A 57,671-nucleotide genomic window follows, 5' to 3' on the forward strand; every position below is an offset into this window, starting at 1 on the left:
AAATTTTACAACAAGTAAAATTTCACCGGCTTTGATTATTTTTGAATTAAAATAAGGACCTCTTCTGATAAAATAAAGTTACCACACCAAATCTCATCGGAAAGAAGGGTCCTTATGTTTAAAGATTATACCATGAATCAAATTATTTTGCCTTTAGATTTAGAAATGAAGTTACAAGAAAATGATATTGCCTTCCATGTCCATCATTTAGTAGAAAGTATCCCTCAAAAGGTATTCGATCCATTTCTTCGAAATGAAGGGTGTCCCGCCTACCATCCTCGCATGATGCTTAAGATTATCTTATGTGCCTATTCACAATCGGTCTTTTCAGGACGCAAAATTGAAGCACTCTTAAAAGACAGTATTCGTATGATGTGGCTAGCACAAGGATATGAACCAAGCTATCGAACCATTAACCGTTTCCGTGTTCAACCAGAAGTGAAAGAAGTGATTCGTGAATGTTTCGTCCAATTCCGTTGCCAATTAGTTGATGAAAAACTGATTGATCAAGAAGCGATATTTATTGATGGCACAAAGATTGAAGCGAATGCGAATAAATTCACGTTTGTATGGAAGAAATCTACCGAGAAGTATCATACGAGTTTAATTGAAAAATCAAATGAGCTATACACTGAGCTGCTTAAAAGTGAAATCATACCTGAAATTGAACGTGAAACCTCTGAACAATTGTCTGTGGAAGAACTCGCTCAATTGGTTCAAAAAGTAGACGATGTCGTAACCGAATATGATAAACAGATTGAAGCTACCTCGGACATTTCAGAACGAAAAGCGTTAAGAAGTGAGCGAAAACATCCAAAACAAGTCCGGAAAAAACTGATTGATTTTCTCTTGCGCAAACAGAAATACCAACGAGACTTAGAGACCTTTGGTACACGTAATAGCTATTCTAAAACAGATCCCGATGCGACGTTCATGCGAATGAAAGATGATTATATGAAGAACGGTCAATTGAAAGCTGGTTACAATGTACAAATCGCCACGGAAGGTCAGTACACGTTAGCGTATAGCTTATTTACAAACCCAACAGATACCCGTACCTTAATCCCATTTCTAGATAAGATTGAGCAGGATTATTTCGAGTTGCCAAAACACATCGTCGCAGATGCAGGGTATGGTAGTGAACAAAACTATAATGATATCCTCTCAAACAGAAATCGAGAGGCACTCATTACGTATAACTTGTATCTAAAGGAACAAAAGAAGAAATATAAACAAAACTTATTTAACCCCGATAACTGGGAGTATGAAGAAGAAACGGATACATATAAATGCCCTAATCAAAAACGTCTTGAATTTCAGCATTATTCTACTCGCCATGACCGTACAGGCTTTGAACGGAAGTTCAAAATCTATGAGTGCGAAGACTGTTTGGGGTGCCCTTTTCGTTCATCATGTACCAAAGCAAAAGAAGGTAATAATCGAAAACTGATGGTGAATGAAAAGTGGGAGCAGCAAAAAGAATATGTAAGGTCGAAGCTTTCAGAGGAGAAAACAGGAGCCATCTATCGAAAACGTAAAATCGATGTGGAGCCAGTTTTTGGATTCTTGAAGGCTAATTTGCGTTTTACTCGATTTTCCGTACGAGGAAAATCAAAGGTCGAAAATGAAATGGGCCTTGCATTATTGGCAGTGAATTTGAGAAAATTCATTGCCAACAACTAATCTGTAGAGGAATTTTAGCGCGAAAATTAAAAAAGGTGAATTTGAGCACCCTCAAATTCACCTTTTTTCTATTAGAGACTAGTTTTGTCCCAGCCTCTTTTAGGTTGTGACTTTATTCTTTTAGACGTAACTTAACGGCATCAAATTCTTCCTGAACCTCTTTAGACGGCGGGTTACCTACGAAGCTAAAGATGATGATGGCAACCGTAGCAAAGATGAATCCCGGAAGAAGTTCATAAATATCAAAGAGACCACCAGATAACTGCTTCCATACAATGACCGTTACAGCACCCGTAATCATACCTGCAAGGGCACCATTACGTGTCATTCGTTTCCAGAATAAGCTCAAGATTACGACCGGTCCAAAGGCAGCGCCGAATCCTGCCCATGCATAACTGACTAATTCCAGTACCTTACTATCACGGTCATATCCAAGGAAAATGGCAAGGATGGCGATGACCACTACAGAAATTCGACCAACCAACACTTCTTCTTTTTGGCTTGCTTCTTTTCTGAAAATGGCTTTATAGAAATCCTGTGCCAGGGCACTAGATGACACAAGCAGCTGGGAATCCACTGTACTCATGATGGCCGATAGAATGGCGGCAAGTAAGAAACCTGCAACCCAAGGGTTAAATAGTACTTGTGAAAACATAATGAACACCGTTTCAGAATTTTCCAACGGTGAATCCGCGAAATACGCAATACCTGAAAATCCGATAAAGATGGCTCCAAATAGGGATACAATCATCCATACCATACCGATCAAGCGTGCTTTAGGGATTTCTTTCGTTGATTTAATTCCCATAAAACGCACAATGATATGAGGCTGTCCGAAATACCCCAAGCCCCACGCAAGAAGGGATACAACCCCGACAAATGTGGCCCCTGTGTAAACATCCAGGTAGGATGGGTCAATGCTTGATACGGCATTTACCGTGGCACCCCAACCACCTAGTTCCGAAATGGCGACAATCGGAATGATGATTAAAGCCAGGAACATCAGAATTCCTTGAATGAAATCCGTCCAGCTTGCAGCAAGGAATCCACCAAAGAACGTATAAGAAAGGATAACTCCTGCACCAACCCATAAAGCTAAACGGTAATCCATATTGAAGGATTCTTCAAGCAGGATGGCACCGCCCACTAAGCTTGAAGATGTATAGAAGGTAAAGAAAATCAGGATGATGATAGCAGAGAACACCCGAAGAATTTTACTTGAATCGTGAAAACGATTTTCAAAGAAATCCGGCACTGTAATCGAATCATTTGCTACTTCGGTGTATACACGGAACGGCTTCGCAACAAATTGCCAATTCAAGTAAGCACCTACTGATAAACCGATGGCCAACCAGATTGAACCCATACCACTGGCATAAATGGCACCCGGTAAACCCAGCATCAACCAGCCACTCATGTCGGAAGATCCTGCACTCAGGGCAGCTACACCGGCAGTCAATCGCCTTCCTCCTAAAACATAGTCGGATAAATTGCTGGTTAACTTCGCTGCCATGTAACCAATGATACCCATTCCTACTAAATAAATAATAATCGACGTTAACGTTTCAATATTTATGTCCATAATCTACTCCTTTGTTTTTTCTGTAAAAAAAGTGATGATCGATAAAATAATCAATGTCGGCATTGGAATTAATAACCATAACCATGTTCCCATTGTTAATCCTTCACCCATATGCAAAATTCCCTCCTTCATATGCAATCATTTGTATTTTTTATACATTTTCTTTGTGATTGATATTTTTCCGGCGATGTAGACACAAGAATTATCATACCATAATGCAGATTTTTTTAAAGTGATTTGCTTCAAACAGAGATACACGAGTGAATAAATATACATTTATGTTCTATGTCACTGGTCCAATACCAACTATCCATCTATATTTATTTACAAAACATTATTTAAATTAATTTTAAAAAATCCATTTTTCACACCCCAATCAAAATAAGGTACCCAGCAGGTACGCTTTATTCATAGTTTTTTCATAATTAAATTTTCTGTCTCTGTTCATCGTGTCAAAAAAGATTTCCACTTCTTTGTCGATCACACCCATTTTTTCTGAAATCCCCTTTATTAACTGATGTCTCAACATGTCATCATGACCATTTGAAATAAATTCCTTTTTTGTTTCACCTGCAAGCCCTACCCAAAGAACCTTCTGGTGATTGATTTGAATTGTGTCCGGATATGTAAAGACTCGATCAATATATCCCTTCATGATTGCCGGTAAACCGTACCACCAAATCGGGAATACAAAGATCAGGGCGTCATATCGCTTCAATTTTTTCCTTTCTTTCTCCACAATATGGGAAGGCTTCCCTTTCATGATGTTATCCCACTCTTCTTCCCCATTTTCATCTAAGACTGGATTGAATTCCTCTCTATATAAATCTAAAATGGATGACTTATATTCTTTATCGTGAAGACCTTTCTGAATATGCTTTGTAATGGAAAATGTAAGGGAGTTCGTGCTTGGATGGGCAACAACCATAAGTACTTTCAAGAAAAACAACTCCTTAAATGGACTTTTGTTATCACTGTGTGACTCTTACGATTCGGGATACAGGAGTTTCATCAAGTCCTTCTCCTATACTTTGTCGATTTAGAATAGAAAAAATACAGGATTAGTAAAACCCGTTTTTTTCTACAAAAAAAAGAAGATGAATCGATTTGATCTCATCTTCCTATTTCCTTACAACATGATGATTAACAACTGGTTATGCTTCGCCTCTTTGTATCTTAATGGTCCGTTTCTTCTCTGTTTCAGATACAAACAGGGCACAGGCGGCATCCCCTGAGATATTGATGGATGTTCGAGCCATATCCAAGAGACGGTCAATTCCTAAAATCAGGCCGATTCCTTCGACTGGAAGATTGACACTGCTTAAAACCATGGCAAGAAGGATCAACCCTACCCCGGGTACCCCTGCCGTTCCTATACTTGCCAACACAGCGGTGAGGACAACGGTGATGAGTTGTTCCATGGATAAATCCACATTGTAAACCTGGGAGATGAACACAGTCGCCACACCTTGCATGATGGCCGTACCGTCCATGTTGATCGTAGCACCCAGGGGCTGAACGAAGGAGCTTACCGGTTTAGAAACACCCAGCCGCTCCTGGGCAACGTCCATTGAGATCGGAAGGGTCGCATTACTGCTTGAAGTACTGAATCCTACGCTCATTGCCGGGCTGAAATTCTTAAAGAACCATATTGGGTTCTTCTTTGCCAGTAAGAGAATCGTTCCACCGTACGTGATAATGGCATGAACAATTAAAGCGGCTAAAACGACTACAAAATATAGCCACATTGCTTTCAGGGCACTGGAGCCCTGACTGCCGATTGCGGAAGCGATCAATCCGAATGTTCCGTATGGAGCGAACTTCATCACAAGGGTGACAAGATACATCATCAGGTCGTTCCCTTGTTCGACAAGCTTTAATATCCCTTTTGTCTTTTCTCCCAATGCCGTCAATCCGAATCCGATGAAGATGGCAAACGCGATAATCTGCAGCATATTCCCTTCGGTCATGGCCGTAAGTGGATTTTTAGGGATGATATTCATCAGTGTTTCCCCTACAGGCGGAGCTTCTTCTGTTTTAAAGCCTTCTGATTGGGAGGTGTCGATGCCTTCCACCAATCCCGGATCGATGATGTATGCCAGGGTCAATCCAATCACAATGGCAATACAGGTTGTCAGTAAAAAGTATACGATCGTCTTCAATCCGATTCTCCCCAGTTTTTTCGGGTCACCTAAACCTGCCGACCCAAGAACGATGGAAAGAAACACAATCGGCACGACAAGCATACTGATCAGGTTGAGGAAAATCTTCCCCAGCGGTGTAAAGAGGTAAGGATCTAATATATCAAATAAATCTTTTGCAAAAATATTTAGAATCAAACCGACTACGGCCCCTAATATTAAGGCTGTAATAATCTTTGTTGTTAAATTAAATTTCATAGATGTACCTCCCTATAATTTTCCAAATAATATAAAGATATTACCCTTTTATCTTTTTTATAAAACCAAAATTTTTAGAACTTTCAGCTAGCGAATCCTCTCTTTCCTCATCCCCGACTGTTTTATTCGTTCATTTCTCTATTATACTGATTTTTATTAAATTTAAAGAAGATTAAGGGAGATTCACATCCATTTTACTATGTTTCAGGCAATGGATATCATAATTTCAGGCAGTTCAATGAATCCATCCTACTAAAAAAATACTGCCAAAAAATTCTTTTCACCTTTCAGGGATTAAAGTATACGTGATTGGGTAAATAGTAGTAACAGCATGAAAATAGAAAGGAACATACGATGATGAATAAAACAGTCTATTTTCTTTCAAGTAGTCAACAGCGCAGCTTGATAGCTGAAGGTTGGGCCGAGAAGCTCGATGTGTCGGATTGGTCTTTCAAAAGTGCCGGATGGGTTGCTGAAAGTCGTGCTGAATTCAGCGTTTTAGCAATGAAAGAATTATGTATCGATATTAGTTCATTTCCTCTTTCACGCATTGAGATGAAGGAACTGGGTGATGCCTCGGTTATCGTTGCGATTCAGGATACAGAATATGATGATAAGATCGAACTTCCATCAGAACTGGAAGAAAAGGTCATCTATTGGAATTTACCGAATCCGCGTAAGCGTTCTGCGACACTGATTGAAGAATGGGTACACTATCAGGAAATTTGTGATGAAATCGCCATGAAGGTGAAAGATTTAGAAAATATACTTCCACAATTACATTAAGAGGACTGATTACAAGCGAAATTCCAATGTAATCAGTCCCTTTTTTTTACGTAAAATACTCAAGCTTTGCTTTGGGAAAATGCTTTTCCATGTAAGCATACAGGTGATCTTTGATTTCCTGTTCTTCATCCTTCTGGTAAATATACTTTCCGATTCCGTATTTCCCCCATTTATAGCGCCGTTCTTCTTCGTTTAATTCAAGCTTCGTCATCGGATAGTTCTTCTCGATCACTCTTTTAGCCGGCTTCGTAAAACGATGCTGGATGAATTCAAAGGTCAAATCCTTTTTTGCTTCTTCCGGAAGATGGGCTTCCAAATGTTCGAACATTTGTTTATACCCTTCCTGCCAGCCTTCATGAATATAGATGGGTGCCACAATGAAGCCCAATGGATAGCCTGCCCTCGCCACCTTGCCGGCTGCCTCAAGCCTTTTATCCAAAGGAGAGGTGCCCGGTTCAAAATTCTTAATCACATAATCGGCATTGATACTAAAACGAAATCTCGTCTTCCCATTATGTTTGGCATCGAGTAGATGGTCAACGTGATGGAATTTGGTTACAAAACGCAGCTTTCCGTATTCCGATTCACCAAAATGTTCGATCGCCCGTTTCAATGTATGCGTAAGATGATCGACACCGACGATATCTGACGTACAAGCAGCCTCAAATCGCGTGAACTCAGGTGCCCTCTCCTCGATGTAACGATCTGCCGATTCGAATATTTCATCTACATTGACATACGTCCTGATATAGGGTTTACTCCCCATCGTGGTTTGAAGATAACAGTAATGACAATGGCCCATACAGCCTGTCGCAAAAGGAATGGCATATTCCGCAGACGGCTTCGAAGTATCAAACTTCAATGTTTTCCGGACTCCCACCACCAATGTTGATTTGGCGATCCGGTATTTTTGGAAATGATTATCCCCGGGCAGATTACGAACCTGGTTGTGGGATGTGGTATAGCGGATCTCCACATCCATTTTCTCGAACTTTTCCTTCAGTTCTTTCCCTAATGGATAGTCCAGAGCATTCGGTTCAAAATAGACCAATTGAGGTACGAACGGTTTCACCATATTTTATCCCTCCTATAGGTCTCCAAACGATTGTGTGTAAGCCTCTTCCGCTTCTGCTTCTGAAGAATAAACGGCCACTTCATGCGTTAAAGGATAATAAGTCTCATATAGAAATAATGCTAATTCGTTTGGGTTTTCCGGATCGTGCACAACGGCTGCTTCCTGTACATTGGCGACACTTTGAGTATGTGGATTCCGGTAAATCACATACACGATATCCCCTGCTTGGTACGGAGTATATTGATTGTTCAATTCCATTTTTCTCACCTTTTTCTACAAGTCATTATTATCATTTTCTGTTAATCGGGATAGAAATATGATGGTAAAACATGTTTAATGGTTTTTAAAGGTTAAAAAAAACTCCCCCTACTTAACTAACCGCAGGAGAAGCTTGTTCTACAGACCATAAAATTCAGTTGTATTTTTGAACAATTGTTTATATACAGCTGCTTCTGACATGCTTTTTAATTCGGCCACTTTTTCTATGGAGCGGTGCATCATGCCAGGGTGAGTCATTCTTTCTTGAAAGACACCTTCAAACCTCCAGGGACCGTCTGTTTCCACCATCAGCCCTTGGATCGGGTAGGCCCGGACCAGCTGCTGAATTTCCTTTTCATACAGGACATCCGGCGTAACAGAAACGAGGTAACCATTCCGGATTATCCTTTCAATCGTTCCGCTATCCCCCTTAAACCAATGAAAATGAGCTTTTGATATGGAATGCTTCTCCAATAAATCGCAGATGATGGGCGCGTGCTCATAAACCCCATGAAGGATGATGGGTTTATTCAGCCGATTCGATTCAATGATAAAACGTTCCAACAGCTCTATATAAGGAGTGAGGACCAGTGAGGGATCTTCTTTCATTTTGTAATAGGGTAACCCTACTTCTCCGATTGCCACCAGCTCTTGATGATGTCGCTGAATCCACACCAGAAGTTCCTGCACCTCCCTCTCTGAAGGAATCTCTTGTTCAGGATGAAAACCGGCAGCTGCCTTTACCCTTCCGTCCCTTTTCGCAAATGCTAGATTTTGCTTGGATGATTGGAGGTGAAAGGATACAGAAATGAGAGCATCTACTGAGTAGAGGTCGAGCTCCTTAAGGATTTTTTCACGTTCTTCCTTTTCATATAAGTCCAGGTGAATATGAGCATCGATGAGGGATGGTTTACACATATTGAGATAACTCCTCAAAAATATCCGTTTTCCATTTCAGGAACTCCTCCGTTAAGAGAATCTCTTTGTTGCGCGGACGTGGAAAAGGCACTTTGAATTCCTTTTGCACACGAGCCGGCCGGGTGGATAATACGATGATCCGGTCTGATAAGAAGAGGGCTTCGTCGATATTATGGGTGACAAATAGAACCGAGCTGAGATCCTCTTCCCAAATGGAAAGAAGCCACTTCTGCATGTCCAATCTTGTAAACTCGTCCAGGGCAGAAAAAGGTTCATCCAGGCATAAAAAAGATTGAGGGCTGACCAGGGCACGAATAAATGCGACACGCTGTTTCATCCCCCCGGAGAGATCATCAGGATAAGCGTGCTCATACCCCTTCAAACCTGCACGTTCAATCATACTCATCGCTCTTTCCTTATCCCTCTTTCCATGTAACTCTTGACCTAGCATCACATTCTCGATCACCGTCCTCCACGGAAGGAGGGACGGACTTTGAGGCATATAGCTGATGGAGCCTCTACGGCCATTTATCGACTGGCCATCGAGCTTTATATCTCCTGAATCGGGTGTGAATAATCCACCGATTACGTGAAATAACGTACTCTTTCCACTTCCGGAAGGACCAAGAATCGAAACAAACTCACCTTCTTCTACTTGAATGGAAAGATCATCGAGAATCAATTCCCCATCAAATGACTTGGACATATGTTGAATGGATAAGGTCGTCATGTTACTTTTCCTCCTTTCGATTCCACTTCACCATGATTTTTTCTAATAAAAGGATGAGCCCAAAGAACACCAGGCTTAGGAGCATGATCATGAAAATAGCGACAAAAACCCGGTCGGTCCTGAAAGAAGAAGAGGCGAGTGTCATATAGACCCCAATTCCTTTTTGGGCACCAAGCCATTCAGAGATGACCGCTCCCATGACACTATAGGTAGCTGAAATTTTCAGACCTGAGAAGATGGACGGGAGGGCATGTGGCCATTCCACTTTCCGGAAAATCTGGCCTTTTGTTGCACCAGACATTTTCATATAAAGGATATACTCTCCATTCGTCTGTCTGAATCCGTCTAATGCCGAAACGGCTACGGGAAAGAAGCATATCAGCGTAATGACGATGATTTTCGGTAAAAGTCCGAACCCAAACCAGATGACAAGCAGTGGAGCCAAGACGATAATCGGTATATTCTGGGACAGGATCATAAGCGGATAGATCGCTTCCCTTACCTTTGGCAGAAGATGCAGTCCAACCGCCGTGCCGATCCCGATGGAACAGCCAATCGCAAACCCAGCAATCGTCAGGAAAGTCGTCGATGCAAGGTGCCCCTTAAACAGGGACCAAGAGGCCACCCCTTCTGCCCATATATCTGAAGGTGAAGGCATCAGCCATGCAGGTACTTCGAATATTCTAATGGTGACTTCCCAAATGATGAATAAAAGGATGAGGACCAAGAAGGGTCTCCATCCTTTTGAAATCCATGTTCTCATCCTCTATACTTCTCCGTTAAGTCGTTCATTTCGATCCCATCAGGCTGATATAATACTTTGATTTGGGAAATGACGTTCTGGCTGCCCATTTCAATCATCCGCTCATTCATTTGTTCAATCACCTTGAATAAATCTGCCAGATTCCCCTCCATCGTCGTTTCTAATGGATGTACTTCATATCGAACTCCCGATTTTTCGATGATCGCGATTGCTTCATCAACATACGGAATCACATCTTCCCCGTTCTTTGTCTTCGGAATGATTTGGATACTTACGAGTGCGTTCCCCATTTTGTTCACCTCTTATTTTGGTAAAAATTCGTTTGTGAATGCTTTCTTGCTTTCTAGCTTCTTATCTAATAAATCATTATCATACATCCATGCTGCATAGTTCTCCCACACTTCCAACTTCTGTTCTCCCCATCTGTCGGCGTCATCTTTATATTTTGGTGCGAGCCATTCCTGACTTTTCATGACTAACTCTTCATCAAGATCGGGAGCTGCTCCTAATAGAATCTCACCAGCCTCTTTCGGGTTTTCGATGGCATATTCATATCCTTTGGATGTAGCCGCCAGGAAAGCTTTAACCGTTTCAGGATCAGAATCGATCATTTTTTCATTCGTTGTCAGGACCGGAGTATAATAATCCAGTTTTTCAGAATAATCCTTGACGTACATCATGTTCAATTCTTCACCGCGAAGCTCTGCCTCAATACCTGTCCAACCATAATAAATCCAGGCGAAATCCACATCACGTTTAACGGCAGTAAAGAAATCGGTGTCACCCATATTGATGAAATTCACTTTTTCCACATCTGCATTTTGTTGTTTCATGATGGAATCCATAACGGCTTTTTCAACAGGGGATCCCCAGCCGCCATAGTTTTTCCCTTCGAAATCCTTTGGTTTTGTAATACCCTTACTCTTTGGTGAAGCAAACCCGGAAGTATTATGCTGGATAACCGCAGCAATGGATACGATGGGCACATCCTGAACCCTCGCTTGGGTTACACTTTCCTGATACCCTACCCCGAATTCAGCTTTCCCTGATGCAACGAGCTGATCGGCTCCCGCCTCTCCGGGCAGGATGATGTCTACATCCAGTCCCTGATCTTTAAAGTAGCCTTTTTCTTTCGCCACATATAATCCGGTGTGATTGGTATTCGGTGTCCAGTCAAGTACAACCGATACCTTTTTAAGACCGTCCTCCTTCTTATCTGCTGTATCTCCTCCACCGCTGCAGGCAGTCAATAGAAGTACAGAACAAATGATGAGCATCCATTTTTTCATGGTGATTCCTCCTTAGATCTTTTGCGGTCGTAACGTTTTATTCCATTATTCTTCACTTTTGAAAGAGAATGAATGTACCCCACCGGCAAATCGAGTCGTTAGGCCCGGGACAAAACAAAAAAACGCCCCAAGCTAAAGCCCAGGACGCATCGTTAAACATGTTATGTATCGTTTAAGAGAATGTTTCCTACGCTGGTATCAGCCAGTTCAGGTTCAAAGGGTCAGTATCTACAGGATACAATCTCAACCGGCCATCCCGGTCCCCCTACACGTGGAATATGAAATTAAACGTTATCTTCTTCCCTACTTTGCCATAGAACTGATGGTTATTCAAGCATTTCCTTCTCATTTTGAAAGACTCGATCGAAATCAGCGGAATCGATCAGTTCATCAATGAAAGGCAAGCAGGCAGAGCCAACTTCTGAATCGCCATTTTGCAAGTGGTGAAACGCATATTGGAGAAGGAAGATCAAGACCATTGATGGCAGGAGCTGTTTTTCCTCTGATGACAATGGACCACTCCTTTCATACCCTCTCAGGAAACCATTGATACATCGGAAAGAATGTTCTCTATCTTCCTTGATCTTGTTTTTGAGCATTCCTGCGAGGAAGTATCCGATGTCTGCCACCCGGGGTGCGATCCGCATCCGTTCAAAATCAATGATGCCGACGACTTCCTCTTCTTTCATCATGATATTTCCTGCATTGCAGTCACTATGAACAAGTTGTTGGGGTAAGCACGTATAGATTGTCTCCCATCCCTCCACTCGATCGAGGACCCCCCTTCCCCACGTCCCCAACTGTGTGTGATCAAATTCTAGGACCCATTCTCTTATATGCCGTTCAATATCCCAGACGGCAATGTCGTTCTGACAGTGGTACTTGTCGAGGAGTTCGTGGAGGCTAGAAAGATAGGCTCCCGCATTAGTCAGGGAAGATAAAGAATATTCCTGTAACGGGAAGCCTTCTAACGCTTCATAGAGAGAATAGAGGTGCTCACCTTCTTGAACGAATGGTTGATTAGACCAGCTGCTCAACAGGGGTGATTCTACAAGAAGGCCATTTTCCAGTAAATAAGAGGTTACATAGAGCTCCTCCATCAGGTTACCGACCTTCGAATGCTCCCTTTTTTTCAAATAGAATGTCTGCCTGGAAGCCTCCACCATCGTCACATTGGGATGAAGATGGAGCGTATGGGTGAATGAAGGATCGACGTTCCAATTCCGTAATAGATCCCTAAGAGGTTCAATCATTTTTATTTCCTTTCAAAACGTAGTAATATACGGTTAGTATGACTGTGAAAGAATGTCTACATACCATAGGAAAAGAGGTTTCATCTATGCAAAGAATACAAATGGCAGAAGACTTATCATTCTCAAGGATCATTCATGGATTATGGAGACTTGCAGACTGGAAGCAGTCGAAGGAAGATACACTTTCCTTGATTCAGCACAATATTGAAAACGGAATCACCACCTTTGACCATGCCGATATTTATGGATCTTATACGTGCGAAACCTTATTCGGTGAAGCTCTCGCCCTCGAACCTTCACTGCGGGAAAAAATGGAGATTGTAACGAAATGCGGGATTGTCCTGCCTTCTGACAATCGCCCTGAGCATCAAACACACCATTACAACACGAGTAAAAAACATATCCTCGCTTCGGTTGAAAACTCTCTTCAACAATTAAAGACGGATTACATCGATCTATTATTGATTCACAGACCTGATCCCTTCATGAATGGTGAAGAAGTCGCTGAAGCCTTCACTCAATTAAAAGAAGAAGGAAAGGTCCGTCATTTTGGAGTGTCCAACTTTAAAGATCATCAGTGGAATATGCTTCAATCTTATTTACCATTTCCATTGATTACAAATCAAATTGAATTATCCGCTTACCATTTGGAAAACTTCGAAGACGGCACGTTAAACCTTTGTCAGGAAAAGCGCGTGGCACCGATGGCATGGTCACCGCTGGCAGGCGGGGCGATCTTCAGGGGAGAAGATGAGAAAGCGGTCCGTCTCCAACATACTTTGAAGAAAATCCAAGAGGAAACGGGAGCCAAGGGAATCGACCAGGTTCTGTATGCTTGGCTGCTTAACCATCCGGCAAATATCATGCCGATCGTCGGTTCAGGGAAGAAAGAACGAATCGGGCATGCGATTGATTCCCTTTCGATTTCATTGAACCACGATCAATGGTTCGAGATTCTGCAAACTTCCATGGGACATGATGTTCCATAAAATTGTACAACAAAAAAGACGATCCTTTTTCTAAAGGTCGTCTTTTTTAGTGAGCTATATCTCCACCAACATAATATTCAAGGTAGACATCCTGCAGTTCATTCATCGAAAGTTCATAGAGCTGCTTCCCGTAAGATTTATAAACGCCAATCCTCAATAACTGTTGGATATAGAAATCCTTCTTTAACTCGGGTGTTTTTTTCTGTTGAGATTTCGTTTCTTGGTGTAACATGTTCATCCCTCCAGTTGAGGATATACCCCAATTAGGGAGGACAATAAACATTCTATCACCATTCAACGCCAATCACCTTAAGAAAAACGCTTCATTTACGCCTTTCTGCCGTCAGGTTTCCCTCAAATTACCAATTGTTACGTACAGCAGTGATGATGCCCCTCCAGGACGCTTTCGCCTTCGATTTGGATGGTTGCGTGATGAATGTCGTATTCTTCTTCAAGAAATGCAGATAGTTGTAATAACATCGCATCTCGATTCACATCATCCCTAACGACTACATGACAGCTCATAGCAGTGAATTCCGAGGTGATGCACCACACATGAAGATCGTGGACCTCAATGACTCCCTGTATCTCCGACAGGCTCCTGCTTACTTTTTCCGTATCCACATTTTTAGGGGAGCCTTCCATCAAAATATGAATGGAATCCTTCGTCACCCTCCATCCTGAAATGACAATGAGGATGGCTACGATGACAGATGCGATTGGATCGGCCACATTCCAATTAAAGAAATAAATAAGGAGACCTGCTATGATGGCCCCCACTGAACCTAGCATATCACCCAGTACATGAAGGAAAGCACTTCGCACATTCAAGTTATGTTCCGTGTCCCCTCTCATGAGAATCCACGCAACGATCACGTTCACAACCAAGCCGATGACCGCAATGATCATCATGCTTGGTGAAACATTCGGTGTGTCAACGAAGCGGTGGTATGCCTCCCAGAAAATATAAAGGGAAACCAGGATCAAGGTGATACCATTCAGAAAAGCGGCTACAATTTCAAATCGCTTGTATCCATATGTCTTCCCTTTATCTGACGCCTTTTCCCCTATATAGAAAGCGGCAAGACTAAGCCCAAGAGCCGCTGCATCGCTGAGCATATGCCCTGCATCCGAAAGAAGGGCGAGGCTATTTGTCACGACTCCCCCGATCACTTCAACGATCATAAAGGTAAAAATGAATAGGAAACTGATTAATAATGCTTTTTTATTTTGAGTGTGGCCATGACTGTGATCGTGACCCATATGATATCCCTCACTTTCGATCTTTTATCCGCAGTAGTCTAAGACCATTCCATCCGGTGCAGATGGATGATGACCGCCATGCTTGTTTCCCTCACTTCATCGGCTACGGCTACAAGGGCTAAAGGAGTTTCCACCGTCCCAAATACCATGACGGTTTTCCCTTCACCATGGAGGCTATCGATTCCTGCTGGCACAAGGGTAAAATGGCTTGGGGATCCAGGGAAATGTCTTTTATCGCCGATGAGACCACTGATTCCTTTACCCGTATGAGATTGAAACTTAAACACTTCACTCATTTCTATAAACAAGGTTCAGTTCTTCCGCCTTTTTTATAAATGCGTGGCCAAGAGGGTGTGGGGAGTGAAATTCCAGGGCCGACATCATCTTCCACTTCTAGTCACGTTCCTCCACCTCCATTTGGTGAGTTACAGCGATTTCAATCAATTGTTTTACGTGATGATCATCCAAGGAATAATAAACAAGCTTGCCTTTTTTTTTGAATTTGGCTAACCCCTGCTTCTTCAATAAACGTAAATGGTGGGATGCGGTTGCAGTGGAAGAACCTACAATATTGGCCACATCACACACACATAGTTCGTCTTCCTTTGTAAGTGCATACGCAATTTTCATTCTCGTTTGATCGGAAAGTGCTTTAAAGATCTCTGCTACTTTAGACGTATTTTGTGTCAAGACGTCTGTTTTTAAGCGACTGACCTTTTCCCCTTCCACACATGCCACTTCACACACATCCGTTTCTTTCATCTAAGACACCTCTCCTACATTCAAATGCCCTTTTGAATATAGTATAGAAGAAAGCGTAAAAATATTCAAACATTCTTTTGAATGTTATTTTTTTGTATTTACCACTGGTGTTCGGGGTAAGAATGGAATGCTTGGATTTTCCCCATGGATAGACAAAAAAACCCCGGAATGATTTCCGGGGCTTACTGAAAAATAGTGATTAATTTTGTTGGAGTTTTTTACGTTCTCGCTTCATGAAGAAGTCCAGGGTTACCCAAAAAACAACGGATGTAACGGCGAAGATCGCAATTGCAAAGTAGATGTCTTCCGTTTTCCAGTCTAATCGTGGAATAAGCAGGCCAAGTACGCCTGATAATATATAGTAGCCCCCAATTAATTGCAGGTATAAACGCCCAGTCTGGGACTTGATATTTTCCAAATAACCTTTTCCTGCTTTGCCGAAGAAAATAGCTATTCCTCTTAAAATGACATAAACCGAAAAGGCAATGATAAGGGCTACAACAAACTCTTGATTAAACACGTCTGCCATAATCGTTCTCCTTTCCAACTATCGTACGATACAATCCAAATTAATTGTTTTATTCATTCTTTTTCTCTAAGATGAAATAATAGAACGTACAATTAAATCATTATATTTTAGGATAACTGAATGGTGGTCACATTGCAATTACAAAAGACATTCGTAAAGCGGTATAAATGTGTGATACGGTTAAAAGAACATACTCATCTAAAAAAGGATGTTAAGTAGAAAATCATTCAATTATGATGTGTATCGACTCTTTATATAGGAGGTGATTGAAGCGGAAGAAAGGAACTATATCCCTTTCTTTTTGTCTTCTCCCCATTGGACATTTTATTAAATTTATTCCTTGTTGCCCTGCTCATCGGGCTGACTGCCTTCTTCGTGGCTTCTGAATTTGCCATCGTCAAGGTGAGAAGTTCGAGAATCGATCAGTTGGTCTCTGAAGGGAACCAAACCGCCATGGCCGCGAAAAGGGTCATTTCCCACCTGGACGAATATCTGTCTGCCTGTCAGCTGGGAATTACCATCACCTCCCTTGGACTTGGGTGGTTAGGAGAACCAACCATTGAAACCCTGCTTCACCCGGTATTTGAAAAGTTTGATTTAAATCCGTCCATTGCAAGCATCATTTCATTCGCTTTGGCTTTTTCTGTCATTACCTTTTTGCATGTGGTTATCGGAGAATTGGCCCCGAAGACATTCGCCATTCAAAAAGCAGAAAGAATCACATTATTATTTGCCAAGCCGCTGATCTGGTTTTACAGGATTGCTTATCCATTTATTTGGACCTTGAACAGTTCGGCCCGCGTGTTTACAGGGATGTTCGGTTTAAAACCGGCTTCTGAGCATGAAATCGCCCATTCCGAGGAAGAGCTCAGAATCATCCTTTCCGACAGCTACAAAAGCGGTGAAATCAATTCATCCGAATTCAAGTATGTGAATAAGATATTTGAATTTGACGAGCGTATCGCGAAGGAGATCATGGTCCCACGGACAAACATCGTGACTCTATCCGCAGAATCGACCATTGACGAAGTATTATCTGTCATTAAAGAGGAACGGTATACGAGGTACCCTGTCGTGGACGGGGATAAAGACAATATCCTCGGGATCGTGAATGTCAAGGAACTATTGACGACTCTCGTGAATCACAAAAGCGAACATGAAAATATTACTTCTTTCATCAAACCCGTCATACGTGTGATTGAGACGATTCCCATCCAGGCACTGCTCGTCAAGTTGCAAAAGGAGCGTTCCCCCATGGCCGTCCTCCTTGATGAATATGGCGGGACCGCCGGCCTCGTTACGGTGGAAGACATCATTGAAGAGATTGTCGGCGAAATCCGGGATGAATTCGATATCGACGAGATTCCTGAAGTTCAAAAGGTGAAAGAAGATCATTATATCTTCGACGCCGTCATGCTCATTGAAGATGTGAATGACCTTCTTGGGATCTCAATCGAAGAAGAAGAAGTCGATACCATCGGGGGCTGGTTCCTCACTCAGAAGTATGAAGTCAAGCCGGAGGATAAGATTGAGGAACAAGGCTATTGCTTTAAGGTGAAGGAAATCGATGGACATCACATTCAATATCTGGAAGTGACCAAAATGAAAAATACGAATGAAAAGAACGAGTCTCATTAAGAGCTCGTTTTTTTATTTACCACTCATACCTGCGCCAATAAGAATAAATCTTTTTGAAAATGGAAAAATAACGGCAAACATGTATGAGAGGTGAATTATGACTAGCATCATCATTGGATTAATCCTGCTTATGGTATTAGCGTATCTCGGCTGGTCGATCATCTGGATCGCTCCGTTAGTTGCGGGTTTGGTAGCGCTCATGAGCGGTCTCGACCTGCTCCCGGCCTATACAGAAACGTATATGACCGGATTTGTGAACTTCGCGAAGGAATGGTTCCCCGTCTTCCTTTTCGGAGCGATCTTCGGAAAATTGATGGAGGATGTAGGGGCCGCTCAATCTGTCGCGTATAAAATCACCAACATTATCGGAAAGGACAGGGCCATCCTCGGCGTGCTGATTGCAGCTGCCGTTCTGACCTATGGAGGGGTTAGCTTATTCGTCGTGGTATTTGCGATTTATCCACTGGCGATCGCCATGTTCAGGGAGGCGGACATTACAAGGAAACTGCTGCCCCCTACCTTTGTATTAGGGGCTTTCACGTTTACGATGACGGCCATTCCGGGTACACCACAGATCCAAAACCTGATTCCCATCGATTATTTCAAAACGTCTCCCACTGCCGCCCCGATCATCGGGATTGTAGGAGGATTAATCATGGCGGTTGGAGGGTACTTTTACTTAAGGTGGCGTCAAAAGCAATTCACAAGCAAAGGGGACATATTCACCGAACCCAAGGGCGGTAATGACGTGAAGGAGATCAAAGAATCAGAACTCCCAAACTTCTATCTATCCTTTCTCCCCCTTGTCATTGTCGTCGTGACCTTGAACGTATTCAAGTGGAACATCCTGACTGCTTTGCTTGTCGGGATCCTTTCCATATTACTCATTAATTTCAAGCATTATAAGAAATTCATTCCTGCTGTCAATGGAGGGGCTAAAGGATCGGTCATGGCCGTGATCAACACAAGTGCTGCAGTAGGGTTCGGGGCTGTCGTTACAGCAGCTCCCGGATTCAAGACATTGACGAAACTCATACTCGGCATCAAGGGGAATCCGGTGATTTCCGAAGCGATTGCCGTTCAGACGCTTGCAGCCATTACAGGATCCGCGTCAGGCGGTATGGGGATTGCACTGGAAGCTTTGGGCGATAAATATTATGAGCTCTCTCAAACAAGCGGAATCAGTGCAGAAGCATTCCACAGAATTGCATCGATCTCTTCCGGGGCATCGATCCTGCCTCATAATGGGGCCCTCCTGACACTATTTGCCGTGACAGGACTCACTCATAAAGATTCATATTTAGATGTTGCCGTTGTGGGACTGCTCATCCCGACAATCGCAGAAATTGTCTCCATCATCCTGGCCAATATGGGAATTTATTAATACGAGGAGGAAATAAAGATGGTTAATGATAAAGTGGTATTTATAACAGGCGCAGCACGTGGGATCGGATACGAAATCGGGGAGCATTTTGCTCAAAACGGGGCAAAGGTCGTTCTGTCCGATATCAATCAAGAAGGTTTGGATGAAGCGGTTGATGAACTGAAAAGCAGAGGGTTCGATTGCCTCGGAATCAAATGTGACGTAACAAGTGAAGAGGATGTGAAGGCGGGGATTGATAAAACCGTTGAACATTATGGACGTATCGATGTCCTGATCAATAACGCCGGGCTTCAACACGTAGCCCCACTAGAAGACTTCCCGATTGAAAAGTTTGAGCTATTAATCAAAATCATGTTGACCGCTCCCTTCATCGCAACGAAATTTGCTTTTCCCCATATGAAAAAGCAAAAATTCGGTCGCATCATCAATATGGCATCCATTAACGGGTTAATCGGATTTGCCGGAAAAGCTGCCTACAACAGCGCGAAGCACGGCGTAATCGGCTTGACAAAAGTAGCGGCCCTCGAGGGTGCTGAACATGGGATTACCGTCAATGCCATGTGCCCTGGATACGTGGATACCCCTCTTGTCCGCAACCAGCTGAAGGATATTTCAACCACCCGGGGAGTGGAGCTTGAAAAAGTATTGGAGGATGTCATCTATCCCCTCGTACCTCAGAAACGATTATTGTCCGTAGAAGAAATTGCAGATTATACCATTTTCCTTTCCAGTGACAAGGCAAAGGGTGTAACGGGGCAAGCAGTTGTCTTGGATGGTGGATATACTGCTCAATAATCAGCACAGAAAACTCGGATCAGTTTCCTGATCCGAGTTTTCTTTAGTTCATATTATCAGGTAATGCCCCTAGATCGATTCCCCATACGAGTGGCATGAAGAAATAAATCAAAAGTGTAATAAAGACGATACTGATCACATTCAACCATATACCCGCCTTGACCATGTCCCCCATTTTAATATAACCTGATCCAAATACGACGGCATTCGGAGGTGTAGCCACCGGCAGCATGAAAGCACATGAAGCAGCTAAGCCCGCCGCCACCATCAGACTATAAGGGTGAACATTCAAGGCAGCTGCAAGAGCAGCCATTATCGGAAACATCATCGTGGCTGTCGCCGTATTGGACGTAATTTCAGTTAAGAAAATAACAAAGGTCGTCACGGCAAGCAAGATAATAATGAAGGATATTCCTTCAAGAATTGTTAATTGCTGTCCGATCCACTCTGCCAACCCCGTTTCTTTGAAACCCTTCGCAATGGCAAGACCTCCACCGAATAAGAGCAGGATCCCCCATGGCAGCTTCTTCGCATCGTCCCAATTGATCAGTCGTGATTCTTTCCTTGCAGGAAGAAGAAACAAAACGAGTGCCCCTGTAATGGCTATGATTGTGTCGTCTAATGACGGAACCCATTGGTTCAGTAGGAACGATCGAGTGATCCAACATAGGGCTGTAGCGACAAAGACCGTAAGAACAAGCTTTTCTTCAAATGAGATGCGACCAAGAGACCGGTTCTCTTTCTCCACAATTTCCCTTCCACCCGGCAATTCTTTAATCTTTAATGGAAAAGCCACCTTGATTAAATACCACCAAGTAACAAATAGAAGAATCGCGGCAAGGGGAACTCCGAAAAGCATCCATTTCGCAAACGAGAAATCGATTCCGTACAACTGTTTCACAACTGCCGCAAATATCGTATTTGGAGGCGTTCCGATCAACGTTCCCAAGCCTCCGATCGATGCACTATATGCAATTCCCAGCATGATCACTTTACTGAAGTGCCCCGTTCTATTCGTCCCTTCCTTTTTTAGACTTTCATTCACTTGATAAATCACGGCTGTTCCAATCGGAAGCATCATCATGGCCGTTGCCGTATTCGAGATCCACATAGATAAAAAACCTGTAGCCAGCATAAATCCAAGGACGATTCTCTCAGTGCCGGTACCAATCAACAAAATGATGCTCATGGCAATCCGCTTATGTAAGTTCCACTTTTCCATGGCAATCGCTATGATAAACCCACCCATAAATAGAAAAATCGTACTATCACCATAGGCAGACGTGACATCCCCGGATTGAAGAGCCCCCGTAAGCGGAAACAAAATGATCGGCAACAAAGCAGTTGCCGGAATAGGTATCGCTTCAGTTATCCACCAAACCGCTATCCATGCTGTACCCGCAAGGACAGCAACAGCCTCTTTTGCCAAACCTTCAGGAGAGAAAAATAACATGATGAGAATAAACAGGAGAGGTCCTAAGAAAAAACCGATTTTCTGTCTTGGATTCGAAGTGGGCTCCGGAACACGAGTTGTATCCACCTGACGAGAAGCAGCAGGCGTGCTTCCGGAAGTGAAGAATTGCAAAGTATCCATCACCTCCCCGTGCCATTTCCAAAGCGTCCCCCATGCGTTTTTCACCGTTAACATCTATCATTCCCCCATTCCTCGTCTTACTAAAACTCTATCGACCATCGAAAGCGCTGTCAATTGTAACGTCCCCAAATAATGTAAAAAACTGAACATTCACTTCTTTCTCCCTACATTTCTTTTATATTCCCCTTCAAAGGACGTACATCTTTTTCAGGACCTTCGCACTCTCCCTATAACACGAAAAACAAACCATATCTTCATAAACCTTTTCGTTGTAAAATATTGTTATAGAGTAATGACGGTCATGTTAAAGGAGACAATATGAAAATCTATTGGCAAATAAGCTATTTTGTAATAGGGTTACTTATTTTCAGCTATGGGATCAGTATGTCCATCAACGTGCAATACTTGGGGATCCATCCATGGGATGTGCTCAACATTGCCCTATTTGAGAAGTTTGGCTTAACGATTGGCACCTGGAATATTATCGTCGGTGCCACCCTGATTGCCGGCACCCTGGTGTTGAAAGGGAAATATGTTCGCATCGGGACGATCCTGAACGGAGTGATGGTTGGGGTGCTGGTCGACTTCTTTCTGTTCTACGATTTACTTCCGCCCCAAACGAACATGGTCGTAGATATCCTGATTCTATTATCAGCGGTTATCTTGATGGGGGTTGGTGGGGGATTATATTCAGCTGCTCACCTTGGTACGGGTCCGCGGGACGGGTTTATGCTTACCATTTCAGATTTAACGAATCTTTCAATCAGCAGGGTCCGGATCATCTGTGAGTGTGCGGTGTTGCTAATCGGACTGTTTCTTTCCGGTCCAGTCTTCGTTTTCACTTTCATATATACGTTTATTCAAAGTCCCATCTTTCAAAAATCCTTTTTATTTTTCACCGATCGACTCAATACCCGTTTTGCCAGCAATAATGTAAGTATGTAAAAAGGACAAATGCCTGAGGCAATTTGTCCTTTTCTATGTCATGACATTTCACAAGCCACTAATCCATATTGCTGATGAGGGTTTAACTGCTTTATAAATTGGAATAGTTGCTGCACCTGTTCATTTTCCATATCCCGCTTATAGTAATCTTCCAGGACCTCAAGCATTTCATCCGGGTACATCAGACAAGTATGGCTTCCCCAATCTGTTTGCCTGCCCTCCAACCTTTTATAGTAAATGCCGTCCAACAGGGAGAAAAAGAGTTCATACCCTTTTGGAAAAAACGGGCTGATCCGCTTCGGGTAATTATGATTCCAGTCTCCCCCTTCATAATGAAATGTCTGGTCCGTCAGATCACCGATAAAGACTTCAACATCCGCCATCCTATCTCCTCCTCAGGTATATGCGCCTTCTTTATAATGTATAAAACCCGTCCACCTTTTTTAGAACCTGTTCGCGTCAAAGAAAGAGCCGCTCCAGGATCCTTCCCCTGTATGCGACTCCCGGCTGTCATAGATATTTTCGCTGTACACTTCTTCCGTCATACGTAAATAACATATCCCGATTCTCCACATGGGTTTCAATATGGACCGGTCTTCCCCAAAGCTGGTGGAGATACGGCAAAACCTTTTCCAAGTACTTAATGTCGAGCTCAACATCTTCAAACCAATGTTTTAGATAAAGCTCCCCACTCTTCATATAATCCCCATCATTCACGGTGATGTAAGGGAACCCGCCATTGACCCTCATGCCGACGAGCTGGTCCCGGACATGAGTCCATTCTTTATCGACAATCTTATAGTCCTTCCCCTGCTTCTGGAACAGGTACATATCTTCTCTTGTCACCAGATCTTTCGTTAAATAGTTCCGTAAGAAGGAAATATCCGATTCGATTTCACGCACCTCAAACATCTTCTCACGGCCCGAATTCGGCTTGACTCCCCGCTTCTTCATCTCTTCTGTCGGGTTATCAAAACGATCCTCGATGTCTTCGAAGATCTTCAACCCGAGATAATATGGGTTGATCTGCGTACGTGAAGGCTGTACTACCCCTGCGTTCAGCTTCGCAAACTCAATCGACTCCCCGCTCGTCAAATCCATTTCCCTTATGATCCGCTGATGCCAATACGAAGCCCAGCCCTCATTCATGATTTTCGTTTCAAGCTGCGGCCAGAAATACAGCATTTCTTCCCGCATCATGGTCAAAATATCCCGCTGCCAGTCAGACAACTCCCTGCTGTACTGCTCGATGAAAAGGAGAATATCCTTCTCGGGTTGCGGAGGGAACTTCTTCTTCACCTTCTTCTTTTCCCTGCTCTTCGGCTTTTCGTCCAATGACCACAAATCATCATAAGGAGAGGCAGGATTCACTTCCTCCTCTTCCCACTCCACATCATCCATTGTCCACGACAACTTCGGGCGCATGAGGGAAGGATCGATATGCTCATCCACGGCAAGGACGGCATCAAGGAAGTTCTCGACCTCCTGTTTCCCATGCTCGATCTCATATCTGCGCACACGTTCAGCCGTAGCTGCCATGCTCTCCACCATATCCCGTTTCGTGTTCTGGAAACGCACATTGTTCTTAAAGAAATCACAGTGGGCCAGCACGTGAGCCACAATCAGCTTGTTCTGAATAAGGGAATTCGAATCCAGCAAAAACGCATAACAAGGATCCGAATTGATCACCAACTCATAAATTTTACTCAACCCCAAATCGTATTGTAGCTTCATCTTATGGAACTGCTTCCCAAAGCTCCAGTGAGAAAAGCGGGTCGGCATCCCATAAGCACCGAATGTATAAATAATGTCAGCAGGACAAATCTCATAACGCATCGGATAAAAATCAAGACCAAACCCGGCTGCAATCTCCGTAATTTCCCCTATCGCATTCTGTAACTGCTTCTGTTCCTCTAAATTCATCGTCATCCCCCTCTTTATACTCTTACCTAAATGTATGAAGAGAAAAGGGATTTGATGAGAAGAAAAGCGGAAGGGCTTTGCCCAGAGGCGACAAGCATAAGATGAATGGACCGAGAAGGCGGCTCTTTGCCTTCTTGGACCATTTAGCTTATGACCTCGAGCCTCTACCCGGCGGAGCTGGACAATGAGAAAAGCGGAAGGGGCTCGAACTGGGGCGACAAGCATAAGACGAGTCAAACTAAAAAGGCTGTTCCCCTAATCCGGGGAACAGCCTTTTTATCAATCTTACATCTTCAAATTCTTTTGCAGATGCAGCACAGGAATGAGCGTAGTAAGCAGAAGGAGCGCAGACAAGGTAAAGATCATGGAAATACTCAACACTTCCAGCAGCAGTCCGACTCCCACCGACGACAAGCCGAACAACAAGGTCGTCAACGCCCCTTGTGCAGCGTAAATCTTCCCAAGTTCCTCAGGAAGTGCACTCTCCTGCAGATACGTTTGAAGCACTACATTCTTAATCTGATCAAACAATCCGAATACAAAGGACAAGACGAGTGCCATCACAGCAATCTTATTCCAGGCAAACACGAGGGTGACACCGGATGTTACGATCATACAAAGGGGCAGCCATTTGTGCCGATGCTTTGAAAACAAACCATGCAGCTTGAATATCGCATATGAAGCAAGCACAAGCCCGACAAAGAAGCTGGAGTTAATGAACCCCCACCATTCTTCCCCGCGCTCGAGCTGAAGATCAACATACAAATACAAAACAGCCGCAATCCAGACGCTTCCGGAAATCGACTCCAGTCCGTAAATCCAAAAGACAGGAACCAGTCCTTTCCGCTTTTTCACTTCTGACCACCCTTCCCCAAGCTGCTGCCACCAAACCTTGCGAACGTCCAAAGTGGTGCTTGGAATAACCGGAAGCTTCAGCATAAAAAAGGTACTTGCCAGAAACAAGAGGATCACAACAATAAAAAGATTGGTTTCATTCAGGAGGGCTAACAGGATGCCTCCCAAAGCCCAACTCGAAAATTGGATCGTCTGATCGACGGTAGAAAGAAATCCGTTCGCCCCCATCAACTCTTCCCGCTTTACCAGAAACGGCACATACGAATTCCTGGCAGGAAGGGCCCAGCCATCCAGAAAAGAGATGATGCTTGCACAAATTAAATAAAACCACACATTCCCCGTATCGAGTACCATCATCAAAAGAAAAGCACAAAGGAAAAATGTCTTCCCCATTTGAGAATAGGCGATCAGACTTCTCATCTGAGTACGATTCAGCAGCAAGGGAGCTGCCATACTGCTGATGAACCGCGAAAATGTAATGACTAAAGGAACAGCCGTCATGTAAACAGCGGATCCTGTCAGATTGTACACAAGGGAGATCAACCCTACAATATAAAAAACATCCCCCATATTGGCCAAGGCCTGACCAAACCACAAATTTCTGAATGCATTGGAATGCATATCTTTTCCTCCCTTTATTCAGTTTTTAAATAGGTTAGAAAAGAACAGCATCACATTGGAACAAAAATCCCCTTTCAACATTAAAAACGATTTATGTATAGCTTTATTTTAGCAAAATTGCGTTTATTTTGCAGGTTATACTTTATTTTATCATAACAAAAAAAGCCTCCTTTTCTAAAGAAGACTTCTCTGTTCATGTTATTCCTTCACCGAGATATTCAGGATCTTCTCATTGTCTAGGTCGTGCACCACGACTACCACGACTTTTTTCTCTGCATTGTTTTCCTGCACGGTAAATTCAAAGGCATCAGACACTTTGTTCGCCGTCACTTTTTGTCGCCCCTGATATTTATAATCCTTTACAGGCTGACCTGGATAGTCCTCTTTGATGACAGCTGTCGCAATGCGTCCAAACTTCTGATAATCCACCTGCTCGGCAAATGCCTGACTTGAAAACATTAGAAAAAACACAGTTGATAAGCTCACGATTGCTTTCTTCATTTTCATCACCTCTGTATACGTTTCATTACATAGGATGAATTAAAAATGCGTTTTTATTCACCCAATAGAAGGAAATCAAGCACTTGCAACATAACCAACTTTTACAGAGAAATAAATGCGGTTTTCTCGTGCACAATAGTAGTACCCCTTCAGAAGGAGGGAAACCAGGTGAATAAAGTCGATTACGATCGGGCCTTGTATTACACTCACCGATCAGAATGGGATAACTTGCTGATCCTAATGGTGAGGACGAAGGATGACCTTCTTTCAAAAAGAATTGAACATTTTCTGCATGCGTATCATTTTTCAAATGATTACACGGTTGTAGAGCGCAACCTCTATACACTTTTACGTTATATTGAACATGCAAACTTCACCTATAGTGTCGAGCAACCACTCCAGGAAACCTTTGCAGAGATGTAAAAACGAGAATTCCACCTACGGCTGATCCAATTAGTATGCGCTATTGGATCAGCTTTTATGTTATTTGCATGTATAGTACCCGGTTGCTTATACCAGGCATCATATAAACACTTAAAAAATCATGAAAAAACCGGCATAATGCCGGTTTTTACCCAATTAAGACGATATTTCACTTTTCACAAGCTCAGCCGCTTTTACATAAACCTTCAGTTCCTTCATGAGGCCATCGACTAATTGAGCAGGCTCTTCCAGGAGTCCGTCCCCTTCATAATCGAAACAATGGGGATCCAGGACGAGCTGTTTCGGAATGACATTTGCGTAGACCCCTCGACCGACGATGCGAAGGTTGTTCAAGCAGTTGATGCCGCCTTTCCCACCACCTGCACACGCAAGGAGCGCAACAGGCTTATGTGCGAATTGCTCGCTGCTTAAGAAATCGAGTGCATTCTTGAGTGCACCGCTCATACCGCTGTGATATTCCGGGGAAGCTAAGATGACGGCATCCGCTTCCTTCACTTTTTGTTTCAGTGATTGAACGGCATGAAGCTCTGATTGGTCCTGCTCACCGGTGTACAAAGGCAGTGTCCCGTCGCTTAAATCAATGAGATCACAGTCATACGTCCGCGCGATGAATCTTGACGCAATTCCCGTGCGTCCACGCTTTCTCGGGCTTCCGTTAATAATTAAAATACTCATGTTTAAAAATCCTTTCCAGATGTATTGGTTAATTGATGTTTCACGGCATACAGTGCCGCTTGAGTCCGGTCTGACACTTCCAGCTTGGAAAAAATGTTCGAAATATGGGTCTTGACTGTCTTTTCCGTAATATAGAGGCTCGAAGCAATCTCCTTATTACTCTTCCCTTTCGTTAGCTCAATCAAAACATCCTTCTCCCGTTTCGTCAGTTCATGGATTTTATGAGGAGGCTCTTTTTTGGAGATCCTCGTCAGTAAATGATTGGTTGCTTTCGGATGAAGAGCATTTTCACCCGATAAAAGCTTTCGGATGCTGTACACTAATTCATCGGGTTCAATATCCTTCAATTGGTACCCTGCCGCTCCTGCTTCTATGGCGGGTATGACGTGATTCTGATCAGAGAAACTCGTCAGCATCAGAATTTGAATGTCCGGATGATTCATTTTTATTTCCCTGGTGGCCTGGATCCCGTCCATGACCGGCATCATCAGATCCATTAAAATGATGTCGGGTTTTAAGATTTCAGCCATGCGGACGGCTTCTGACCCGTCCTTCGCTTCCCCGACGATGTCCAGGTCCTTTTGAGTTTTCAAAAAAAACACCAATCCCCTTCGCACGACGTGGTGATCATCTGCGATCAATACTCTAATCATTGCCCGGCACCTCCTAATACGGTAATTGAACTGAAATGATCGTTCCTCTTCCCAGCTCACTGTCGATGGTCAATGTCCCACCGATACTGTTCACACGTTCTTTCATACTTTGAATCCCCACTGAAGGGAGGGATTGTTCCCTGTCATACTGAAATCCGGATCCTTTATCTTCAATGGTCAGATCGATGGATCGTGACCCGCTTTTTATTGTATAGAGGATCTGTTTCTCCCCGGAATGCTTTTTACAATTATTCAGGGCTTCCTGACTGACACGCCACAACACCTCTTCTATTTTAGAGCTTAGGGAGATGACTCCCTCTACTTTGGTTTCAAGGGATAATCCGAGCATTTCCGCGTAGCCTTTTGCCGCTTCCACGACTCCATTTTCCAGACCATGGGGCCTTAATTGCCAAATGAGGGCCCGCATTTCCGACAGGGCTTCCTGAGCAAGTCCCTGAATGGTCTTGAAGGTTTCCTTCACTTCATGATCCGGGGTCATTTCTGCCCCACCCCTTGCCGTTAACGTGAGGGAAAACAATAATTGATTGACCGAATCATGAAGATCTCTTGCCAACCGGTTCCTCTCTCCGATCAGCGCGACTTCCTGCTCCTTCTTCGTCAACATAATGCGTTTTATGGCCGAACCGATTTGAAAGGCCACCGATTCAAGCAGGGCCAGTTCATCCGTGGAAAAGTGGGTCTTATTCGGCGCTGCGACATTCAATAACCCAAAGGACTCAGTCCCGGACTGAAGGGGGACCGTCGCATGATACGTAATATCATCTGTGTCACCCCTGTTTTCTTCGATGGCCTGCTCGATCCGCTGGCATTCAATGATATTGGAGGCTTTGGTGAGCTTACCTTTCCGGAAACGATTCACACACCAGCATCCTCCCTCTTTCATCAATTCACATTTTCGATCCGAGAGGGACCCAGGCAGATTTTCATAAGAAACAAGATCATGACTTCCTTCCTTTTCAATGAAAAAGATCCATCCCGTCGTGAAGCTTGAGCCCCTGATCAGCTTCTTCAATGCACCTGAGAGCATGGAAACAAGCTCTGTTTCATTATTCAGCAGTTCGGCTACCTCTTTCAAAAGCTCGATATTTGAAAGGGATTCCTGATTCATATTCATCGTCCTTTCCCATCCTACACTACCATTATATAGATTTTATACAAAACCGGTATTATCAAAAAGAACGAACCGCTCTACGACCTTTGACTGAAAACACACGTTCTCCTTTCAATCAAAAAAAACAAGAGATGCAAAAAACACATCTCTTGTTTGAAAACCGGATAGGCCTTACGCCTTTCCTACAGATGAACGGATCATCGTCTCCACTTTCGCCATGATGGCTTCTTGGAGAGCATGTAATTTTTCATCGCTATCGCTTTGTGTCTCACCGATCACGCTGAAATAGAACTTGATTTTCGGTTCGGTTCCAGATGGACGCAGGCAAATCCATGAACCGTCTTCAAGGTGATATTTCAACACATTGGAAGAAGGAAGATGGATGGATGCTTCCTCACCGGATACCAGATCCACCTTCTTGCTTACCTTATAGTCCTCTGACGAAACCACCCGTAAGCCGGCCACTTCTTTCAACGGTTCGTTCCTGAAGTCCTTCAGGATCCCCTGGATTTGCTCAGCTCCTTCTTTCCCTTTCAGGGTCAAGCTCTTCAACCCTTCCTGGTAGTATCCGTGCTGCTCAAATAATTCATTCAGGACCTGATGGAGCGTCTTGCCTTCTTTTTTATAATAAGCTGCTGCCTCTGCAGCCATCAATACCGCTTGAATGGCATCCTTATCACGGGCAAAGTCCCCGATCAGGTAACCATAGCTTTCTTCATATCCGAATAAGAAAGAATATTCACCGGTTTCTTCATACTTCTTGATTTTCTCACCGATGAATTTAAAGCCTGTCAGCACATCCTCGACGGATGCCCCGTAATGCTCAGCGACTTTACGGCCTAATTCAGATGTCACGATGGTTTTGAATACACGACCGTTTTCAGGGATCATGTCCTTTTCCTGTTTGCGGGCAAGGATATAATGAAGCAGGATGGCACCCGTCTGGTTCCCGGTAAGGAGGATATACTCGCCTGTTTCCCCTTTTACGGCTACGCCTAAGCGATCTGCATCGGGATCTGTCGCAATCAGGATGTCTGCGTCGATTTCCTTCCCGTCACGGATGCTGTATTCAAATGCCGCTTTGTCTTCAGGATTCGGCGACTTCACTGTCGTAAATTCAGGGTCCGGGACAGCCTGCTCCTTTACGATATGGACATGCTCATAACCTAATGCTTTCAGACCCTTTTCAGCCATCTTCAAGGCTGTTCCGTGTAATGGGGAAAACACGATTTTCAAATCGACTTCCTTGGCGATCTGAGGTTTTTCAGATATCGAAATCAGATGCTCCAGATAAGATTGATCGATCTCTTCCCCGATCATTTTAATCAAGCCCTCTGATTTTAATTCTTCTTCGGATTTCACTTCGATTTCCAATTCATTTTCCACCGCATTCACTTTCGCAATCACGGCATCGGCTACGTGAGGAGGCAGTTGAGCCCCATCCTCACCGTAAACTTTATATCCATTGTATTCAGGCGGGTTATGGCTCGCGGTGACCACGATTCCTGAGAATGCCTTTAATTGGCGTAGGGCGAATGAAAGCTCGGGTGTCGGCTTCAATTCGTCGAAGACATACGTCTGGATGCCGTGGGTTGCCAGGGTTTTCGCTGACTCCATGGCAAATTCAGGTGATTTGTAACGGGAATCGTAAGCGATTACAACTCCGCGATTTTTAGCCTCCTGGCCTTGTTCTTCTATGTATCGCGCTAATCCTTCAGAGGCCTTTCTGACTGTATAGATGTTCATCCGATTGGTTCCAGGGCCGATTTCTCCCCTCATTCCACCAGTTCCGAATTCAAGGTTTTTGTAGAAAGCGTCTTCCAAGGTTTTTTCGTCGTCTTTCATTGATTCTAAAAGTTCATTGACTTCTTCATCCAGATGTAAGTAGCTGCTCCATTTTTCCCACGATGTTTTCCAACTCAAAACGATCCCCTCCTAATACTGTATAATAATAAATTCTATCATATATTGTAGAATTCCTTCTAAAACAATCCGTCACATGTCGACAAGATTTTTACATTCTTTATTCTAGCATAATTTTCTGATGATGAATTTATCGTTTTTTAATAACTTTAGGTAAACAAGGAATATCATAAAAAACCCCGCTGAAGGCATCAGCGGGGCTTACTTTATCTGCATTACTTCTTATAATTGACTCCATATACATCGTGGCGACGGTCTTTGAGCTGGCGGACGGTACCGGATTGGCGCTGGCGTCGAAGGACTTCGAGGTCTACGTCTCCGATCATGACCATTTCGATGTTCGGATTGGTTTCTCCTACGATTCCATCACGGGCGAATTCAAAGTCCGATGGTGCAAAGATACCGGACTGGGCGTATTGAATGTCCATATTTTCCGTTTGCGGAAGGTTTCCGACCGTACCGGAAATGACTGTGTAGATCTGGTTCTCAACAGCGCGTGCCTGTGCACAGTATCTGACACGCAGATAGCCCTGGCGATCTTCTGTACAGAATGGGGTGAAGATGATTTTTGCCCCTTTGTCCGTTGCGATGCGGGCAAGCTCGGGAAATTCAATGTCATAGCAGATCTGGATGGCGATCTTCCCGCAATCCGTGTCGAACACCCTGACGGAATCTCCGGGACTGATCCCCCACCATTTTCGCTCATTCGGTGTGATGTGAACTTTGTACTGCTTCTCGATCGTCCCATCACGACGGAAGAGGTAAGCAATATTATAGATTTCATCGTTTTCCTCTTTGACGAAGTGGGATCCCCCGACGATGTTGACATTGTATCGAACGGCAAGGTCCGTGAATAGTTCGATATAGTCTTCTGTGAAATCCGTCAATCTTCTCACGGCAAGGCTCGGTGATTGGATATTCAAGAATGACATGAGCTGCGTGGTGAAAATTTCAGGGAACACCACGAAATCGGATTTCGCATCGGACGCTACATCCGTAAAGTACTCGACCTGATTTGCAAACTCCTCGAAGGAATTAATTTTACGCATCATATATTGCACGACACAGATACGGACAGGGTAACTCGTTTTAAAATGGCGCTTGCTTGACGGACGGTAGTCTACATTATTCCATTCCATCAGCGTGGCATATTTATGGGAACGTTTGTCATCCGGCAAATAGTTCGGATTGATCCGCATGAGGGTAAAGCCATTCAATAGCTGGAATGAAAGCACCGGATCATAGATCTTATGCCTCCCCACTGAATCCACGTACTCCCTTGGGGACATTTCCTCAGAGTGCTTATGGTAATTCGGGATGCGTCCCCCGATGATGATACTCTTTAAGTTCCATTGTCTCGCAAGATCCTTCCTTGCTTCATATAAACGGTGACCGACCTTCATGCGACGGTATTCAGGATGCACCATCACTTCGATCCCATACAGGTTATACCCATCTGGATTGTGATTCGTGATATAACCATTATCCGTTACATCATCCCATGTGTGGCGGTCGTCATACTCATCAAAATTAATGATCAGACTCGAGCATGAACCGATGATCTCACCGTCTAATTCTGCTACCAGCTGGCCTTCCGGAAATACTTCCAGGTGACTTTCGAGATGGTCGACCTTCCACGGATCCATGCCTGGAAAGCAGACAGACTGCATGTTGATGATATCTTGAATGTCCTTGTGTTCCATAGGACGGATGATCATTTTCTTTTCGAATTGTGATAAGTCCAGTTTTTCTGCCATTTATGATCTACTCCTTCATAAAATACCTGAATTATATACCCTTATAGTGCACTGATGAAACGAAGTTCATGACAGTCCATCCCTTTTATTTTAGCAAAGGGGTATGGATGATTGAAGAAATTTGATTTACTTGCATCTTATATAAATTTGACTGTAGTCGCTGATATCATAAATATTAAATCAAATAAATCGTACAAAAAACCCTAAAAATAGAAGCACCCTAAACCTGGGTGCTTCCTTTCCATTACCCTTTAAAATAGTAAGCTGTTGCTTCCCATGGGTTTAAAGTAAATGGATCATCATTATTGTTCTCCTCGTTGGAGATCAGAATATTAGCCTGCTTGATATCAAATGAAGCGACGTTATCAATGACTTGCTTTTCTCCGGATACATTGCAAAGGACCAGGATCTTTTCGTTTCCATATGTTCTCGTATAGGCATACACGGAAGGGTGATCAGCATAGTGAAGCTCGAAGGATCCGTATGGAATGATATCATGCTCCTTGCGAAGAGCGATCAATTTTTGGTAGTGGTAAAAAATGGATCCGGAATCATTCAGTACCTTTTCTGCATTGATTTCTTTGTAGTTCGGATTAATGGCGATCCATGGTTCCCCTTCAGTGAATCCACCCTGATTCCCGCTGTTCCACTGCATAGGGGTTCTGGCGTTGTCTCTCCCCTTAATGTAAATGGACTTCATGATTTCATCCGGATTCATGCCCTGGGCTATTTTTTCACGATACATGTTGAGGGTTTCGATATCCTTGTACTCATCAATGGATGAGAATCGGACATTGGTCATCCCAAGCTCCTCCCCCTGATAAATGTAAGGAGTCCCCTGCATCAAATGAAGGAGGGTTGCAAGCATTTTCGCAGACTTCACGCGATATTCCCCATCATCGCCGAGCCTTGACACGATCCTTGGTTGATCGTGGTTGTTCCAATACAGGCTATTCCAGCCCTTCCCGTGAAGGTTTGTCTGCCACTTTGTTAAAATGGTTTTCAATTTTACAAGGTCGAATGGAATGACGTCCCATTTGCCTCCCGGACCCGAGTCAACGTCCATATGCTCGAATTGGAATACCATATTCACTTCATCCCGGTCTTCTCCGGTGTAAAGGACGGCTTCTTCGGGTGTCACCCCCGGCATTTCACCAACGGTCATGACGTCATATCGGGAGAGGACCTCTTGATTCATTTCATTCAGGAACTCATGGATGAGGGGACCATTCATAAAATACTCGTGACCGGAAGCATACCTGTTCCCTTCCGGATTCGGTGCATCCGGCAGGCCTGGTACCTTTGAAATGAAGTTGATGACGTCCATCCGGAAACCATCGATGCCTTTATCCAGCCAGAATTTCATCATGTCATATATTTCCCCGCGCAGCTTCGGATTCTCCCAGTTCAGGTCCGGCTGCTTTTTCGAGAAGATATGCAGGAAATATTCGTCTGTCGCTTCATCATATTCCCAAGCGGAACCGCTGAAAACAGACTCCCAGTTATTAGGCTCCCTTCCGTCTTTTCCTTCACGCCAAATATAATAATCACGAAATGGATTGTCCTTGGATTTCCTTGATTCCACGAACCAGCCGTGCTCATCGGAAGAGTGATTCACCACAAGGTCCATGACAAGCTTCATCTCGCGCTTATGCATTTCCCTGAGCATTTCTTCCCAATCAGCCATGGTGCCGAATTCATCCAGAATCTTTTTATAGTTGCTGATATCATAGCCATTGTCATCATTCGGGGATTCATAGACAGGAGATAACCAGACGACATCGATCCCAAGCTTCTTCAAATAGTCCAATTTAGAAATGATTCCTTTAATATCACCGATACCATCGCCGTTGGAATCCATAAAGCTCCGTGGATAAATTTGATAAACAACCGATTCTTTCCACCATTGTTTTGACATATGTGCATTCCTCCTGTTAGTTCCATTCTTTTATTGGGGTAATTGTGCAATTGGCTTCTGCAACCGCTTGCACAAATCGTTAAAAAAATATCACATTTCTTCATAAAGTTTTCTCATTTTACTTTTATAATAATAACATACTATAATTTGATAGAATATACGTAGAAAGGAATTCTATATGAATAAAAAAGCAGATTCACTGTTATTCCTTGCCTGGGCTTCCTCTCTCATCGCAACGATGGGTAGTTTATATTTTTCTGAAATCATGAAATATGAGCCCTGCGAATTATGCTGGTATCAGCGCATTTTAATGTACCCGATGGTGATTCTATTAGGGACGGCTTATGTACGTAAAGATTTTCAAGCGGCATTATATTCTGCCATTTTATCAGGGATCGGTATCCTCGTTTCCTTGTATCACTACTCTATTCAAAAAGTTTCGATTTTAACAGAAAGCGCACCCGCCTGCGGACGTGTCCCATGCACAGGTGAATACATCAACCTGTTCGGCTTTATCACGATCCCGTTTTTGGCTTTGACCGGTTTTATCATCATCTTCATCTCAAGTGTAATGGTTTTAAAAGCGATAAAGGAGGACAACTAGATTGAAGAAAATCATCATATTCCTGGTGGCGATTGTCGGATTATTCGCAGCCATCGCCATCATCACGAATCTTCAGAACAGTCAAAAGGCAGAGGGGAATAAATTTAAAAAAGAAAAACTGGACCCGGCGACCGTTGAACTGCTGGACGACCCGAACTATCAGAATGTCATCCTTCCAGAAGAGCTGGAAAAGACGTTAAAGAATAAAGAAGACGCTACCGTATACTTCTATAGTTCGACCTGTATCCACTGTAAGAGAACGACACCAGTCCTGGCACCTCTTGCCGAAGACATGGGAGTCGATATGGTTCAGTACAACCTTCTTGAGTTCGATCAAGGATGGAATCAATACGGAATCGAAGCTACGCCTACCCTCGTACGTTACGAAAATGGGAAAGAAGTGGCGAGAATCGTCGGAGAGCATCCCGAGGAAGATTTCAAGGCATTCTTCGAAGAGAACGTGAAATCAGAATAAAAAAAAGAGGGGCTGACCTTTCCACGGGTCAGCCCCTTTCAAATGAGGAGGAATTTCAAGATGAAGATACTCGAGTATCTTCAGGATTAACTTATTACAAGCTATTTTCCCCTCTCACGAACCATCTAAACATGTTTATATGAATTTTCTGAAGGATCTAACTTTTCAAGTCATACGAGCAGCTGGTTATCCGCTCTCGAATAAATGCTTAAATTATGTCTGCAGTCCGATTCTTCACTGAATTGATCGTATGATAAAGGAAAGAACATACCAAAGCTCTGAAGGATACGCGCATTGTTGTAAAACATTTCTTCATATACTTCTTCTTGTGCTCCACTTTCAACGATTGAGATCAATGTTTGTAAACTGGATATCACCTGGAACGCTTCCTTGAGTGTCCCGAAATACTCAAAGTTTCTCGTGGTCGTATGTAATACCTGCATATCATCAAATTGTTCGATTTCATCATCTGTGAAATAATCAGGGAAAATAGTACAATACATGTACTGTATGAGTTCTTGAATCTTGTCTTCCTGTTCATGTGTTGATGCTAGTAACACTTTCACCGTCATAACCCACCTTTGTAATGGTTGTAATCTCTCTGTAATAGATATATTAAGGATAACATAGAAGTAGAACCAACTGCGTGGTAATTATACCCATGAATTGGGTTGAATAGGAGCTTAGGTAGGATTAAATACCCATATAAGTATAAGGATTTTGTCATTTGAAGGAGTTTTTTGATGAAAACATGGAGAAAAGGCGAACGATTCGACCTAGTCATTCCAGATAAATGGAAAAATGTAACGATTGAAACAATTCTTAGAAATCACTGGCAGGCGCCTAAGAAACTGGTTCATTCCATGAGGATGGCGGGTGATATCAAAGTGAACGGAGAGGCGGTTTCCTGGACTGAACCACTTACACCGGGGGATGTTTTACAAATTCATTTATTCAAGGAAGTCGCATACGATGTTTCCCCAACCTACGGGGAGATCGACGTGTTGTTTGAAGATGAGCATCTGATTGTCGTCAACAAGCCGGCCGGGATCGATACTCATCCCAATCATCCTGGTGAAACGGACACACTGGCCAATCTCGTCGCTTTCCACCATCAGGCAGAAGGTGAGAGCTGCCGTGTTATGCATATCCATCGTCTGGATCAAGATACATCCGGTGCCATCATCTTTGCCAAGCACCCCTTAAGCAAAGCGATCCTCGACCGGCTTCTCACTGAGAGAAAGATCAAGCGTACGTACCACGCTCTTGTCCATGGTCGATTAAAACAAAAAAAAGGCACCATCTCTGAACCGATCGGCAGGGACCGCCATCATAATACCAGAAGAAGGGTGTCTACTTCCGGGCAGGAGGCAGTCACTCACTTCAAGGTGCTGGAGTATAAACCCACCTATACACTGGTGGAGGTACAGCTTGATACGGGACGAACCCACCAGATACGCGTCCATATGAGCCACATCGGCCACCCTCTGGTGGGAGATACATTATATGGTGGAAAGCCAATTTTCAAAAGGCAGGCTTTGCATGCAGCAAGGATTTCATTCCCTCATCCGCTGACGGGCGAGTGGATTGAGTGTGAAGCTGATTGTTCCGATGATATTGGGCTGTGAGAACACAATACAAAAACGAGCCACTCTCATTCGTGAGTGACTCGTTTTTTTTATAGGTTGATTATTTCAATCCGTTCTTCACTGCTTCAGCAATCTGAATCGTACGGCGGGTTTGGTGTTTTACAGCAGGTTCTACGGATTCAACCATATTGCCTTCCTGGTCCACTGTCACACTTGTTCCATAAGGGTTTCCTCCGGTAGTGAAGCTTGATTGATCAGTGTATCCAGGAGCTGCGATGATCGCACCCCAATGCATCATGGTTGTGTAAAGAGCCAGTACCGTCTGCTCCTGTCCACCATGTGAATTACTTGCAGAGGATGTGGCACTCACTACTTTATTAGCCAGCTTCCCATTGAACCAAAGTCCTCCTGTCGTATCCAGGAATGCTTTGACTTGAGAAGGAACGTTTCCGAATCGGGTCGGTACATTGAATAGGTAAGCATCTGCCCACTCCAGATCGTCAAGGGTAACAACAGGCACACTATCTTTTGTTTCATTGTAATGCTTTTCCCAGGCCGGGTTGGAAGCGATCGCTCCTTCAGGTGCCGTTTCTTCAAAGCGAAGCAATTTTACTTCGGCGCCTGCTTCTTTGGCAGCTTCTTCTGCCCATTTTGCCATCTGATAATTTGTTCCAGTCGAGCTGTAGTACATGATTGCTAATTTTACATTAGACATGATTGAAATCTCTCCTTTAAATATGGTTTTTATATAGTAAAAGGGTAAAACACAGTGTCAGGTTTTGCGGATCATCAACTAAATAACAATGCATCTATTGAAAAGGCTCCTGCTCCGACGAGGGCAACCCCCAGGGCAACCACGATGAGCAACACATTATATTCTGTACCATTTTGTGTGGCCCAATAACCGTTCGGACCGTGTACTTTCACAATCGCAATGATCATCGTTCCGATAATAAGGAGCGCACCCAGTGGCGTCAGGAAACCTGCGGCGAAAAACAATCCGCCTGCCAATTCAGAAATTCCTGCAAGTAACGCCATCGTTTTTCCCGGCTTGATCCCAATCGATTCGAAGAAACCACCTGTCCCTTGTAATCCGTGACCTCCGAACCATCCAAATAATTTCTGTGTTCCGTGAGCAGCGAATGTTAACCCCACCACTAAACGAATAATCAATAAACCGAACGCAGCCAATGCTGTCATCTTTCTTCCTCCTTATGTTTTCCCATCGAGATTTACCTTCAAACATTTCAAATTCAATTATTCTCAAATTTATTATCTCGAATTTGAGATATAGGTTTAAAAAAAGAGACATGTTATCTCGAATGTGATTATTTTGATTTCGAGATAATTGTATACTACTTCTTCCTTCTATGTCAATTACTTTTTCATTCTTATTTTATACAGACAAAAAAGAGGCCCGTTCGTAAACGGACCTCCTTTCTATGTCGTATTGAAATTAAAAATCGAAGTTATCCGGATCTGGACCGAAGCGCTCATCGAGATTCAACTGGTTGATTTGATTCATCTCTTCCAGTGACAGCTCGAAGTTGAACAGATCAGCGTTTTCTTTGATGCGATTTTCATGAACGGACTTCGGAATGATAATGACGTCATTCTGAAGGTGCCAGCGCAGAATCACCTGTGCTGAAGATTTGCCATGCTTTTCAGCAATATGGTTTAAAGTCGGTTCATCCAACACGCGTCCTTGAGCGATTGGTGACCACGCTTCCACAGCGATATTCTGTGAAGCACAGAATTCCCGTACTTTTTCCTGATTCAGACGGGGATGTAACTCAATTTGATTCAAGACAGGCTTTTCATTGCTGTTCCTCATCAAATCTTCCAGGTGGTGCTGATGGAAGTTACTTACGCCGATTGATTTGATCAACCCTTCGCCATGCAGTCTCTCCATCGCTTTCCATGTATCATTGTACTTTCCTTCGACGGGCCAGTGGATTAAATAAAGATCTAAGTAGTCCATATCAAGCTTTTTCAGGCTCGTTTCAAATGCTTTTAATGTTGTATCATAGCCTTGATCACTATTCCACACTTTTGAAGTGATGAACAGTTCCTCTCTCGCTACTCCACCTTCTTTCACACCTTGACCTACGCTTTCTTCATTATCGTAGATCGCTGCTGTATCGATGGAACGGTACCCTGACTCGATCGCAGTTCGAACGGCCTGCACCGTTTCAGACGGATCTTTCATTTGGTAAACTCCTAAACCGACATAAGGAATTTCGATTCCGTTATGTAGTGTCTTCGTGCTTTGTAAGTTTTTCAACATATTGCATCCCTCCTGATTTATTATTTTACAAACTTCATTGGCATTATGCTAATTTTATGATTGTAAAAGTTTCTTTAACCCCTTCCCCCCTGTCGGCATCATTTCAATGCCAAACTGATGCTTTAGCCCATTGCTCCTTCGATATCACTCATGTTTTTAGGTCCGTCCCTCATCTTTCTTCTCTCTTTATTACAAAAGACCCTCCTTTTGGCACCGTTTGTATGACATTTTGTAAAAAACTAGTCATTCGTGTTCATTTTGAAGTTTTTGTGAAATCATTTACATTTTCTGTTGTGACGCTTACAAATGTTGATATAGCTGTTACGAGGGACTTTAGACTAAAGAGGTATACTTGTCTATACAAGTATTGACGATGAAATACGTCATTAGTATAGTAACGGAGCACGTAAAAAAATGATGTGAGGTGTTATCATGGCACAAGCCAAACAGTCTTTAAGAGTTTTCTTTATTGTATCGATTGCAATCATGATTACTCTATCCGCTTCAATGACATCCGCTCTGGCTGTCACTCAGCCCGAGGCAGACACTCCTTTAAATAAGGAAAACCTTCAAACCCTGTCTGCACAAGATGTAAAAAAACTCGATAACGGAGTTCAATTCGATCTTGGGGATTATAATGCATTCATTCGTATCTTCTCGAAAGATCTAGTGAAAGTTTCAGTCTTAAAAGATGGACAGAAAGAAGAGTATTCTCAAGCCATCGCAAAAAAAGATTGGAAAACACCAAATTTCAAGACGAAAGATAGTAAAGACGTTTACACGATTGAAACAGAAGAACTTACGATTAAGATCAGCAAATCACCATTCGGTGTGAAGTTCTTAGATAAAGAAGGAAATGTAATCAACGAAGATTACATGAAAAACGGAGCTTCATCCGGTTACGAAGATGGAAAGCCTTATGTGTTCAAGAAAACCGAAAAAGGTGAAAATTTCTACGGTTTCGGTGAACAAGCCGGGTTAAATTTTAACCAGCGCGGCGAAAGCATCGGGATGTGGAACACAGATGCGTATGCCTATAATAAAGATACCAAGTATGTTTACACGTCGATTCCCTTCTTCATGGGATTAAAAAATGAAAAAGCATACGGAATTATGTTCGATAATTCATACCGTTCCTATTATGAGATGGCAAGTGAATCAGATGATTACTACTATTTCTACGCAAACGGCGGCCCCCTTACATACTACTTCATGTACGGACCTGACATTTCGAACGTATTGGATGTTTACACAGAGTTGACCGGAAAAATGAATATGCCGGCTAAGTGGACTCTTGGACTGCACCAAAGTAAATGGGAGTATACAGCTGACGAAATCGTAGATGTGGCGAAAACGTATCGCGAAAAAGAAATACCATTGGACACGATGCACTTTGACATCGATTATATGGATGGTTACCGTGTATTCACATGGGATCAGAAATATAAAGATGCCCTTCAGCAGCTAAAATCAATGGAAGGCTTCCATGCGATTGCCATCAATGATCCTGCTGTGAAGCAAGATGAAAACTATGATATGTATAATGAAGGCGTCAAAAATGACTACTTCGCCAAAAATGCAGATGGTTCTATGTTCATCGGTCCCGTGTGGCCTGGAGATTCTGCATTCCCTGACTTTTCAAAAGAAGAAGTCCGCGACTGGTGGGCTTCAAAGCATAATATTCTATTTGATGCAGGTATCGATGGAATTTGGAACGATATGAATGAACCTGCCGTATTCCTTGATGGACCTGAATTCAATCACACGATGCCGCTTGACAGCTACTTCGGCACGGAAGATAACAAGATTCTTCAAACGGAATATCATAACCTTTATGGTCATGATGAAGCAGAAGCAACATTCAACGCTTGGGAAATGTACAAGCCAAATGAACGCCCATTCGTTCTGACACGTGATATGTTCTCAGGTTCTCAGCGTTATGCTGCCCTGTGGACAGGAGACTCCGTCAGTAACTGGGAACACCTTCAAATGTCAATTCCTATGAATACAAACATCGGACTTTCCGGTGTGGCAAATGTAGGGAACGATATCGGTGGATTCGCCCAGCGTCCTGATGCAGAACTATTTGCACGCTGGATCGAGGTTGGTGCATTCTTACCATTCTCCCGTATCCATTATGATTCAGACGCAAAAGCGACAGTGAAACAAGGACAGGAACCTTGGTCATTCGGACCTGAAGTGGAAGACATCAGTAAAAAGTATATCGAAATGCGTTACAAGCTAATGCCTTACCTTTACAATGCATTCGAAGATTCCGTTGAATCAGGTAAACCGGTACAACAGCCGCTTGTCTACCAATTCCAAAAAGATGAAAACACGTATGACATCAACGATCAATTCATGTTCGGAGATTCCATGATGCTTGCACCGGTAGTGGAGCAAGGAAAAACGAACCGTGACGTTTACCTTCCAGAAGGTGAAACATGGGTGAACTTCTGGACACAGGAAGAATACAAGGGCGGACAAACAATCAATGTCGATGCACCACTTGCCCACCTGCCGATCTTCGTGAAGAAAGAATCGATCATTCCGACTCGTGAGGTACAGCAATACACAGATGAAAACGAACTTACAAACCTGGTTCTGGACACTTATGTAGACGGAGAAGCGTCTTACAGCTTCTATGAAGATGATGGCGAGTCACTTGATCATAAAGATGGTGAATACGACATCACAACCTTCAACGTTGAAGAGAAAAAGAATAAAATCGAATTCTCTCAATCTATGGAAGCTGACAACTATGACTCTGCCCTTGAACAGTACACTTTGAAGCTGAACAACGAAGAAGCTCCTAAGAAAGTTCAAGCCGGCAACAGCAAATACAAAGCCGTTACAACGATGGATCAAATGACAGACACGAAACGTTCTTACTTCTACGACAAAGAAACAAAAACGATTTACGTGAACATCCCAGTCGAAGAAGGAAAAAAGGTACAAATCAAATTCTAATCAAATCATGATTTCACAAGGGGCTGATCATTACGATCGGTCCCTTGTTTTTATTTAAAAGAAGGTGAAAAATACCGTGCCAATCTATAAAAACAAGCGATTCATCCTCCTGCTGACATGTATGTTATGTTTAGGAGTCATCCTATTCGTGAAGGGTCACTCTCCAGCTGATGAAAAGCCTTTGCACCTGGAAACTGATTCTCTTATCTCGGAATTACGCACCGACAAAGCACGCTATCATCCCGGTGACCAAGTGAATCTCACTCTCAATACACCTGTCAAAGACGGCAAACTGAACATTGCGTATTACCATTTAGATGAAAAGATCGGAGAAGACATCCTCCCCATTCGAGAGGAAGGCAAACAGTCATGGAGCTGGTCCCCCCCTCAAAATGACTATCAAGGATATTTGGTGAAAATCGAATTGGAATCAGATCATGATGTCGCCTCAAAAACAATTGCAGTCGATGTTTCGAGCGATTGGGGGAGGTTCCCCCGCTACGGATTCCTATCAACATTTGACAGCGATAGCGCATCCCATATGAAAGGCGTGATAAAACGCCTGAACCGCTATCACATAAATGGGATTCAGTTTTATGATTGGCATTATGAGCATCAGGATCCAGTGAAAACGATAGATGGAAAGCCCGCCCAACACTGGGAGGATATCAGTAATCGTCCAATCGATTTTGATACGATCGAGACCTACATTTCCCTAGCCCATGAGCGGAATATGTCTGCAATGGCTTACAACCTTCTCTATGGATCCTTTGAAAATCGTAATCTGCCAAAAGAATGGCATCTCTTTAAAGATCAAGAACAGCGCGAGAAGGACCGGCATCCCCTCCCGGAAGATTGGAGGAGCAATGTGGAGATCATGAACCCTACCAATCCCTGGTGGCAGGATCACTTGATTGAGAAGCAGCAAGAAGTATATCGGTCCCTTCCGTTTGATGGATGGCATATCGATCAACTCGGTGACCGGGGTGAAGTATACAACGAATGGGGAGATCTCATTTCTCTCGATGAAAGCTTTGAACCCTTTCTGAAGAAAATCCAGGAGCGAATCCCCGACAAGGAGATTGTCATGAATGCTGTGAATCAATACGGTCAGGAATCTATCAACAGATCCCCTGTCCCCTTCCTTTACACAGAGGTGTGGGATCCAAATAGTACGTACAATGATATTGTCAGGATATTGGATGACAACCATCATCTATCTCAAGGAAATAAAAACACTGTCCTTGCTGCTTATATGGATTATGAGCATTCAAATGAGGAAGGAATGTTCAATGAAGCGGGTATCCTTCTCGCCAACAGCGTGATTTTTGCCAACGGTGGTGCACACCTGGAATTGGGTGAACACATGTTATCGAAGGAATACTTCCCTCATGACGCATTATCGATGACCGATCCGTTACAAAATAAACTGATTCAGTATTATGATTTTTTAACGGCTTATGAGAACCTTCTTCGGGATGATGTTAGGAAGTCTGATGTCCAGATTGAATCTCTTGATGGCATCCCCATGGGCCCTATAGCCGAACAGGGATCTCTTTGGTACACAGCCAAAGAAAAAGGAAATAGGCAGATGATCCATTTTATCAATCTATTGGATGCCGACTCCATTGACTGGCGGGATACATTTGCCACACAACCGATACCCTTAGAACGGAACCGTATCGGCATCACAATGAAAACAGACCGTGAAGTCAAAAAGGTTTGGGTCGCCTCCCCCGACATAGATGGCGGTGCACAGCAAACCCTTTCCCATAAACTAAGCGGGGGAACCATTTCATTCACCCTCCCCTCCATCACTTACTGGGACATGGTCGTGATCGAATACAAATAAAAAAGAAGGTCCGTCCCTCGATTTGCGAGGGACGGACCTTTTCTTACATATCTACTGCCCTATAAATTGATGTCTGCCTTTGCCTATAAACGCAAGCTTATGAAGGGGACGGGTCATGGATACGTATTGGAGCTTGATGTCGAGTTCGTTTTCCGGGTTGAATGCTTCATCGACCGCTGCGATGAGGACCACATCAAACTCGAGTCCTTTGGAGAGGTAGGACGGGACCACGACGATTTGGTCTTTCGGGATCGATTCCTGTTCTTCCAACAGCTTTACTTTCCCCGGCTGCCGTGCTTGCAGGATTTCGCTGATCGTCACACAATCCTTCATGCTTTTTCCGATGACAGCAAAGGTTTGAAAGCCATCATTCCTTCCTGCCTTCACTTTCTCCTCAATCAGAGAAACCAATTCATCTGCTTCCACATATTCATCAAAGCTTGGGGAATCCCCATGCCTCACCACTGGATTCACTTTCGGAAAATCATAGGGTAAGAGACTGAGCAGCTTATTAGCTTCCTCCATGATTTCAATCGTGGTACGGTAGCTTTTCTGGAGCTCGGTATACGTCGCCCGGGGAAAGATGTCCCGATAGACCGGTTCCCATGACTGAAGACCCCGATACGAGTGAATACCTTGAGCGAGATCCCCCACCAGTGTGAACATATCGGTTTCCAGTGCCCTCTTCAATGAATAGAGCTGCATGTAGCTATAATCCTGTGCTTCATCTATGACGATGTTTTTCGCTTTATGAAATTTATCAATTCCAAACAAATGGGATTGCAAGTATAGGAGAATGGCCAGATCCTCTACTTCATAATTCTTTTTCTTCGCGTATTTCAACGTGTAGTGACAGAGCTGTTCCGCTTGTCTCCGGCTCAGCTCCCCCTTCGAGTAAGAAGCAAGGCGCTCAGGATCCGAGAACAACTCTATGAAATATTGATCCAGATTCTTCTTTTCAAACTGCTTCATATATCCATGGACACTTGTCCGGATTGCTTTCTTGATCTCGTTTACACGCTCGACCTTTTTATCCAATGCTTTCGATACATAGTCCTTACGGTTCCCTGCCTTTGAACGCTCAAAGAGGGCTGTCTCGATCCGCTCATCAAAAAACTTCTCTATCCTGTCAACCATTTGTTTCTTGTTTGACCGGACGTAGCTTTGCAGAAGTGATTTCAGCTTTTCCATCCGGCGGTAGATTGGCATATACGTATATTCCTCTTTAAAGAGGTGAGTGAATTTTTTTGCCGTGTAGAGCTTGTATTTATCCACATAGAAATCCTTTGATGTATAGAAGCGCTGTTCGATTTCTTCAATATAGTGATCAAGGATCCTCCTGAAGGCTTTGGATCCTTTGAAACCTGATATCCAGGAGGCTGTCTCTACCTCTTCATCATGGGTTTCAATCAGTTGGATAAGCTTGTGATCCTCCACTAAAGTAAGCTTCTTCTCAAGGCAGGTCATGACATAATCCGTGAACGTCGTTTGCCTCACCCGATCTACCCCAAGCTCCGGCAGCGCTTCTGAAATATAGTCGATGAATAAATTACTCGGTGCAAGAATCATCAATTGTTTCGGGTCGAAATGCTGTTTGTAATTGTAAATAAAATACGAAATCCGGTGAAGGGCGATCGTGGTCTTCCCACTTCCGGCGGCTCCCTGGACAATGATGGGCTTGTTCAAATCGGCGCGGATGATCCGGTTCTGTTCCTCTTGAATGGTGGAAATGATTTCGGTCAGGCGATTACTGGAGCTTTTGGCCAACGAATCCTGAAGAAGCTCGTCGGTGGTCGTTAAGTCAATATCGCGTATTTCTTCCAGAGAGCCATCTTCAATCATGTACTGGCGTTTCAGTGAAAGATCTCCTTCATACGTCTCATCTTCCGCCTCATATGATACATCGCCGATCCTTCCTTCGTAATACAGATTCGCGATGGGAGACCGCCAGTCCACGATGATTTGTTCCTGATTTTCACGTTGATACAGGGAGGTCTTCCCAATATAGTGTTTCTCCACTTTTCCCGACCCTGCATGTTGAAAATCGATCCTTGCAAAATACGGCTTCGTCTTCGCTTTCGTAAGGGACTCCAGTTCTTCTTTGGACATCTCAAAAAAGCTTGAGTTCGTCAAGATATCGATATAGGCGGCACTCGACTCGCCCCAATCAATATCTCCAAAAGCTTTTTCCATGTTTTCCTTATATTTTTCCTTACTGGTCTGGGATGTGCTGATGACTACATCAATGTAACGCTTCGTGAACTCTAAGCGTTCTGATTCTGTTTGAAAATCGGGATGAATGTTCGATTCCTTCGTCATACATTTCTCCTTCCAAATGTTTTAGCCGCAATGGAGAAAAAAACGTCTTGCCATTTCCACTAAGGTAACGAATCTCAGGTGGATGAACAAGATTAAATAGACAAATCGAAATCTGTAAAAATTATGTAGGCGTTTGGGAGCAGGAATATATATTATCAGATAATTCCGGGAGTATCAATACATTATTCAAATTTCTCCCTTTAGTGGTGTTAGCACTGTTAAATAAAAAAACCCCTCCATCTAATTAGATGAAGGGCCCTGAGCCTGATCCACTGGAAACACAATTTGAAAACTAGTCCCCTTACCTAGCCGGCTCTCAACCGTAATGATGCCTCTCATGGCTTCAATGATCCGGTAAGATACCATCAATCCCAGCCCCGTTCCTTTTTCTTTCGTCGAGAAGTAAGGTTCACCGAGCCTGGCTTGTTGGATAGGAGTCATCCCGGTACCAGTGTCACTGATGGTAATCTTCACTTCCCCTTTTTGAACCTTTGAAAGGATTGTAAGAGTGCCTCCTGCGGGCATAGCTTCGATCGCATTTTTTATAATGTTGAGAAAGGCCTGTTGAAAGCTCCTGGTGTTACCGATGATGACTGCTTCCTGAATATCTTTGTGCACGATAACCGATTGTTGGTTGCTCAGGGGCTCCACCATGTCGGCCAGCTTATAAAGCTGCTCGGAAATCGATATGTTTTCCACTTGATCAGGATCCGGTTTGGCAAATGTAAGATAATCATTGATAATTTCTTCTGCCCGATTCAATTCAGATGATGCGATGGCCAGATACTGCTCTTTTTTCCCTATCGGAAGATTTTCCTGATGGAGGAGTCTGAGGAAGCCCTTGATCACGGTCAAAGGATTTTTCACCTCATGTGAGATGCTGGCGGCCAGCTGAGAGAGCACTTCCATCTTTTCTATCTTCACAAGTGCTTGTTTGATTTGAATCTGTTTCAACAAAACCTCACATATATACGTCAGGATCAGCATGCCCAATGAAGGGAGCAAGATGAAATTTATTAAATAGCTTTCATCGATCACAAACACGGTCATGGCCTTTGCAATCAAGGCCGCTGCAATGGAATGAATGGTAAAGAGGATCACTGAGAATATGATTTTCTTACGGCTCGATAACCGATTGAAATCGAACCATTTCACCCCTATAACGGTTAACAGGTAGATGACCACATAGATCACAAAAGCTACAAGACTCCAACTATATATCATTGTCCTGGAAACCAATAAGACAGCCAGTAGTGCAAGACCGGTAAACGGGCCGCCATACATAATGCCAAGAACAAACGGAATCATTCGCAGATCATGGACACAGTAAGGATTATGGTAAATGGGGGAAAGCATGCACAGGATAATGGCGATGCTCAAAGAAACAAGGGTTGCTACCCTTGTATACCAGCCGTGTATCATCTCTTTTTCAACTAGGAAAAAAACCAAAAAAATACTCAATATGATATAAAAGAAATTATTGATAACATCCTGATTAAAAATAATCATACTTACCTTTGACCTTTCGCAGAAATTGTCCTATTCATAAAAATTCTACCACACTACTCCGCAAATGGTTACAATTATATATGTAATCGTACATTTCATAAGAGAACTCTCCTGCACACGTACAGGAGAGTCTTTAACTTACACCGTTTTCAATTGTTGACCAAGATATTCAGCCAGCTCAAGCATCCCATATTGTCCTGATTTTGCCTCGGCATCTTTGTTGTAATTAGTATTGGTGTTCACATCGTACGTGTAGATGGTGCCTTCTTGGTCTTGAATGAATTCGATACCGGCTACATCAATCCGGTTTTCTTTTAAAAATGCTTCATATGATAAGAGTATGTCATGGGAGAAGTTTTCCCGGATTTGGAATTTAGGCTTTTCTTCCTGCTCCCCTACAGGACAGAATAGATCATCGACCTGACACACATCCGCGGGACATAGTTCAAATCCTTTTGATGTATCCACCTTTACGGCATACATGAACTTGCCTCCGATGAATTCGCAGCGTGTAATCGAAGCGTCCGGTGATTCAATATATTCCTGGATGAGGGTCGTTCCGTCCAACGGCTCTTCAAACCCATCACTGCAGACATAGTCCCTCAATGCGTCAACTGAATGAAAAAGTTGAACACCCAAACCTTTCCCTGCACGATTATGCTTTGTGATAAAGGATGGTTTAGAAAGCATTTGGGCAGCTTCGATTATTTGCTCTTTTCCAACGGCCGCGATGGTCTTTGGCGTCTTGATACCGGCAGCGTTCAGGGCCGTATATTGGTTCACTTTACTTACTTCCAACCGGAGGGCCCGGCTTCCATTCAGTACCTTTCGATCGTACCTCTCCAACCAGGAAAGAACGCTTTCCGTCAACTCGGGCGCAAAACGATGGTTTCGTGTATGGGAAGATGCGCTGATCCGATTATAGAAAACACCATCTGGGGGCACTGAGGATAAATCGACCAGTCCTTGATCCAGGAACCATTCCTCATATGGCAATTGAAGCTCGTCAAGACGAGTCGTTAAATGTTTGGTCCAATCACTGTTTTCATGAATGATATGTATTTTTTTCACGATCATTCCCCCATTTGTTCGTCGTTTTTTTAAAAAAAGTTCTACAACACAAAGTAATCCTACTATAAAAGTAGGATTTAGGTCAATGATCAGGAATTTACTTTGTCTTACGGTCCGACCTTCTCATTTGAATTTTCATCCCGCTTTTTGTCAGGATATCACGGGTTTTCGATGGGCGTTCTATCACCGCATCCCTTGGTTCATCCTTCAGGATATCCCTGATTTCCTGGAGGACTTCGAGATTGGTCGTTTGTTTCACCCTGTAAGTCTGATCCACGCCTTTTAAGTGGTTGACTACTTTAACCATGAGAAAAACACTCATGGCAATGAGAAGAAAGTCAACCAGTGAACCCAGGAACTTCCCCAATTCAATCACCTCTGCCCCTATCCGAAGATGCAGCCCTTCGAAGTTAATGCCCCCAAACAAGATGCCGATCGCGGGCATCATCATGTCCTGAACGAGTGACTCCACAATTTGACCGAATGCCGAGCCGATGATGACAGCAACAGCTAAATCAAACACATTCCCCCTCGAGATGAACTGTTTAAACTCTGACCACATACCCTCACCTGCCGCTTCACTACTCTAAACATATGGGGAAACAGGCTGAGATATGAAGACAAGTATGAATTTCCCTAGAAAAGATATTTCCACGCGATCGCGATCAATACAATACATGCAACAACGCCCATCAGGATGACGAGCATTTTTTCATCCTTATCCCCTGACATTATTCATTGCCTCCCCTCAAGGAATGATGATCTTATACGGTTCCCCGTTCAAATAATTTCGTTTCCAATATGACCGGGTCGGGCTGTTCATTATCTAAAAATAGTTTAAAGGATTCTTCCCCCACTTTTCGTATCGGTACTTCAAAGGAAGTGATGTTAAGCGCATCGGCAAGGGGATGGTTATCAAAGCTTAGAACAGCCAGATCACCCGGTATGTTAATTCCCTTTTTCCCTGCTTCCGCCACCATGCCCGCTGACACCTGATCACTTGTTACGATAAGGGCTGAAGGTTTTTCCGCAAGCTGATCCCAGGTACCCACCACATCCCGCCCGTCTTGTAGATCATAGCAGTCATTGAAAATCCACTCTTCACGCACTGGGTGGCCGGCCGCTTCTAAGCTATCGTAGAATCCCCTGATCCGTTCCTCACTATTCGTCCCGAACGTCCGGTGCAAACACAGCCCGATCCGCGAATGCCCCCTTGAATGGAGATACTCCACCCCGCTTCTGATCCCCTGATAATGGTCGATGAACACCTTTTTATACGAAGAATCGTACACATTTTCACAAAAGACCACATTGGGACCGATGAATGGTGCAAGAACATCCAGGGAATTGGAGCGTGACGTCAGAATCAATCCATCCACTTCCTTCATCTGCAGGCGGTGAAAGGCGTCAAGTTCTGCCCCCCTGTCATAATCACTCTGGAAAAGTTGAAGGTGATAGCCATGCTTTAACGCTTCCCCTGCTATTCCCTGAAGGATCTCCCCGAAGTAAGGGAGATTCAAATAAGGCAGAATCACTCCGATACTATAGGTCTTCCCTTTCGATAAATGCACCGCATTCGCATTCTTTATATAATTCAGCTGTTCAACGGCAGCAAGAACCTTACGTCGTTTCTCATCCTTCACATATGGATGATCATTCAACACCCTCGATACCGTTGAAACAGAAACTCCGGCAAGCTTTGCGATACTTCTGATGTTTGTCATACCCATACCCCTCAATACAAAATATCCCGGTATTTCAATCTAAAAAACGCTTGCTCTGAAACGCGTTCCACACTTTAAAGTAATTCATGCAAGGGAAGTCAGATTCCAAAACATGATAAGGAGGCCATACTATGCTTGGTATTCTATACTTACCCGTTCTCTGTGCCATCATCCTCGGTGGAAGCTACGCTGCATTAAAGCCCATCCAATTCCATATACTCCACGACCAAGAGGATCCATTTGAGCTCATATACAATCACAAACTAGATTAGTTCAACCGCCTGCTTCTTTTGTGAAGCAGGCTTTTATTTCATCCATTCCAATACTCGCACAGAGTGTCCATGAATTCTCTTTAACATATTCTAAATCTTCATTCCTTGACGCATACTAAAACGTCAGTTATATTGTTCATGTTGATATCCACTTACAAAAAGTAAGTAACATACAAATATATACCATATTATAACACTTTTACAGACATCAAGGAGGCTTTATCATGGATAATTTCTTTCAAATTGTAGACGAGCGCCGCTCAACGAAAGTGTACGATCCCCAGGTGGAGATCCCTCGCGAGGAATTGATCAGCCTGCTCGAAACAGCCGGAAAAGCTCCGTCTGCTTGGAACCTGCAGCAATGGAGATTTCTTGTATTCGACCGGAAAGAAGTACAGGAACGCCTGCTTCCGATTGCCTATCACCAGCAACAAGTGCATGATGCTTCTGCGGTCGTGGCTATACTTGGCGACTTGGAAGCCAATAAGAACATCGACCCTGTCTTTGATCCTGCCATTGAAAAGGGAGAGATGACGGCTGAAATCAAAGAGGTCCTGAAGAAACAGATCGAAGGAGCCTACAGCCGCGACGAATATCCACGGGACGCCGCTTTCAGCAACGCTTCCCTGGCAGCCATGCAATTGATGCTTGCCGCAAAGGCGAAGGGCTGGGATACTTGCCCGATCGGCGGCTTCAATCCGGCAGCCCTCGCAAGCGAATTCAATGTATCGGAGCGTTATATCCCGATCATGCTGATTTCAATTGGAAAACCGCTTCAAGAAGCACGTAAGTCAGACCGCTTGGATATCCGCAACTTGACTGACTGGGCCGAATAAACTCGTGAAAAACGCCACATCCAGGGAGATGTGGCGTTTTTTATACAGTTAAAAGAGTACACTCTTTTCAATCTGTTTCATTTTCATGGAAGTATCCTTTTTTCTCCATCAATTCCTGAAAGCTTCCCACTTCCACGATCCTTCCTTGATCCATGACCACGATTTGATCCATTTTTTCAAGTCCTGTCAAACGGTGACTGATTAGAATCCATGTATCATTCTTTGCCACTCTATGAAGGTGATTGAAAATGTCTTTTTCCGTCAGTGAGTCGACTGAAGAGGTCGGTTCATCCATCATCCATACCGGTGCTCCTTTCAACAGCGCCCTGGCAATTGCCAATCGCTGCTTCTCCCCACCCGAAAGATTCTCTCCTTTTTCCAATACAACATCCTCTAAAGAAAAGTGATTCAGCTTCACTATCTCCAATGCCGATTCCATTTCTTCGTCTGAGAGATCGTCACGCACCAGCATAAGATTATCCTTCAATGTGCCGTAAAAGAAGTGATTCTCCTGCATGACCACATTGGCATGTTCCCACAAAGATTCTTTCCTAATGTCCTTGATGGAAGCATCCCCCACGAAGATCGTTCCGTGATCGGTTGTGTAAAAGTTTAATAACAGTTGAAGGAGTGTTGATTTCCCTGATCCCGAAGGCCCTACAATCGCTGTTTTCGAACCTGCGGGCAGTTCAAGACTCACCCCGTCCAACGTCCTCCTCCCCTCTCCATGAAACGAAAAGCTTACATCCTTCATGCTAAAGGAAGGTGTGTGCCCGAGAAGGCTCCCTCCTGATGAAGGTCCTTCCCTCCCGATCGTAGAGAGTCTTTTGGCCCCGCGCCGTGCGTCTTCATAGTGGGTCGGCAGGATCGCCATCGGGGTTGCATTTTCAAATACAGTCAGGGAAATCATAACAAGCATTGCAAGATATATCCCGTCCAGTTGTCCTGCTCCGACTGAATAAGCCCCTACCGCTAAAACGATCCATGAAATAAGCAGGGAAACCAGGATGTTGGTTGAATGGCTATAGAGGGAATGGATGCTCTCTCGTTCTTGCTCACTCACATATCCTGTGGCTGCATGAACGAGACTCCTCTCTTTCTCCTCCAGCCTTTGGTGGACTTTCAGATCCCTGAAACCGTAAAGGAATTCCGTCACCTCTGTTGATAATTCCCCCCGGCTTTCCCGTAAGGTCGTTTCGATCTTTCTCTGTTTCAGGGCGAAATAGACCGGTACAATAAACCCTGTCAACAAAAGACCCATGAGAAGGATAAGGGCAATGGAAACAGTATAAAACATCGTAAACAGGATGGTACTTAAGAACACCATGACCAGGATGACCGGTGGATAAAAGACGCGAAGGAAGAAATTCTGTAAGCTCTCTACGTCCCCTACGATTCTTGAAAGGAGATCTCCGCTTCGGTATCGTCCGAATATCCCCGGTGCCAGGGGCTCGATTTTCTCAAAGATGGACACCCGCAGATTTGCTAATATCGTGAACGTGGCCCGATGGGAAAAATAGCGTTCCCCATACCGGCTCAACGCCTTCGTAAAACCGAACAGCTTCAAGAGGGCAATCATCACTGTCAGTGCATAAAGAGGGACCTCCAATGCCGCTTTCGAAATCAAATAGCCACTGGAAGCAAACAGCCCGACCGATGTGATTCCAGCCAGGAATCCCAATAGGACCGAATACACAATATCCTTCTTTTCCTTCAGCATCAGCTTTATGACAAATCCTAATTCTTTCATCTAGAGCTTCACTCCTTGCTGTACCGTCACCAGATCACGATAGTGAGGGGAGGACTTCATGAGCTCTTCATGATTCCCCATCCCTGCGACTCTTCCCCTATCCAATAGCAGAATGTGATCTGATGCACGTATTGTATGAAGACGGTGCGCTACCGTAATGACCGTGGACCCCTTGGCTAATTCCTCAATCGAAGACTGCAGGATCTGCTCAGTCCCAAGATCCAATCCCGTCGTCGGTTCGTCAAACAGGATGAGGGACGGACCTTTAAGAAACGCCCTTGCAATGGCAATCCGCTGCTTCTCCCCACCGGAAAGCCCTCTGCCCGCTTCCCCGATCGGTGTATCATAGCCCTTCCGAAGTCCTGCAACCATGGTGGAAATCCCTGCCTTCTCAGCAGCGGATTCAATTTCTTCACGGGTGACCCCGTCTCTTCCCCCAACCGCAATATTCTCGGCTATCGTGCCTGAATATAAATACGGATTCTGGGAAATGTAACTCAATTGATCGAACCAATCCCCTTCAGTGTATTCACTTCTTGACCGCCCATTGATGAGAAGGTCCCCTTCGGAAGGATCAAGAAGACCTGCTATCAGATGAAGGAGCGTTGTCTTACCCGCCCCGCTCTGACCGACGATCGCCACTTGGCTCCGTGAAGGGAACGCGGCGGTGACACCTTGAAGGGCATACCCTTTTTCCCTGTAAGAGAACCCGAGATTACGCAACTCGATTAGGGGAGGGGTCCCATTTGATTTGAACTCCCTCTCTCCCCACCTTACCGGTTGATCCTTTTTTTGGAGCTCCTCAAAAACCTTCTTTGCGGCACCCATGCTCCCACGTCCAGTATGAAAAGCGCTCCCGAGTTCTTTTAACGAAAGATAAAATTCCGGTGCCAGGACGAGAACGAAGAAAGCGGTGAAGAACGGGATGCTTTCAAAGACTACTAATCTAAGCCCCACCTCCAGGGCAATTAAACCGATGCTTAACATGGAAATGAACTCAAGCATTAAAGAAGATAAGAATGCCGTCTTTAATACATCCATCGTCGCTTCCCGGAAGTCAAGGCTGCTGGAGCGGATCCCCTCTTTCTGTTGATTCCCCCTCCCAAGCAGCTTCAAGGTCGTCAATCCTTGGAGTGTATCGAGGAATCTCCCTGAAAAAGCGGTCATCTTATCCATCTGCTTCTCTGATTTCTTCTTCGTCATGACTCCGATGATGGCCATGAATAATGGGATGAACGGAGCCGTCACCACCATGATCAAACCCGTATACACATGCTCCGTGAAGATGGTGATCAATAAGACCAACGGCACGATGGAGGATTGGATCCTTTGAGGTATATATTGACTGTAATACCCGTCCAATCCGTCAACCGCGTCCATCATCGTACTGACCTTTTGTCCCGACTGCCCCTCTATGGATGCCAGAAGCGGATTCTTTGCCCATTTCATTAGGAGCCTCTTTCTGATGTCCTTCTTCACCTTTGATGCCATCCTGATTCCTGTTCTTCCATTTATATACGAAAGTACCGCCCTCCCCACAAGAACGAGGAGCAGCCCCCCAAGCATCGGGAGGATTTCCTGGAACCCGCGCTTCTCTATGAACATCGCATTGACAATGCTGACGAGCAAATAGGCCTGTCCAATCACGACTCCCCCCATCAGGAGGGACGCCCCATAAAGGGTCACCATGGAAGATCTTTGCTCTTTAGCCAATTGATTAAGCTCTTTCATCGCTACTCTCAACTCCAAAAAGTAAAAGTTAGTGAAATACTTCACAATCTAATATCTCCATTATAGTAGACTTGTTCACAACTTGCATCTAATAGGATTGACCTTTTTGTGACAAATTGGAGAAACACTACCGTTTTGTATGATTGGGTTAAATCGAAAAACTTCGGTTGGATAAAAGGTGGGAATGTCGCATCGGGGCTAGGATTTGATTGACTGTTCCTAACAAGTACAGCCTATATCACCCATCATCCAGACGTTTAACAATAATTGTAAAATTATTGGACCACCGGATCCTAATCCCAAAAAAAGAAAGAGGCAGATCGCAAAATGCACATCGCCTCTCTCCTTGTACCGTCAATCAGTCACATCATATTTTCAATAAATCCTTCGTCACCCGCCGGATGATCTCCGGCAATACGGTGAATGTGTAAGGTTTATACACTCTCTCGGTCCACTGATGACCATCTTTTCCATATACACCTATATTGATGGAGGGGATGTTCAGCTTCCTGATCATGTCGATCGGAACAGGATACAGAGAATCGATTAAAGGAAGATTCTTTTTGAACACATCGATATCCTCATCTTCCTCATGAAGGGAAAGGAAGCTGCCATCTGCGAGATAAGGGAAAAACCGTTTGATGACGAACTCTTCCCCGGTTTCGTTTGATATATCGTTTAAGCAGGTTCCCAGCACCTCTCTCACCTTTTTACCGTACTCATTTTCCTCATTCACGAAATTATGCGGTAAAAACGGCGGGGCGAAGAAAAGGATGACTCTCGGCGTCCGGTCGGGATCCAGGTGCTGCAGGGCTTCCACCATGGCATAGGCAATCGTCCGCCGGTCCTCCCCATCCATATCATAGAAGATCTTTTTCATGACCGGGTCGGGATCAATCCCTCTTTCCTTCAGCCAAAAGATATACTCTCTTAATGTCAGGACTTCTACTTCCCATGAAAATTCCCTTTCCGGGAAGCCATGATAGGTCCGGTATGTCTCGAATTGTCTTTTGCTTCGTTCTTCCAATTCACTTACTACCTTCAGAGCCACTTTTTTCATATCATACAGAACTTCTCTCGCGGTTCTTTCATAGACAAAATAGTTGAAGTAAAGAGACGCGCTGAGAGGGGTCTGGACATTATACGTATGCTTATCATCTTTAAAATAGAGGCATGATGGCGGAAGGGTGAACTCTCCAGGGATATCCTCCAGATAATCCAGATTTTGATTGATTTCGAGATTGATTTTGGAAGCAATCACGGTTGGGTCAATCGATGTCAGCACATCCCCGACATGCGCTTCCCTTCCATATATATAGAAACTGGGTAAAAGCTTTCCTGCAGCCCCTGTGTAGATATAACGTTTACAATCACCATCATAAATAGGGGAAATGAAATCCGTATTGATGGCGGCTAGATAGTCCAATCCCTCATTTTTCAAGCGATAGAGATCGCTCAACGCCGCAATCATACCGGCATGTTCACTTTCTTCATCTCCATTGAATAGAAAGAGCAGGTTCCCATCCGGCGCTTTCTCACCTGTATGGTATAAAAGGTTGGCAATATGGACGGCAATCCCGCTTTGCATATCCAAAGCCCCTCTGCCGAACAGCCAGTTTCCGGAAAGGGCATCTTCCTTCACCTT

The 57,671-nt window shown here is 43.8% G+C and carries 54 protein-coding genes and 1 riboswitch (1 of these 55 running past the window's edge); of the genes, 15 read left to right on the forward strand and 39 right to left on the reverse strand.

What is annotated here, in order from left to right; translation table 11 throughout:
* Positions 1–114 precede the first annotated feature (114 nt).
* Entirely contained in the window at positions 115–1,683 is a 1,569-nt protein-coding gene (locus CN378_RS03500; protein WP_098350558.1) for an IS1182 family transposase, read from the forward strand.
* Positions 1,684–1,795: 112 nt separating this feature from the next.
* On the opposite strand, the gene putP is transcribed toward CN378_RS03500, so the two are convergent.
* The 3 genes from putP to CN378_RS03515 all read right to left on the reverse strand — a co-directional run bounded on the left by putP (position 1,796) and on the right by CN378_RS03515 (position 5,664).
* Positions 1,796–3,265, reverse strand: a complete 1,470-nt coding sequence (gene putP, locus CN378_RS03505) for a sodium/proline symporter PutP (protein ID WP_098350559.1) — start codon at positions 3,263–3,265, stop codon at positions 1,796–1,798.
* Between the two features lie 376 nt (positions 3,266–3,641).
* The gene (locus tag CN378_RS03510) at positions 3,642–4,205 is read right to left on the reverse strand and encodes an NAD(P)H oxidoreductase (protein ID WP_098350560.1); all 564 of its coding nucleotides are present in this window, start codon (positions 4,203–4,205) and stop codon (positions 3,642–3,644) included.
* Between the two features lie 214 nt (positions 4,206–4,419).
* Entirely contained in the window at positions 4,420–5,664 is a 1,245-nt protein-coding gene (locus tag CN378_RS03515) for a dicarboxylate/amino acid:cation symporter (RefSeq protein WP_098350561.1), read from the reverse strand.
* 354 nt (positions 5,665–6,018) lie between these two features.
* Here CN378_RS03515 and CN378_RS03520 point away from each other — a divergent pair, with 354 nt between their 5' ends.
* Positions 6,019–6,450 (forward strand): low molecular weight phosphatase family protein, encoded by a 432-nt coding sequence (locus CN378_RS03520; protein WP_098350562.1) that lies wholly within the window; start codon positions 6,019–6,021, stop codon positions 6,448–6,450.
* A gap of 46 nt (positions 6,451–6,496) precedes the next feature.
* Here the strand turns inward: CN378_RS03520 and splB are convergent, their stop codons facing one another.
* From splB to CN378_RS03560, 8 genes are all read right to left on the reverse strand, one after another.
* The gene (gene splB / locus CN378_RS03525; protein ID WP_098350563.1) at positions 6,497–7,525 is read right to left on the reverse strand and encodes a spore photoproduct lyase; all 1,029 of its coding nucleotides are present in this window, start codon (positions 7,523–7,525) and stop codon (positions 6,497–6,499) included.
* A gap of 12 nt (positions 7,526–7,537) precedes the next feature.
* A complete protein-coding gene (locus CN378_RS03530; RefSeq protein WP_098350564.1) occupies positions 7,538–7,783 on the reverse strand; it encodes a transcriptional regulator SplA domain-containing protein in 246 nt (81 codons plus the stop codon).
* A 138-nt stretch (positions 7,784–7,921) separates the two neighbouring features.
* On the reverse strand, positions 7,922–8,701 hold the full coding sequence (locus tag CN378_RS03535) for a TatD family hydrolase (RefSeq protein WP_098350565.1): 780 nt from the start codon (positions 8,699–8,701) through the stop codon (positions 7,922–7,924).
* The gene (locus CN378_RS03540; RefSeq protein WP_098350566.1) at positions 8,694–9,431 is read right to left on the reverse strand and encodes an ABC transporter ATP-binding protein; all 738 of its coding nucleotides are present in this window, start codon (positions 9,429–9,431) and stop codon (positions 8,694–8,696) included. Before CN378_RS03540 ends, CN378_RS03535 begins: the two co-directional genes overlap by 8 nt.
* A 1-nt stretch (position 9,432) precedes the next feature.
* Entirely contained in the window at positions 9,433–10,194 is a 762-nt protein-coding gene (locus CN378_RS03545) for an ABC transporter permease (RefSeq protein ID WP_098350567.1), read from the reverse strand.
* Positions 10,191–10,484, reverse strand: coding sequence for a thiamine-binding protein (locus CN378_RS03550; RefSeq protein ID WP_098350568.1), 294 nt, complete (start codon positions 10,482–10,484; stop codon positions 10,191–10,193). The genes CN378_RS03545 and CN378_RS03550 overlap by 4 nt, the downstream gene beginning before the upstream one ends.
* 12 nt (positions 10,485–10,496) lie before the next feature.
* On the reverse strand, positions 10,497–11,483 hold the full coding sequence (locus CN378_RS03555) for an ABC transporter substrate-binding protein (protein WP_098350569.1): 987 nt from the start codon (positions 11,481–11,483) through the stop codon (positions 10,497–10,499).
* Between the two features lie 167 nt (positions 11,484–11,650).
* A riboswitch (TPP riboswitch) is annotated at positions 11,651–11,760 on the reverse strand.
* Positions 11,761–11,809: 49 nt separating this feature from the next.
* The gene (locus CN378_RS03560; protein ID WP_098350570.1) at positions 11,810–12,736 is read right to left on the reverse strand and encodes a phosphotransferase enzyme family protein; all 927 of its coding nucleotides are present in this window, start codon (positions 12,734–12,736) and stop codon (positions 11,810–11,812) included.
* A gap of 86 nt (positions 12,737–12,822) precedes the next feature.
* Between CN378_RS03560 and CN378_RS03565 the strand changes: the two genes are divergently transcribed.
* Entirely contained in the window at positions 12,823–13,725 is a 903-nt protein-coding gene (locus CN378_RS03565) for an aldo/keto reductase (protein ID WP_098350571.1), read from the forward strand.
* Between the two features lie 46 nt (positions 13,726–13,771).
* Here the strand turns inward: CN378_RS03565 and CN378_RS03570 are convergent, their stop codons facing one another.
* The 5 genes from CN378_RS03570 to CN378_RS03590 form a co-directional block, all read right to left on the reverse strand.
* Positions 13,772–13,957, reverse strand: a complete 186-nt coding sequence (locus CN378_RS03570; RefSeq protein WP_142323568.1) for a Fur-regulated basic protein FbpA — start codon at positions 13,955–13,957, stop codon at positions 13,772–13,774.
* Between the two features lie 137 nt (positions 13,958–14,094).
* Positions 14,095–14,988, reverse strand: a complete 894-nt coding sequence (locus CN378_RS03575) for a cation diffusion facilitator family transporter (RefSeq protein WP_098350573.1) — start codon at positions 14,986–14,988, stop codon at positions 14,095–14,097.
* A 38-nt stretch (positions 14,989–15,026) separates the two neighbouring features.
* Positions 15,027–15,296 carry a hypothetical protein gene (locus tag CN378_RS03580; RefSeq protein WP_098350574.1) on the reverse strand — a complete coding sequence of 90 codons (270 nt, stop codon included), beginning with the start codon at positions 15,294–15,296 and terminating at the stop codon, positions 15,027–15,029.
* A gap of 85 nt (positions 15,297–15,381) precedes the next feature.
* The gene (locus CN378_RS03585) at positions 15,382–15,750 is read right to left on the reverse strand and encodes an ArsR/SmtB family transcription factor (protein ID WP_098350575.1); all 369 of its coding nucleotides are present in this window, start codon (positions 15,748–15,750) and stop codon (positions 15,382–15,384) included.
* 199 nt (positions 15,751–15,949) lie between these two features.
* Entirely contained in the window at positions 15,950–16,279 is a 330-nt protein-coding gene (locus CN378_RS03590; RefSeq protein WP_098350576.1) for a hypothetical protein, read from the reverse strand.
* Between the two features lie 315 nt (positions 16,280–16,594).
* On the opposite strand from CN378_RS03590, the gene CN378_RS03595 reads away from it, so the two are divergent.
* The 3 genes from CN378_RS03595 (at position 16,595) to CN378_RS03605 (ending at position 20,096) form a co-directional block, all read left to right on the forward strand.
* Positions 16,595–17,917 (forward strand): hemolysin family protein, encoded by a 1,323-nt coding sequence (locus tag CN378_RS03595; protein WP_098350577.1) that lies wholly within the window; start codon positions 16,595–16,597, stop codon positions 17,915–17,917.
* Between the two features lie 97 nt (positions 17,918–18,014).
* Positions 18,015–19,301, forward strand: coding sequence for a GntP family permease (locus CN378_RS03600; RefSeq protein ID WP_098350578.1), 1,287 nt, complete (start codon positions 18,015–18,017; stop codon positions 19,299–19,301).
* 18 nt (positions 19,302–19,319) lie between these two features.
* On the forward strand, positions 19,320–20,096 hold the full coding sequence (locus CN378_RS03605) for a 3-hydroxybutyrate dehydrogenase (protein WP_098350579.1): 777 nt from the start codon (positions 19,320–19,322) through the stop codon (positions 20,094–20,096).
* Between the two features lie 43 nt (positions 20,097–20,139).
* Here CN378_RS03605 and CN378_RS03610 read toward each other — a convergent pair whose 3' ends face one another.
* Positions 20,140–21,744, reverse strand: a complete 1,605-nt coding sequence (locus CN378_RS03610; RefSeq protein WP_098350580.1) for an SLC13 family permease — start codon at positions 21,742–21,744, stop codon at positions 20,140–20,142.
* A gap of 264 nt (positions 21,745–22,008) precedes the next feature.
* Here CN378_RS03610 and CN378_RS03615 point away from each other — a divergent pair, with 264 nt between their 5' ends.
* Positions 22,009–22,635 carry a YczE/YyaS/YitT family protein gene (locus CN378_RS03615; protein ID WP_098350581.1) on the forward strand — a complete coding sequence of 209 codons (627 nt, stop codon included), beginning with the start codon at positions 22,009–22,011 and terminating at the stop codon, positions 22,633–22,635.
* A 38-nt stretch (positions 22,636–22,673) separates the two neighbouring features.
* Here CN378_RS03615 and CN378_RS03620 read toward each other — a convergent pair whose 3' ends face one another.
* The 4 genes from CN378_RS03620 to CN378_RS03635 all read right to left on the reverse strand — a co-directional run bounded on the left by CN378_RS03620 (position 22,674) and on the right by CN378_RS03635 (position 26,535).
* A complete protein-coding gene (locus tag CN378_RS03620) occupies positions 22,674–23,018 on the reverse strand; it encodes a hypothetical protein (protein ID WP_098350582.1) in 345 nt (114 codons plus the stop codon).
* Positions 23,019–23,145: 127 nt separating this feature from the next.
* Positions 23,146–24,558: a SpoVR family protein gene (locus CN378_RS03625; protein WP_098350583.1), complete on the reverse strand. Its 1,413-nt coding sequence runs from the start codon at positions 24,556–24,558 to the stop codon at positions 23,146–23,148.
* A 285-nt stretch (positions 24,559–24,843) separates the two neighbouring features.
* Positions 24,844–26,034: an MFS transporter gene (locus CN378_RS03630; protein ID WP_098350584.1), complete on the reverse strand. Its 1,191-nt coding sequence runs from the start codon at positions 26,032–26,034 to the stop codon at positions 24,844–24,846.
* A 198-nt stretch (positions 26,035–26,232) separates the two neighbouring features.
* Positions 26,233–26,535, reverse strand: coding sequence for a DUF3889 domain-containing protein (locus CN378_RS03635; RefSeq protein WP_098350585.1), 303 nt, complete (start codon positions 26,533–26,535; stop codon positions 26,233–26,235).
* Between the two features lie 168 nt (positions 26,536–26,703).
* On the opposite strand from CN378_RS03635, the gene CN378_RS03640 reads away from it, so the two are divergent.
* On the forward strand, positions 26,704–26,958 hold the full coding sequence (locus tag CN378_RS03640) for a YhdB family protein (RefSeq protein ID WP_034763164.1): 255 nt from the start codon (positions 26,704–26,706) through the stop codon (positions 26,956–26,958).
* Positions 26,959–27,114: 156 nt separating this feature from the next.
* On the opposite strand, the gene CN378_RS03645 is transcribed toward CN378_RS03640, so the two are convergent.
* From CN378_RS03645 to CN378_RS03670, 6 genes are all read right to left on the reverse strand, one after another.
* Positions 27,115–27,654 carry an NADPH-dependent FMN reductase gene (locus tag CN378_RS03645; RefSeq protein WP_098350586.1) on the reverse strand — a complete coding sequence of 180 codons (540 nt, stop codon included), beginning with the start codon at positions 27,652–27,654 and terminating at the stop codon, positions 27,115–27,117.
* A 2-nt stretch (positions 27,655–27,656) separates the two neighbouring features.
* On the reverse strand, positions 27,657–28,307 hold the full coding sequence (locus CN378_RS03650; RefSeq protein ID WP_098350587.1) for a response regulator: 651 nt from the start codon (positions 28,305–28,307) through the stop codon (positions 27,657–27,659).
* Between the two features lie 13 nt (positions 28,308–28,320).
* Positions 28,321–29,436 (reverse strand): GAF domain-containing sensor histidine kinase, encoded by a 1,116-nt coding sequence (locus CN378_RS03655; protein ID WP_098350636.1) that lies wholly within the window; start codon positions 29,434–29,436, stop codon positions 28,321–28,323.
* A gap of 174 nt (positions 29,437–29,610) precedes the next feature.
* The gene (locus tag CN378_RS03660) at positions 29,611–31,362 is read right to left on the reverse strand and encodes a phospho-sugar mutase (RefSeq protein WP_098350588.1); all 1,752 of its coding nucleotides are present in this window, start codon (positions 31,360–31,362) and stop codon (positions 29,611–29,613) included.
* Between the two features lie 215 nt (positions 31,363–31,577).
* Entirely contained in the window at positions 31,578–33,119 is a 1,542-nt protein-coding gene (locus CN378_RS03665) for a bifunctional GNAT family N-acetyltransferase/carbon-nitrogen hydrolase family protein (RefSeq protein ID WP_098350589.1), read from the reverse strand.
* A gap of 244 nt (positions 33,120–33,363) precedes the next feature.
* Positions 33,364–35,037 (reverse strand): glycoside hydrolase family 13 protein, encoded by a 1,674-nt coding sequence (locus tag CN378_RS03670; protein WP_098350590.1) that lies wholly within the window; start codon positions 35,035–35,037, stop codon positions 33,364–33,366.
* A 178-nt stretch (positions 35,038–35,215) separates the two neighbouring features.
* On the opposite strand from CN378_RS03670, the gene CN378_RS03675 reads away from it, so the two are divergent.
* Together CN378_RS03675 and CN378_RS03680 are read left to right on the forward strand one after the other, a co-directional pair.
* A complete protein-coding gene (locus CN378_RS03675) occupies positions 35,216–35,641 on the forward strand; it encodes a disulfide oxidoreductase (protein WP_098350591.1) in 426 nt (141 codons plus the stop codon).
* Position 35,642: 1 nt separating this feature from the next.
* Positions 35,643–36,116 carry a thioredoxin family protein gene (locus CN378_RS03680; protein WP_098350592.1) on the forward strand — a complete coding sequence of 158 codons (474 nt, stop codon included), beginning with the start codon at positions 35,643–35,645 and terminating at the stop codon, positions 36,114–36,116.
* A gap of 170 nt (positions 36,117–36,286) precedes the next feature.
* On the opposite strand, the gene CN378_RS03685 is transcribed toward CN378_RS03680, so the two are convergent.
* A complete protein-coding gene (locus CN378_RS03685) occupies positions 36,287–36,682 on the reverse strand; it encodes a DUF5365 family protein (RefSeq protein ID WP_098350637.1) in 396 nt (131 codons plus the stop codon).
* 177 nt (positions 36,683–36,859) lie between these two features.
* Between CN378_RS03685 and CN378_RS03690 the strand changes: the two genes are divergently transcribed.
* On the forward strand, positions 36,860–37,744 hold the full coding sequence (locus CN378_RS03690; RefSeq protein ID WP_098350593.1) for an RluA family pseudouridine synthase: 885 nt from the start codon (positions 36,860–36,862) through the stop codon (positions 37,742–37,744).
* A 61-nt stretch (positions 37,745–37,805) separates the two neighbouring features.
* On the opposite strand, the gene wrbA is transcribed toward CN378_RS03690, so the two are convergent.
* The 3 genes from wrbA to CN378_RS03705 all read right to left on the reverse strand — a co-directional run bounded on the left by wrbA (position 37,806) and on the right by CN378_RS03705 (position 39,992).
* Entirely contained in the window at positions 37,806–38,420 is a 615-nt protein-coding gene (gene wrbA / locus CN378_RS03695) for an NAD(P)H:quinone oxidoreductase (protein ID WP_098350594.1), read from the reverse strand.
* A 74-nt stretch (positions 38,421–38,494) separates the two neighbouring features.
* Positions 38,495–38,896 (reverse strand): DoxX family protein, encoded by a 402-nt coding sequence (locus CN378_RS03700; RefSeq protein ID WP_098350638.1) that lies wholly within the window; start codon positions 38,894–38,896, stop codon positions 38,495–38,497.
* A 265-nt stretch (positions 38,897–39,161) separates the two neighbouring features.
* Entirely contained in the window at positions 39,162–39,992 is an 831-nt protein-coding gene (locus tag CN378_RS03705; protein WP_098350595.1) for an aldo/keto reductase, read from the reverse strand.
* A gap of 432 nt (positions 39,993–40,424) precedes the next feature.
* Between CN378_RS03705 and CN378_RS03710 the strand changes: the two genes are divergently transcribed.
* Both CN378_RS03710 and CN378_RS03715 read left to right on the forward strand, forming a co-directional pair.
* Entirely contained in the window at positions 40,425–42,962 is a 2,538-nt protein-coding gene (locus CN378_RS03710) for a glycoside hydrolase family 31 protein (RefSeq protein ID WP_098350596.1), read from the forward strand.
* 76 nt (positions 42,963–43,038) lie between these two features.
* Positions 43,039–44,814 (forward strand): glycoside hydrolase family 66 protein, encoded by a 1,776-nt coding sequence (locus CN378_RS03715; RefSeq protein WP_098350597.1) that lies wholly within the window; start codon positions 43,039–43,041, stop codon positions 44,812–44,814.
* 51 nt (positions 44,815–44,865) lie between these two features.
* Here CN378_RS03715 and helD read toward each other — a convergent pair whose 3' ends face one another.
* The 5 genes from helD to CN378_RS03740 all read right to left on the reverse strand — a co-directional run bounded on the left by helD (position 44,866) and on the right by CN378_RS03740 (position 51,437).
* Positions 44,866–47,133 carry an RNA polymerase recycling motor HelD gene (gene helD, locus CN378_RS03720; RefSeq protein ID WP_098350598.1) on the reverse strand — a complete coding sequence of 756 codons (2,268 nt, stop codon included), beginning with the start codon at positions 47,131–47,133 and terminating at the stop codon, positions 44,866–44,868.
* Positions 47,134–47,373: 240 nt separating this feature from the next.
* On the reverse strand, positions 47,374–48,582 hold the full coding sequence (locus tag CN378_RS03725; RefSeq protein WP_179884802.1) for a sensor histidine kinase: 1,209 nt from the start codon (positions 48,580–48,582) through the stop codon (positions 47,374–47,376).
* 198 nt (positions 48,583–48,780) lie between these two features.
* On the reverse strand, positions 48,781–49,713 hold the full coding sequence (locus CN378_RS03730) for an ATP-grasp domain-containing protein (RefSeq protein ID WP_098350600.1): 933 nt from the start codon (positions 49,711–49,713) through the stop codon (positions 48,781–48,783).
* A 97-nt stretch (positions 49,714–49,810) separates the two neighbouring features.
* Positions 49,811–50,275 carry a large conductance mechanosensitive channel protein MscL gene (gene mscL / locus CN378_RS03735; protein WP_098350601.1) on the reverse strand — a complete coding sequence of 155 codons (465 nt, stop codon included), beginning with the start codon at positions 50,273–50,275 and terminating at the stop codon, positions 49,811–49,813.
* Between the two features lie 202 nt (positions 50,276–50,477).
* Positions 50,478–51,437 carry a LacI family DNA-binding transcriptional regulator gene (locus tag CN378_RS03740; protein ID WP_179884803.1) on the reverse strand — a complete coding sequence of 320 codons (960 nt, stop codon included), beginning with the start codon at positions 51,435–51,437 and terminating at the stop codon, positions 50,478–50,480.
* Between the two features lie 131 nt (positions 51,438–51,568).
* On the opposite strand from CN378_RS03740, the gene CN378_RS22515 reads away from it, so the two are divergent.
* The gene (locus CN378_RS22515; RefSeq protein WP_179884804.1) at positions 51,569–51,709 is read left to right on the forward strand and encodes a hypothetical protein; all 141 of its coding nucleotides are present in this window, start codon (positions 51,569–51,571) and stop codon (positions 51,707–51,709) included.
* A gap of 224 nt (positions 51,710–51,933) precedes the next feature.
* Positions 51,934–52,545 carry a nitroreductase family protein gene (locus tag CN378_RS03745; protein ID WP_098350603.1) on the forward strand — a complete coding sequence of 204 codons (612 nt, stop codon included), beginning with the start codon at positions 51,934–51,936 and terminating at the stop codon, positions 52,543–52,545.
* 67 nt (positions 52,546–52,612) lie between these two features.
* Here CN378_RS03745 and cydC read toward each other — a convergent pair whose 3' ends face one another.
* From cydC to CN378_RS03760, 3 genes are all read right to left on the reverse strand, one after another.
* Positions 52,613–54,295 carry a thiol reductant ABC exporter subunit CydC gene (gene cydC, locus CN378_RS03750; RefSeq protein ID WP_306471834.1) on the reverse strand — a complete coding sequence of 561 codons (1,683 nt, stop codon included), beginning with the start codon at positions 54,293–54,295 and terminating at the stop codon, positions 52,613–52,615.
* Positions 54,296–56,026: a thiol reductant ABC exporter subunit CydD gene (gene cydD, locus CN378_RS03755; RefSeq protein WP_098350604.1), complete on the reverse strand. Its 1,731-nt coding sequence runs from the start codon at positions 56,024–56,026 to the stop codon at positions 54,296–54,298.
* 367 nt (positions 56,027–56,393) lie between these two features.
* Positions 56,394–57,671, reverse strand: the 3' portion of a protein-coding gene (locus CN378_RS03760; RefSeq protein WP_098350605.1) for a M20/M25/M40 family metallo-hydrolase. 366 nt of this gene lie beyond the right edge of the window; only the last 1,278 of its 1,644 coding nucleotides appear in the window; its start codon lies off the right edge, out of view; its stop codon occupies positions 56,394–56,396.

Origin of the sequence: Bacillus sp. AFS015802, assembly GCF_002561455.1 — a bacterium.
Lineage (GTDB): Bacteria > Bacillota > Bacilli > Bacillales > Bacillaceae_B > Rossellomorea.

Excerpts from the sequence above, each read along its gene's own strand:
- CN378_RS03665 (WP_098350589.1), bottom strand. The coding sequence starts at position 33,119 with ATGGCAGAAAAACTGGACTTATCACAATTCGAAAAGAAAATGATCATC.
- CN378_RS03670 (WP_098350590.1), bottom strand. The coding sequence starts at position 35,037 with ATGTCAAAACAATGGTGGAAAGAATCGGTTGTTTATCAAATTTATCCA.
- CN378_RS03740 (WP_179884803.1), bottom strand. The coding sequence starts at position 51,437 with ATGACAAACATCAGAAGTATCGCAAAGCTTGCCGGAGTTTCTGTTTCA.
- CN378_RS03630 (WP_098350584.1), bottom strand. The coding sequence starts at position 26,034 with ATGCATTCCAATGCATTCAGAAATTTGTGGTTTGGTCAGGCCTTGGCC.
- CN378_RS03585 (WP_098350575.1), bottom strand. The coding sequence starts at position 15,750 with ATGAAAGAAACGGATGTGTGTGAAGTGGCATGTGTGGAAGGGGAAAAG.
- CN378_RS22515 (WP_179884804.1), top strand. The coding sequence starts at position 51,569 with ATGCTTGGTATTCTATACTTACCCGTTCTCTGTGCCATCATCCTCGGT.
- CN378_RS03620 (WP_098350582.1), bottom strand. The coding sequence starts at position 23,018 with ATGGCGGATGTTGAAGTCTTTATCGGTGATCTGACGGACCAGACATTT.
- CN378_RS03645 (WP_098350586.1), bottom strand. The coding sequence starts at position 27,654 with ATGAGTATTTTAATTATTAACGGAAGCCCGAGAAAGCGTGGACGCACG.
- CN378_RS03520 (WP_098350562.1), top strand. The coding sequence starts at position 6,019 with ATGATGAATAAAACAGTCTATTTTCTTTCAAGTAGTCAACAGCGCAGC.
- CN378_RS03605 (WP_098350579.1), top strand. The coding sequence starts at position 19,320 with ATGGTTAATGATAAAGTGGTATTTATAACAGGCGCAGCACGTGGGATC.
- CN378_RS03530 (WP_098350564.1), bottom strand. The coding sequence starts at position 7,783 with ATGGAATTGAACAATCAATATACTCCGTACCAAGCAGGGGATATCGTG.
- CN378_RS03575 (WP_098350573.1), bottom strand. The coding sequence starts at position 14,988 with ATGGGTCACGATCACAGTCATGGCCACACTCAAAATAAAAAAGCATTA.
- CN378_RS03565 (WP_098350571.1), top strand. The coding sequence starts at position 12,823 with ATGCAAAGAATACAAATGGCAGAAGACTTATCATTCTCAAGGATCATT.
- CN378_RS03555 (WP_098350569.1), bottom strand. The coding sequence starts at position 11,483 with ATGAAAAAATGGATGCTCATCATTTGTTCTGTACTTCTATTGACTGCC.
- CN378_RS03550 (WP_098350568.1), bottom strand. The coding sequence starts at position 10,484 with ATGGGGAACGCACTCGTAAGTATCCAAATCATTCCGAAGACAAAGAAC.
- CN378_RS03590 (WP_098350576.1), bottom strand. The coding sequence starts at position 16,279 with ATGGCAGACGTGTTTAATCAAGAGTTTGTTGTAGCCCTTATCATTGCC.
- CN378_RS03710 (WP_098350596.1), top strand. The coding sequence starts at position 40,425 with ATGGCACAAGCCAAACAGTCTTTAAGAGTTTTCTTTATTGTATCGATT.
- CN378_RS03610 (WP_098350580.1), bottom strand. The coding sequence starts at position 21,744 with ATGTTAACGGTGAAAAACGCATGGGGGACGCTTTGGAAATGGCACGGG.
- CN378_RS03600 (WP_098350578.1), top strand. The coding sequence starts at position 18,015 with ATGACTAGCATCATCATTGGATTAATCCTGCTTATGGTATTAGCGTAT.
- CN378_RS03560 (WP_098350570.1), bottom strand. The coding sequence starts at position 12,736 with ATGATTGAACCTCTTAGGGATCTATTACGGAATTGGAACGTCGATCCT.
- helD (WP_098350598.1), bottom strand. The coding sequence starts at position 47,133 with ATGACGAAGGAATCGAACATTCATCCCGATTTTCAAACAGAATCAGAA.
- mscL (WP_098350601.1), bottom strand. The coding sequence starts at position 50,275 with ATGTGGTCAGAGTTTAAACAGTTCATCTCGAGGGGGAATGTGTTTGAT.
- CN378_RS03650 (WP_098350587.1), bottom strand. The coding sequence starts at position 28,307 with ATGATTAGAGTATTGATCGCAGATGATCACCACGTCGTGCGAAGGGGA.
- CN378_RS03655 (WP_098350636.1), bottom strand. The coding sequence starts at position 29,436 with ATGAATCAGGAATCCCTTTCAAATATCGAGCTTTTGAAAGAGGTAGCC.
- CN378_RS03625 (WP_098350583.1), bottom strand. The coding sequence starts at position 24,558 with ATGAATTTAGAGGAACAGAAGCAGTTACAGAATGCGATAGGGGAAATT.
- cydC (WP_306471834.1), bottom strand. The coding sequence starts at position 54,295 with ATGAAAGAATTAGGATTTGTCATAAAGCTGATGCTGAAGGAAAAGAAG.
- CN378_RS03705 (WP_098350595.1), bottom strand. The coding sequence starts at position 39,992 with ATGTTGAAAAACTTACAAAGCACGAAGACACTACATAACGGAATCGAA.
- CN378_RS03615 (WP_098350581.1), top strand. The coding sequence starts at position 22,009 with ATGAAAATCTATTGGCAAATAAGCTATTTTGTAATAGGGTTACTTATT.
- wrbA (WP_098350594.1), bottom strand. The coding sequence starts at position 38,420 with ATGTCTAATGTAAAATTAGCAATCATGTACTACAGCTCGACTGGAACA.
- cydD (WP_098350604.1), bottom strand. The coding sequence starts at position 56,026 with ATGAAAGAGCTTAATCAATTGGCTAAAGAGCAAAGATCTTCCATGGTG.
- CN378_RS03515 (WP_098350561.1), bottom strand. The coding sequence starts at position 5,664 with ATGAAATTTAATTTAACAACAAAGATTATTACAGCCTTAATATTAGGG.
- CN378_RS03635 (WP_098350585.1), bottom strand. The coding sequence starts at position 26,535 with ATGAAGAAAGCAATCGTGAGCTTATCAACTGTGTTTTTTCTAATGTTT.
- CN378_RS03745 (WP_098350603.1), top strand. The coding sequence starts at position 51,934 with ATGGATAATTTCTTTCAAATTGTAGACGAGCGCCGCTCAACGAAAGTG.
- CN378_RS03540 (WP_098350566.1), bottom strand. The coding sequence starts at position 9,431 with ATGACGACCTTATCCATTCAACATATGTCCAAGTCATTTGATGGGGAA.
- CN378_RS03535 (WP_098350565.1), bottom strand. The coding sequence starts at position 8,701 with ATGTGTAAACCATCCCTCATCGATGCTCATATTCACCTGGACTTATAT.
- CN378_RS03675 (WP_098350591.1), top strand. The coding sequence starts at position 35,216 with ATGAATAAAAAAGCAGATTCACTGTTATTCCTTGCCTGGGCTTCCTCT.
- putP (WP_098350559.1), bottom strand. The coding sequence starts at position 3,265 with ATGGACATAAATATTGAAACGTTAACGTCGATTATTATTTATTTAGTA.
- splB (WP_098350563.1), bottom strand. The coding sequence starts at position 7,525 with ATGGTGAAACCGTTCGTACCTCAATTGGTCTATTTTGAACCGAATGCT.
- CN378_RS03690 (WP_098350593.1), top strand. The coding sequence starts at position 36,860 with ATGAAAACATGGAGAAAAGGCGAACGATTCGACCTAGTCATTCCAGAT.
- CN378_RS03500 (WP_098350558.1), top strand. The coding sequence starts at position 115 with ATGTTTAAAGATTATACCATGAATCAAATTATTTTGCCTTTAGATTTA.
- CN378_RS03545 (WP_098350567.1), bottom strand. The coding sequence starts at position 10,194 with ATGAGAACATGGATTTCAAAAGGATGGAGACCCTTCTTGGTCCTCATC.
- CN378_RS03570 (WP_142323568.1), bottom strand. The coding sequence starts at position 13,957 with ATGTTACACCAAGAAACGAAATCTCAACAGAAAAAAACACCCGAGTTA.